Below are 57,490 nucleotides of genomic sequence, written 5' to 3' on the forward strand. Positions count from 1 at the left end.
AGGGCGAAGCAATGGTCGGCCACCACGGCGAGGGTGTCGGCGATGAATACCTTCTTGATGAAACCCTGCATGAACCGCGTGCAGCCCTCGGAGAACTTGTCGAGGGTGTGGGTGCGGTTGTTGAACTGGTCGGCCAGGTCACGGAAACGCAGCACGGGACCTGCGATCAGGTGCGGGAAGATCGCCACGAACGCCGCGAAGTCGATCAGGTTGCGGGTGGCCGGGGTGTCGCCGCGGTAGACGTCGATGATGTAGCTGATCGATTCGAAGATGTAGAACGAGATACCGATCGGCAGCAGCACGTGGGTCAGGATGAACGGCTCGAGACCGAACGAGGTCATGATCGCGTTGATGCTCTCGACGCCGAAGTTGGCGTACTTGAAGTAGCCGAGGATGCACAGGTCCACCGCCACGCCGAGCAGCAGCCAGCGCTGGGCCGGTTTGCTGCGCACGCCGGCCGCGCCGACTTTCAGGCCGATCCAGTAGTTCCACAGGGTGACGCCGGCGAACAGCGCCAGGAAGTCCACCCGCCACCACGCGTAGAACACGTAGCTGGCGATCAGCAGCAGCAGGTTGCGATAGCGTTGCCCGCTCAGGTAGTACAAGCCGAGAAAGATCGGCAAGAACAGAAACAGGAACACGTTGGATGAAAATACCATCCCGATCTCTCCATGTTTGAACCAACAGTCAAGGGCCAAAGCCCCCCCAAACCCCCCGCTGAAAACTGGAGAGCTACGATCGTTCCCACGTCGAGGCGTCGAACCGTCTGCGTGGGAATGCCTCAATGGACGCTCTGCGTCCGCTTCGGCATGGGACGCGGAGCGTCCCGGGCTGCATTCCCACGCAGAGCGTGGGAACGATCAGCGGTCAGTGTCAGGAACCTTTGTTGCCCTTTTCATGGGACGGGTCGTAGACCTTGGTCAGGTCCCCGCCGAGGCGGAAGGTCTTGAACGGCTGCATGCCGTGCTTCTTCTCGATCACATCCGGCGAACAGGTGTAGAGCGTGCAGAACGGTTCGAGCCAGGCGAATTTCATGTCCTCTTTCAGGTCGGTCATGTCCTGCTCTTTGCCGTTCTTCTTCTCGAACTGATCCGGGTCTTTCACCCCGGCCAACACCCGGTCACCCAGACGTTTCAGCGCACCGTTGTTTTCCTGACGCAGATCCACACCGTTGACCTGGGCGAAACTGGCGATCATCGCCAGCGGCGGCAAGGCGTAGTTGTGATAGGCGAGGGCGCGTTGCTGGCGCTTGAGTTCGTTCGGCAGATAGCCGTCGGCATCGATCTGATTGACGCCGACCTTGTATTCCTTGACTGCCCAATCGAACAGGTCGCGGCGGTTGGTCGCGACCGACGTCGCCATCACCGACCAGGCTGCCCAGTACGAGTGGTTATTGGTTTTTTCCAGCGGCAGGTTGTCCCAATCGCTGACCACCTGATCAGCCATTTTGCTGAACCAGGCTTCGATCACTTGGGCTTCCTGCTGGTGCTGGGCCAGCGGATGGGAGTCGGAGAACTTCAGGCGAATGTACGAAGAGGCCATGCTGCCCAGCGCCCATTTGCGCATCGACTTGCCGGTGTGGTTGAAGTCTTTCGACATCAACGCATCGGCCTTGGCCCACGCGGTGAGCCAGTTGAGCGTGCAATCGAGCTGCTCCGGGCGACCGTCGCGCATGAACTGCATCACCCGCTTGGCAGTGCCGCGCTCAAGTGTGGTGATGTCTTTGGTGGTGTCGCGAAAGGCCTTTTCCGACTGCACGTTCAGCGTCGCGCGGGCCTTGTCCGAGCCTTCGTATTTGCTGCGAAATTGCAGTGGCCCGGTGTATGGCGTCGGCATTGCGTCGCAGCCTTCGCTCTTGTCGCCGGTCTTGAATTTATCCACCGGCGCAAAATAGCCCTGTGGCGGACGCAGTGGTGCGGCGGCCTGCGCGGTGCCGGCGAAGATCGCCAGCCCGAGCAGTGTCGGCGCCAAAAGGGTTTTCAGTTTCGGATTTCGCATAGCAGACCTCATTGCCCGACCTGAGCGGTTTGTTGCCCAGCGCCCGGGAATACGTTGCGTTTGCAGATTTTCGCTTCGACTTTCTGTGGCGCGGTGCCCGCTTCCGGGCCCTGGACTTCGACCGCCAGCAGGTTTTGCGAGGCCCAGTCTTCGTCCGTGCGCAACTCAAAGGCGAAACGACCGTCGGTGTCGGAGGTTTCCGGTTTCTCGATCTTGATGTCCTCGTGGCGACCGTTCATGTACCAGAGGGTGGCTTGCAGGGTTTTCACCGAGGTGTCGGCGAAGCGGATGTCGACCTGATGGCTGCTGTTCTGCAGGTTCAGGTTCTTGCTGTTGACCAGCAGTTCTTGTTTGCCGCCCGGCTTGAGCGTGGTGCTGGCGGACATTTGCGCCTCTTTGCCTTCGCAGCCGTTGTCGAGCAGCGCCATCATCTGGCGATAGATGGTTTCCTGGTCGAGGCGGTACAGCGGCGAGAATTCCCAGATAAGGATTTTCGGCGGCGTCTTCTGGAATTCGTCGCTGCCCAGGTACTGCAGCATCGAACCTTCCAGACCGCCGCCGGGGAACGCGACATTGAGAATGTCGGCGCCGATGGCTTCTTCGAGGAAGCCGGCGAAGTTGTAGTTCTTGCCGCTGTGCGAAGTACCCACGAGTGTGATCTGCGGATTGCCGGAATCACCGAACAGGTCGCCGTCGCCAGCCTCGCCTTTCGGCTCGGTGGTGAACTGGTCCATGTACTGGATCGCGTAACTGGTGCCGCACAGTTGCCCGGCCATGTTGTGCAGGGTGCCGGTCTTGCCCATGCGCCCGGAGCGTTTGGTTTCGAACTCACGCTTGGGAATGTCGGCGAAGGCCGGAATCTGCTTGACCTTCTCGGCGACGATTTTTGCCGTGCGCTGGGCGCCGTATGGCGTCCAGTGCTGGTCACCGCGGAAGTAGAAATCGTGAGCGGGCAGGGTCTCTGGCAGCGACTCGTTGGTCAGCGGCGACAGGTCCGGCACCACGTAACCCATCTTGGCGAAACGGCCGAGCATGGTCTTGTAGTTGCCCAGCGCTTTCTCGTAATCGAACGCGGCTTTTTCTGCCGGATTGAGCTTGTTGCGGTTCACCAGGCCACGGGTCGGCTGGTAGACGATCACCAGTTCGACGCCTTTGGCCTTGAAGGCATCGTGCAGCTGTTGCAGGCGCTTGTAGCCGGCCGGGGTGGTGTTGAACTCGGTGCGCAAGTCTTCCTGGGTCCGGAACAGCCAGTCGCCCTGCGCCTGCACCAGAGTGGTGAAGTTCTGCTGGTAGCGCGTGGTGTAGTTCTTCGCGTCGTGGGCGGCCGGGCAAAGGCTGCAGCACGGTTCGGCCGTGAATTTCGGTGGCTGGACTTCATCGGCGCGGGCGCCGTTGCTGGCCGTCAGGATGCCCACGGTCAGGGCCGACAGGCTGAGTAATTTGATCAGGTGTGGGTGCATAAAATTATCCTCAGTCCTGCAATTCGGTCTGGCGTTCGACAGGGTCGATCAGCACGGCTTTCTGCTGGCGCACCAGCAGGTCGAGAATTTCATCCTGGCGCTCGCCGAGGATGCCGTTGAAGCTGATGCCGCTGGATTTGGTCGGCGCCAGCATCGACACGCGATACAGCTCGACACTCAGTGGCGAATCGATCGACAGCGGGCCGCTGCCGTTGGCCGCCAGTTCACCGCCGACCACGATCAGCGAGACCTGGGCGTCGAACGGGTCGAGCTTGATGTCACGGTCGGTGTCGGTCAGGTCCTTGATGTGCCCGTAGACGCCGGTCAGGCCGTTGGCCATGGCGACGTTTTCGTAGAGGCGAATGTTCACGCTGTTACGAATGCGGATGCCGTGGCGCTTGTTGCTGATGACCTTGTTGCCCCATAGCAGGTTGTCGGCAGACTCGTAGAGGGTGATGCCGTCGGTGTGGTTCTTGTAGATCTCGTTGTAGGCAATGATGTTGTTGACGCTGTTACGGTCGATCACCAGCCCCGAGAGGTGGTTGTCGTAGCTTTTGTTGTTGAAGATGAAGCTGTCGTTCACCTCACGGGAAATGATGATCCCGTGCTTCTTCTTCGTGCCGTACACCGTGTTCTCGGCAATGATCAGACCGTGGGAACGGTCGTGCGGGTCGATGCCGTAGACGATGTTGTCCTTGTAGGTGTTGCCCTTGACCACGAAGTCGCGGGTCTCGTAGCAGTAGAAGCCGTACCACATGTCCGAGAACTCGGAGCCGACGATCCAGCCGGTCGGCTCGGGACGCTTGAGCACCTTGGCCATGTTCGGCGTGTACTGGGAAATACTCACGCCGTAGGACTTACTGTTGGCGTAGCCGAAGCTGGCCATCTTGCTGTTGACGATGTAAGTCTCGGTGCCGCCCCAGGCCAGCAGGAACGGGCGGAATTCCTTCGGCGAACGGAACGTCGCCGGGCCGTTTTCCTTCTCGCGCCAGCCGGTGACTTTGGTGTCACGCACGAACAGCTGGCCGTCGTTGACCAGGAACGAACCGGCCTCCTGCGACAGACGCAACTCCTGGGTCTGGCCGTCGATTTCGAGGATGCCTTTGCGGCCGACCACGATCGGCAACTTGGCCAGGTAGACGCCCGGCGAGGTTTCGCTGAAGTACTGCTTGGGCAGTTTCTGCGCCAGTTCTTTCAGGTTCATGTAGCCGTCGTCGACGAAGATCGCTTGCGGGATGCCGTGCTGACGCACCACCCATTCGGCCATCTTGTTGTCGCCGCCGATGAAGTCCTTCAGGGCGTCTTCCTGCATCATCCGGCGCACGCTGATCTTGCCCGGTTTGCTGCGCACGATTTTCGCGGCGGCGGCTTCGGCGGTGTAGCCGGAGAGGTCGGGCAATTTCGGCTTGGCCAGTTCCAGCGCTTCGGTCGGTGCGCTGCTGACGGTGTAGGTCTTGGCCTGTTGCAGCTCTTTCGCGGTGGTCGCGGGTTTGGCCGGTTCCACACTGGCGAAGGCGCCGGCCGAGGCCAGCAGCATCGCGCCGGCCAGCAGGCTGAGTGAGCCTTTGCGGGCACTGTTCATGTCGGGCACTCCCTTGGCGGTCAGCATCAGAAGCGCCAGATCACGTCGATGAACGCGCGGTGCATGTACGAATCGACCTGGCTGCCATAGGCGTCACCCGGCTTGAACACACCTCCACGGAAACGCACCAGCGCCGAAGGCTCGTCGATCGACTGGCTCAGCGCCGCCGGCAGCAAGCCTTGCTTGAAGTACTTGGTGACCACCAGATCCATCTCCTGACCCAGATCCTTGTTGCCGTCCTGCAGTGGCAACGAGGTGCTGGAAAGGATCGCGCCGGTCACGTCGTCAGTGTTGTTTTCCACTGCGTTGATGCCGTTGCTGCCCACCGGCTTGTTGCCGTCCACGCGCCAGAACTTGTGGTAGATCAGGCTGGCGTCGTACTGGTCGTTGAGCATCCACGACCCGAACAGGGTGGCGGTCTGCATGTTGTTCATTTCGCCACGGAAGGCCTCGCCGAAACGGTGAACCCGCGAGCGAGTACCGGTGTAGTTCGAGCGGTTGCTTTCCAGGCCGTTCTGTTCGTAATCGGCGCTGGCACGGGCATACGCCGCACCGACCTGCCACTGCGGATCGAGGCGCAGGCGCACACCGATGTCGGTGGCCCAGCCGTCGACGTTGTCACTGCGCTTGGCTTGCGCCGGACGAGTGCCATCGGCGTTGAGGGCGTTGACCGTGTCGCGGTCGCCGCTCATGCCGGTGATGCTGCCCCAGTAGTTGACGGTGTTGGTATTGCGCCAGTTGTAGGCGTCGCTGTCGGCGGTCAGGCCGAGCCAGCTGATGTCGCCGTTCTGGGTTTTATCCAGCGAATCGCGTGGTACGCCGGGTTCGGCGTAGTCGAGCTTGCCGTCGTCATGGGTGTGGTGACCGCGAATGCCGACCCAGTTGCCCGGTGTCCACTGATAAGCGGCATCGGCGTAGGCGTGCAGGCGATCCTTGTCTTTGGGGGCCAGCTCTTTCAAGTCGGTGCGGTATTCGCTGAAGCGTTCGGCGACACCGGCATTGGCGCGCAGCAGGGTGGTGTCGAAAGTCCAGTTCAGCGCTTCGATGTTGGTGTCGCGCCACTGGCCGTCGTCGTTGCGCAGGCGCTGGCGACCGAACTTGAGGATCTCGCCGGGGTAGGGCGTCAGGCCGCTGTAGCCGACCCAGAATTCGCGCATCGCCAGGTAGTTTTTCTTGGTCTTGCGGTCGCCGTTGTCGGTGGTTTGTTCACCGTCGGACTGCTGCAGGGTGTCGGTCTCGATGATGTCGGTCGAGGTCACGGCCTGGCCCATGGCGTAGGCGCTCCACGCGCCGCTTTCGCCGTAGACCCACGGACGCAGGTCGAGGCCGAGGCCGTTGACGTCGCCGCCGCTGGCGGTGCCGAGGTCGCGGTCGTCTTCGGACTGACCGGTGATTTTCACTTCGAGGCCGAAGTTTTTCGATTCAGTCATCGCGGCCAGGGTCGGGCAAGACCAGATCAACGCGAACGTGAGGCCAATGCCGGCCTTCACAAAGGGATTCAATTTCATAATTTTTCCTCGCCGTCTTCTTCTTGCAGGGCGTGCAGTTGCAGCGTGTTCTGGCTCAGGGCGCCACGGGTCGCCTGTTCCTGTTGCAGCAGGCGCTGGGCTTCGGCCAGGCGCTCGGGCGGCAGCTGGGCGGCGAGGGTGGTCGCCAGCTCATCGGCTTGCGGGGTGTTTTGCGCTTTGGCCAACTGGCTGAACACGTAGGCGTTGACTGGGTCGGGCTTGGTGCCCTTGCCTTGGGAAAACAGCTGGGCGATGGCGAAGTCGGCGCTGTTCTGGCCGTTGCGCGCGGCGGTCAGCAGATGGTCGAGGGCCTTCTGCGGATAGACCTTGCCCAGGTAGCCACGGCGATAGATCTGGCCGAGGTAGTAGTCGGCAGCGACTTCGCGGCCGACGGCTTTCTGGAAATGTTCCTCGGCGACTTTCGCGTCGGCCGGGACCAGTTTGCCTTCGTAGTAGAGCTTGCCCAGCAGCAGTTCGGCGCGCGGCTGATCGGCGGCGCGGCCGTTGTCCAGGTACTTCATCATCTGGTCGATGTCGCCCAGTTCCGGGAAGTCATACAGCAGTTGCGCGAGGGTGACCCACGACGCCGGATAACCCGGAGCGATCGGCTCGAGCAGCGACTGCGCGGTTTTTTCGTCGGTCTTGCCCAGGGTCGAATCGGCCAGCACACGGGCCACCGAATCCACCCGCTGAGCACTGACGGTGCCGCGGCTGTAACCGGCCTGCAGTTGCTTGATCAGCTCGGCCTGCTGCTCCGGCGCGCCACGTTTCTGATAAACCGTGGCCAGCTCGACGTAGCAGATGTCGGTGGTGTTGATTGCGGCCTTGCAGATCTTTTCCACGTCATCCAGATGCTGGTCGTAAGTGCCCTGGGTGCGATACAGCAGCACCTGAGCGAGACCGGCTTCCGGGTAACCGGATTTGCGCCATTGATCGATCTGCTGCTGGGCGTTGATGTTCGGGAAGCTGTGCGGGTATTGCAGGTACAGCATCGCGAGCGGGATCAGCGTGTTGCCTTCGCCACTGGCGGCGGCTTTCTTCAGCAGGCTTTCGGCTTCCTGATGCTCGGCTTCGGTGGAGCCGGGCTTGGCCACCAGCAAACGACCGAGTCGGGCCTGGGCACGCGGCGAAACACTGGCGGCGGCGCGGTAGGTGGCTTCGGCCTGTTTCATTTGTTCCGGATCGCGGCTGTCGACCTGGATGTCGGCAAGGCCCACCTGGGCTTCGCTGTAACCCAGGTCGGCCAGCGCACGGTAGTTCTGCGCGGCGGTCGCGGTGTCGCCGCGCTTGAGCGCTTCGTTGGCCAGACGCTGGTCGGGCAGGCCGGCGCAACCGGCCAGGGCGATTGCCATGGCCATGGCCAGGCTCAGTGGGGCCGGCGGGATTCTGATAGGGCTCGTCACAGGCATGTCCTCGACTTAAAGACCGGCAGCCATGGCTTTGTCGATCAGCCAGTTCAGGTTCGGACCACGGTCGCTGTTGACTTCCACCGGGCGGCCGGCGAAGCGGCTGTCCAGCGGTTCGTCAGGCTGGATCTGCACGCGGATGTCGGAGGACAGGTCAGCGCTTTTCAGGCTGGTGCTGCTGACGATCTTGCCGGTGCGGGTCTTGTCTTCGCCGGCGATCTGGAAACTCACCGGGGTGCCCGGACGCACGTCGCCGAACTGGCGATAGGAGAAGCGCGCATCGACGGTGGCCTGGGTGTTGCGCGGCACCAGTTGGAAGATCACGTCGCCCTTGCTCGCGTATTGACCGTCGGCCACCAGTTGCTGGGCCACGGTGCAATCGCACGGCGAGGTCAGGGTGCCGGTCATTTGCTTGCCGAACAGTTCTTCAACCTTGGCCGGGGACAGTTGATCTTCTTCCAGGTGACCTTTGAGTACGTCGAGCATGCTGGTGCTGAACGTCGCCAGCGGTGCGCCCTTGGCGGCAACGCCGTCGGACTTCACCAGGCTTTGCACGGTGCCGTCGCGCGGCATGGTGATGTTCATCCCCGGCACGCTGACCAGGCCGGCCTGCGCATGGCTGACGAAGTACATGCTGTACACCGATTTGAAAATGAAACCCGCCGCCACCAGGCCGACCGCGAAGATACCGGCGCTGAAGGTCACGGCTTTCAGGCGACCGAACGGGGTCATGCCGGAGTCGCCGTCCTTGACCTTGCGCGCCTTGGTGAAGTTGTCGCGCTGCAGGGTCGCCAGCACTTCACCGATGCTGACGATGTCGCCGGCCAGGTGCGAAGTGATCAGGTGACGCAGGGTCGAAATGTCCTGCGGTTCAAGGTTCTGGAACTGGCAACCAGCACGACCCGTCTGGCGGTCGTAGGAGCGCACTTGCAGTTCAACGTCCATGGCCAGGCCGAGGTTGTCGATGACGAACTGCAGACGCGCCTTGTACACCTCGCCGACGGTCAGCGGCAGTTGTCCGGCGTTGAACGCCAGACCACCGGCGGACAGGTCGAGGACCCGCGCTTCAACCGGAGTCCGGTCGGGGCCGAAGAAGCGCAGCTTGGCCGGGATTTTCACACGGGCGTGCTGACGCTGGGCTTCGGATTCATGCACTACGTTGGCGTTGACGGCGGTATTCATGGGGGCGATTTCCTTGTTAATTCAATAGGGGCAGGTCAGACCATCATCAGCAGCACGGCGACGAAAATGCTGCCGGCGGAGAAGGTCATGGTCCGAGACGACCAGGTGTTGAACCAACGTTGAAAGCTGGCGAGATCACGGGTCAGGGAAGTGGGTTGGCGAGTCCAGGATTGTTGGTCGAGGCGGAAGAACACGTAGATCTTCACCAGCGCACCGACGATCTGGTTGTAATAGAGAATCGCCGGGTAGGCCGGACCGATCCGGTGGCCCGAGCAGGACAGCAGCAGCGTCAGAATCAGACGGGTGATGCCGATCCACAGCAGGTAAACCAGGATGAACGCGGTGCCATACTTGAAGCTGGCGATGATGGCCACGGTCAGGCCGAGCAAGGAGGTCCACATCGATACGCGCTGGTCGAACAGCACCACCGAGGTGAAGGCGCCGAGGCGTTTCACACCCAGGCCCAGCGCTCGGGAGTTCTGCCGCAGGTTGTTGCCGTACCAGCGGAACATCAGTTTGCGGCTGGCCTTGATGAAGCTCTTTTCCGGCGGGTGTTCAACGGTGTTGATCGCGGCGTCCGGCACGTAGAAGGTGTCGTAGCCCAGACGCATCAGGCTGAACCAGCTCGACTTGTCGTCGCCGGTCAGGAATTTGAAACGGCCCAGGCGCCAGTGTTGCAGCGAGTCGCTTTCCACGTCGGCGATGAATTCCGGGTTGGTGACCACGGTGGCGCGAAACACCGACATGCGTCCGGTCATGGTCAGCACGCGTTTGGACAGGGCCATCGAGCACATGTTGATGTGGCGCTGGGCGAAACGCAGCTTGTGCCATTCGCTCATGATGTAGCCGCCGCGCACTTCGCAGAACTCGTTGGTGGTCAGGCCGCCGACGTTGCCGAACATCTGGAACCACGGCACGGTTTTGCGCACGACGCCTTCGCCGAGCACGGTGTCGCCATCGATCACGGCCACCACGGCGCGGTCGTCCGGCAGGTGACGGGAGATCGCGCGGAAACCATAGGCCAGGCCATCGCGTTTGCCGGTGCCGGGAATGCGTACGAAGTCGAGTTTCACCCGGTCCGGCGGATTCATCCGCGCCCACAGTGCCTTGACCAGCAGCTCATCGGACATTTCGACGATGGAGCAGACCACGGTGGTCGGCAGTTCGCAGTCGATGGCTTCGCGGATCACCGAGCTGTAAACCTGCGCGGTGGTCAACGCGTCGATGCGGAAACTGGTGACCATCAGAAACACATGGGACGGGTCCGCCGCCTTACCCAGCTTGCGAACCTTGCGGCGCAGGTGCGGGTAGACGATGTAGAGAAAAATCATGCCGCGTACAAAGTGCGTGGCACCCATCGAGTAGCGCCAGATACCTACGGCGCCAATCAGGAAAATGAAGTCCTTCGACTCGGAGTCGAACGTGGACGTGGGCAGCATCAGGGCCAGGCCCATCAGCAGGCTCAGAAACAAAAGCCAGCCGGCGGATTGCAGGAAAAAATGTTTGAGCTTGGACATGACCGTCATCCGAAGGTGATGGGAGCTTTAAGCGACAAGCTTCAAGCTTCGAGCTGCAAGTGAAACGCTTTGGCTTGCAGCTCGAGGCTTGTCGCTTAGGGCCGAGTTACCAGCAGATGCCTTCAGTGCGGCTACCGGCGCTGGTGGCCTTGGACATGAAGCCCACCAGGTCGATCACCTGCTTGCCCTGCGGTGCTTCTTCGGCCAGGGCGCGGAACTTCTCGTCGCGGTTGCCGAGGATGATCACGTCGGAGTTGTCGATCACCGAATCGAAGTCCGAATTGAGCAGGGACGATACGTGCGGGATCTTCGACTCGATGTAGTCCTTGTTCGCGCCGTGGACACGGGCGTACTGGACGTTGCTGTCGTAGATGCTCAGGTCGTAGCCCTTGCCGATCAGCATCTCGGCCAGTTCCACCAGCGGACTTTCGCGCAGGTCGTCGGTGCCGGCCTTGAAGCTCAGGCCGAGCAGGGCGACTTTGCGTTTGTCGTGGCTTTCAACGATGTCGAAGGCGTTCTGCACTTGCGATTCGTTGCTGCGCATCAGCGAGTTGAGCAGCGGCGCTTCGACGTCCAGGGAACCGGCGCGGTAGGTCAGGGCGCGCACATCTTTCGGCAGGCACGAACCGCCGAAGGCGAAGCCCGGGCGCATGTAGTACTGGGACAGGTTGAGGGTCTTGTCCTGGCAGACCACGTCCATCACTTCGCGGCCATCGACGCCCACGGCTTTGGCGATGTTGCCGATCTCGTTGGCGAAGGTCACTTTGGTGGCGTGCCAGACGTTGCAGGTGTACTTGATCATCTCGGCGACGGCGATGTCCTTGCGGATGATCGGTGCGTCGAGTTCTTCGTACAGCGACTGCAGAACGTCGCCCGAAGCCTTGTCGAGTTCGCCGATGACGGTCATCGGTGGCTGGTCGTAGTCGGCGATCGCGGTGGATTCACGCAGGAACTCAGGGTTCACGGCAACACCGAAATCAACGCCGGCTTTCTTGCCCGAGCAGTCTTCGAGAATCGGGATGACAACGTTTGCCACGGTGCCCGGCAGGACGGTGCTGCGCACGACGATGGTGTGACGGGTGGACTTTTCACGCAGGACAAAACCGATCTCGCGGCACACCGCTTCGATGTAGTTCAGTTCCAGGTCGCCGTTCTTCTTGCTCGGCGTACCGACGCAAATCATCGACAGGTCGGTGTCGCGAATCGCCTCGGCGAAGTTGGTTGTACCGCGCAGACGGCCGGTCTGGATACCTTGTGCCAACAGCTCACCCAGGCCCGGTTCAACAATGGGAGATTTGCCAGCGTTGATCATGTCGATCTTGTCTTTGGCAACATCGACGCCCACCACGTCGTGACCCCGAGCAGACAGGCAACCGGCACATACTGCGCCAACGTAACCCAAACCAAATATGCTGATGCGCATCGCAATTACCTCTGTATATATCAGGCCTTAGAGGGCCGGAGTTAATGGTGTTCAGCGTTCATTAGTGCACTCGAAAGTGCGGCATACAGGCGCCACAATGCCGTGTGCAGGCATACTAAGTTTCGAGTGTCTAAATAAGTGCACTCAAGATGTGCGTAACCAGGCCTTGTTGTTATGACGTGCCCTGTTATGCAGCCGATCTTCTTTGGAGAAGACTCTTGTGCAATCGTCTTGCGCGCTCGATGTCAGGATGAAAGTCCCGTAAATCAAGCGGTTGGGTGCTCAGGCGAGCACGTTTATAAGGGCGCGGCCATGGCCTTTGTAGGGGATATTAATGGTGCGTATCTCCTGTCCATCGTCTGCTTTGAGACTAGTTAGTCATCTAGGCAAGTTGCTGTGACAACTTGGTTACATGGCTATCTGCTCCGCGTAAGTTATCTCGTACAAACTCGGCGAGAATCGTTACCGGTGGTATGAGCTATGCATTCGGACGAAGTTCCTGTCCGCTCATCGCGAAATCTGAAATTTCTTGAAATATTGTCAGAGATGGCACCAGTATCAATTTGATAGCAATTTCGTTTTCGACCTTTAATAACAGGCGAAAAATCACGTTAGATAGTTTTGTGCCACTACGGTGAAAAAATTTAGGTGCCACTACTGAAAAAAATGATCAGTGTCGAGTGAAACTAATCTTAGAAAAGGCAGGGAGGTTTTTCTGGCGCCAGTAAAATGGCGAAATGTGGCGAGGGTTTTTTGACATCGTGCGAGCTGCACGACTCTTCATATAAAGAGTCGTGCATTAGGCATGCTTTATTCGGGGGCGTGATCGCGTAGAAACACCAGATTATCCGGTTTCGATTGCTCGGCGCTGTAGCAATAACCCTGCACATCGAACTGCTTGAGCAGGGCCGGATCGTTGATTTTTTCCTGGATCACGAAGCGGCTCATCAGGCCCCGGGCTTTCTTGGCGTAGAAGCTGATGATCTTGTACTGGCCGTTTTTCAGGTCCTTGAATTCGGTGTTGATGATCCGCGCATTCAAGGCTGTGCGTTTGACCGCCGAGAAGTATTCGTTGGACGCCAGGTTCAACAGCACGTCGTCGCCCTGATCGGCCAGCGCTTCGTTCAGCCATTCACTGATGCGTGTGCCCCAAAAGGCGTACAAGTCCTTGCCACGGGCGTTGGCCAGTTTGGTGCCCATTTCCAGGCGATACGGCTGCATCAGATCGAGCGGGCGCAGCAGGCCGTAAAGGCCGGAGAGCATGCGCAGGTGCTGTTGCGCGTAGTCGAAATCGGCTTCGCTGAACGACTGGGCATCGAGCCCGGTGTAGACGTCGCCCTTGAAGGCCAGCAGTGCCTGTTTGGCGTTTTCCGGCGTGAACGCCGGTGTCCAGCTGCCGAAACGCGCGGCGTTGAGACCGCCGATCTTGTCGGACACGTGCATCAGTTCGCTGATCTGCGCCGGGCTCAGCTCGCGCAGTTGCTGGATCAGTTCCTGGGAATGGTCGAGGTATTGCGGCTGGGTGAAGCGCTGGGTCGCCGGCGGTGTTTCGTAATCGAGGGTCTTGGCGGGGGAAATCACCATCAGCATGAAGTCGTCTCCTTTAATCGTGGGGGCGATTCTAGGGGGTTGGGGCGGATGACTCCAGCTATCGCGTCCATAGGTGATCGGCGGTGTGCCACCCAACCCTGATCGTTCCCACGCTCTGCGTGGGAATGCAGCCAGTGACGCTCTGCGTCACCCCGGCAGCGGACGCAGAGCGTCCGGGGAGGCGTTACCACGCAGAGCGTGGGAACGATCATCTGGGTGCCTGCGGGAATTACTGTCGGATCGGCTATAGTGCGGCGCGGGTTTTGTTATGGAGACACCCTTTGCGCATTGTTCTTTTTTTCACCGCGTGGCTGTTGAGCGTCGGTGCCGTTGCGGCGCCGGGCGATATCGCGAAGCTGGATCGCAGCACCTGGCCGGAAAAACTCGACAATCCGACCCTGTTCGACGTCGCCTCGCGGGCGGAAATCCTGATGTTCGCCCGCGGCCTGCTCGGCACCGAAGCGCTGGACGAAGCGGCGCTGGCCCAGCGTCTGGGGCTGCGCACGGTCAATCTGGACGCCATCAACAGCCTGCGCGAGCGCCTGTGGCAGCGTCTGCTCGCCAACTACAACTTTGCCCAACAAAGCTGCGATCAGGATGCCTCGTTCTGCTTCCTTGTCGAGGACCTGCCGACCCTGCGCGAGCAGGCTGCCAAATTCGTGGTCAGCGACGAAAGCTATTACACCAGGTGGGCTGAACCGAGCCGGATCTTCCACCTGCAATACCTTGATGAGCTGATGCGCAAGGCTGCGCTCTCGCCGCAGACCAGCAGCGAACTCGATCATTTCGGAGACTACGAGCGCAACGGCGACGACATGCACGATCGCTTGTTTCTGCTGAGTTTCGACAGCGCCGCCAACCTGCAACCGGACAACACCGACTGGCTCGCCGAGTACCTGCGCAAGTCGAACCTGAGCGGCACCTTTTTCATGCTGGGCAAGGATGTTCAGGCGCGGCTGGCCGATCGTTCCGTCAGCAGTCTGCAAGCGGCGTTTTCGCAGCAGTGCGTCGGTGTGCAGGGCTGGGAGTTCCGCTCCCACAGCCACTGGCAGGACTGGCAGGATTCGGTGCGGCGCAGTGCCGATCTGGTCCGCAACAAGCTGCCGGAAAACTACGTGCCGCTGTTCCGTCCGCCGGAAGGCCAACGACGCAGCGATGCCCGTAGTTTCTTCAACAGTCAGGGCCTGCAAGTGGCGCTGTGGGACATCGATGCCCAGGACGGCGCCGGCAAGCTCAAGGGCGCTCCGAGCGCGCAGCGGGTGCTGACCCTGATGCTGCTGTGGCGGCACGGGGTGATCAATTTCAACATGAAACAGGATGCAGTGAAGACCGCGTTGCCGTGGCTGATCACACAAACCGCGCAAAGCGGTATCGGCTGGGAAGACTGTCAGGACGCGTTTCGCTGAAAAACGGCAAGAGCCCGGAAACATTGGGCTTGGGGTGATTTTTTTGCGGAATTTGATGCAGGCGGACTTCCGACTCTAACGGGGGCAGGGCGGTCCGCCAAGGGCTTTTCGTCACTTTGCAAAATAAACTTCAAAAAAGCGTCAAAGTGCTTTTTTCTGTCACGGGTTTTGGAGTATTACGAAGTCAGACCGCCGAAACCTGCAACACAGGTGGCGTCTTCCAAGACCCATTTTGTGTGCAGTTCACCTGCTATCCCGACAAAAGCTGTGCAGGTGGATTCGGCAGTCACTTCGAGGCGCAGCACCGCCGAGGTATTGCGTCGAATGGCTCCCACAAAGGTGACCGAGTATGGATGATCACGGACGTAGCCCTTCCTCCAACCAGCCAATCCTTTATGTACTCGATACCAACGTACTGATTCACGATCCGAACGCCCTGCTGAATTTCGAAGAACACCACGTCGCGATCCCGATGACCGTGCTTGAAGAGCTGGACAAGCTCAAAAGCGGGCATCACAGCGTGGCCGCCGAGTGCCGTCAGGCGATCCGGCTGATCGACAAGACCCTGGGCGATGCCTCACCCGATGACGTCGAACAGGGCGTGCCGATCCAGCGCGGCAAGGGCGGCCCGAAGGGCTTGCTGTCGATTCTGATGAGCAAACAGGCCGAATCGAACCTGATTCTGCCCGAGCATCTGAACGACAACAAAATCATCAACCAGCTGATCGACCTGCACACCCGCGAACCGAGCAAACCGGTGGTGCTGGTCACCAAAGACATCAACATGCGCCTCAAGGCGCGCGCCTGCGGGATCGACGCCGAGGACTACAGCACCGACCAACTGGTCGACGACGTGTCCCTGCTGCCCAACGGCTATCACAACATGACCGGCTCCTTCTGGGACCGCGTGAGCAAGGTCGAAACCCGTCAGGACCACGGCCGCACCTGGCATCAGGTCCAACTGATCGACAACCTGCCCGCCGTGCACATCAACGAGTTCATCATTGATGAGCAGGGCTTCGTCGGCTGGATCAAGGAGATCGAAGAAGACAAGCTGCTGATCCTCGACCTGCACCAGGAACCGCTGTTGCATCAGGAAGCCTGGGGCCTCAAGCCACGGGACATCTATCAGAGCCTGGCGCTGTACGCGCTGCTGGATCCGGACATTCACCTGGTCAACCTGTCCGGCGCCGCCGGCTCGGGTAAAACCATTCTGGCGCTGGCCGCTGCGATCGAGCAGACCATGGTCAGCAAGCGTTATCGCCGCATCATCGCTACCCGCAGCGTGCAGGGCCTGGACCAGGAAATCGGCTTCCTGCCCGGCACCGAAGCGGAAAAAATGGAGCCTTGGCTGGGCGCCATCACCGACAACCTCGAAGCCTTGCACATGGATGACGAAAACACCCATGGCAGCGTCGACTACATCCTCAGCAAAGTGCCGTTGCAGTTCAAATCGCTCAATTACATTCGCGGTCGCAGCTTCCAGCAGAGCCTGATCCTGATCGACGAATGCCAGAACCTCACGCCGCACCAGATGAAAACCATCATCACCCGGGCCGGCGCCGGTTCCAAAGTGGTGTGCCTGGGCAACCTGGCACAGATCGACACCCCTTACCTGTCCGCGACCAGCTCCGGGCTGACTTACCTGACCGAACGCTTCAAGGATTTCCCCAACGGGGTGCACATTACCCTGCAAGGGGTGCCTCGCTCGATCCTGGCCGAATACGCCGAATCGCATCTGTAACCGTCAAACCGAACCGGGCGACTGCAAAGTCGCCCGGTTTTTTATGTGCGCAATTCTGACCCCCAGGTTTACAATCGACGCTCCTGATCAGGAGTAATCCCGTGCTGACTCATCTCGATTCCCAAGGTCGCGCCAACATGGTCGACGTCACCGAAAAAGCCGTGACGTTCCGTGAAGCGACGGCCCAAGCGCTGGTGCGCATGCTGCCCGATACCCTGCAGATGATCGTCAGCGGCGGCCATCCCAAGGGCGACGTGTTCGCCGTGGCGCGCATTGCCGGCATTCAGGCGGCGAAAAAAACCAGTGACCTGATTCCCCTGTGCCATCCGTTGATGCTGACCGGCGTCAAGGTCGAACTCAGCGCCGAAGGCGATGACACGGTACGCATCGTGGCTCGCTGCAAATTGTCCGGGCAGACCGGTGTCGAGATGGAAGCGCTGACCGCCGCCAGCGTCGCCGCGCTGACGATCTACGACATGTGCAAGGCCGTGGATCGCGGCATGACCATCGAAAGTGTGCGCCTGCTGGAGAAAGTCGGCGGCAAGAGCGGGCATTTCCAGGCGGAGCAGCCATGAACCTGACCGTGAAGTTTTTTGCCCGTTACCGTGAGGCGCTGGGCGTGGATTCGGTGAAGGTCGAGGGTGATTTCGCCACCGTCGATGATGTTCGTGCGTTGTTGGCTCAGCGTGAAGGCGCCGATGTGCTCAGCGAGCAGAACCTGATGTGCGCACGCAACGAAGACCTCTGCCAGCTCGACGAGCCGGTGGTGGACGGCGACGAAGTGGCGTTTTTCCCCACCGTGACCGGAGGCTGAGCCATGCGCATTCGGGTGCAGTCCGAACCGTTCGATCCTGGCGCTGAAGTCAACGCGATGCACGCGGCAAATGTCGGCGTCGGCGCGGTGGTGAGTTTTGTCGGCTACGTGCGCGACTTCAACGATGGCCTCGATGTCGCCGGGATGTTCCTCGAACACTATCCGGGAATGACCGAAAAGGCCCTCGGCAAGATCGCCTTGGAGGCCGAGCAGCGCTGGCCGCTGTTGAAGCTGGAAGTGCTGCACCGCATCGGCGCGCTGGAACCGGGCGAACCGATCGTGTTTGTCGCCGCTGCCAGTGCCCACCGCCAAGCGGCGTTTGACGCCTGCGCCTTCGTCATGGATTACCTGAAAACCCGCGCACCGTTCTGGAAGAAAGAGAACACCAGCGACGGCCCGCGCTGGGTCGAAGGTCGCGACAGCGATCATGCGGCGGCGGATCGCTGGAAGCAGTAGATTCTGCGCTGCTCTCCCGGCCCTCTTCGCGAGCAAGCCCGCTCCCACAGGGAAATGCATTCCAATGTGGGAGCGGGCTTGCTCGCGAAGGCGCCATCCGCAACACCGAAAATGCTATGGATTACCTACCTGACCAACAGCAGGAAGCAATCTCTTTTGCCCAATTGACGATTTGTACGTAAAAGTCCAGTATGGATTTACAAGTACAAAAAATCGCCTCGTGCTTGAAGCTCCAGGCTTACCGCTTGCAGCTGCTCTTCTTCGTCTTGCCAAACCAACAACAACCCGCGAGAGAACGAACATGAAGAAATTCCCCCTCATTACCGGTCTGGCGCTGAGCCTGTTGGCGTGCAGCAGCGCGTTCGCCGCCGAGAAAACCCTGCGCATCGGTATCGAAGCGGCGTATCCGCCCTTCGCCTCGAAAACCGACAAGGGTGAAATCGTCGGTTTCGACTACGACATCGGCAATGCCCTGTGCGCGCAGATGCAGGTCAAGTGCGTGTGGGTCGAGGGCGAGTTCGACGGTCTGATTCCTTCCCTGAAAGTGAAGAAAATCGACATGGCGCTGTCGTCCATGACCATCAATGAAGACCGCAAGAAGTCGGTGGACTTCACCCACAAGTACTATTTCACCTCGTCGCGGCTGGTGATGAAGGAAGGCGCGAGCGTCGATGACCAGTACGCCAGCCTCAAGGGCAAAACCGTCGGCGTGCAGCGTGCGACCACCACCGACCGTTACGCCACCGAGGTGTTCGAGCCCAAGGGCATCAACGTCAAACGCTATGGCAACAACGAAGAAATCTACATGGACCTGGCGGCCGGTCGTCTCGACGCGATCTTCGCCGACACCATCCCGCTGAACGACTTCCTGTCGATGCCGCGCGGCAAGGGTTACGCCTTTGTCGGGCCTGAGCTGAAGGATCCGAAATACGTGGGCGAGGGCGCGGGGATTGCGGTGCGCAAGGGCAACACCGAGCTGGTCAGCCAGTTGAACAGCGCCATCGACGGCATTCGTGCCAGTGGCGAATATCAGAAGATTTCCGAGAAGTACTTCAAGTCGGACATCTACGGCGACTGACAGTCCGCCATCGCTGGCAAGCCAGCTCCCACAGAGATTTTTGGTGTACACAAAACCTGTGGGAGCTGGCTTGCCAGCGATGAGGCCGTCAGATTCACCGCAAAATCTTCAGCCCTTCAATTCCTTCAAATGCTTGTAAACCGTCGCCCGCCCCATGTTCAGCACATTGGCCACATAGTTCGAGGCGCTCTTGCCCTTGAATGCCCCCTCGGCGTGCAGCGCCAATACCAGTTCGCGTTTGTGATCGCGGGTCAGCAGGTTCAGGCTCAGTTGCCGCTCGCGTAGCCAGGCGTGCAGGAAAGTGTTGATGCGCTCCTGCCAGTCATCGCGAAACAGCGAGTCCGGTTGCGGAATCAGTTTGCTCGGCGAGAGGAACAGGTCCAGCGCAGCCTTGGCATTCTCGAACAGCGAAATATTCAGGTTGATGCACAGCACCGCCAGCGGATGACCTTCGCTGTCGCGCAGCACGGTGCTCAGGCTGCGAATCTTCTGGCCGTCCCAGTTGAGCTTTTCGTACGGGCCGATGTTCCGTTCGCTGACGTCGTCGCTGAGCATGTCTTCCAGCGACGATTCATCGCCGATCACCCGTTTCGACAGGTTGTTGGCGATGTAGTCGACCTTCTGCGTGCGCAGGTCGTGCAGCACCACTTCGGCGTGGGGAAAGAACAGCGTGGCGATGGCATCGGCGATGGCGTGGTAGTTGTCCAGCGCAGCGTCATGCAGCTCGGGCGTTTGTTCAGGGGCGGTCATAACTGTGAAGCTCCAGGCAACGTCAACGCCCCCGTGATCCGGGGGCGTTGCGAGTGTGCCGCAATCCGTCGGGCGCGTCATCCGGGCGGACGGTCAGGCCAGGCGGGCAGGGGCGAGCATGGCGGCGCTCAGGCCGAATTGCTTGAGGTGTTCGGGCAGCGATTCGCCACGCACCAGCGCCGCGCTGGCCATGCCCATCGCCGGTGAGGTCTGGATACCGTAACCGCCCTGGGCCGCGACCCAGAACAGCCCCGGCACCTGCGGATCGAACCCGGACAGCAAATCTCCGTCAGCCACGAAACTGCGCAGGCCCGCCCAGGTGCGAGTCGGGCGGCGGATGGTCAGGGTCGTCGCTTCCTCGATCTGGTAAATGCCCATGGCGATGTCCAGTTCTTCCGGCTGCACGTCGTGCGGTTCGACCGGGTCGGCGTTGGCCGGCGAGCCGAGGAACATCCCGGCGTCGGGCTTCATATAGAAGGATTCGTCGAGGCTGACCAGCATCGGCCAGTGATGAATGTCCACGCCTTCGGGGCCGGCGAAGATGAACGCCGCGCGACGTTTCGGTTGCAGGCCCAGCGGCTTGGCGCCGGCCAGGGCACCGATCTTGTCGGCCCAGGCGCCTGCCGCGTTGATTACGATGGGGGCGCTGAAGGTCTGGCCGTTGGTCTGCACTTGCCAGATGCCGTCGGCATCGCGGCTCAGTCCGATCACTTCGCAATCGGTCTGCACCTGGCCGTTGTTGCGACGGATGCCGCGCAGATAGCCCTGATGCAGCGCATCGGTATCGATGTCGCTGGCGGTCGGGTCGTAGATCGCGCCATGGACTTTCTCCCGGCGCAGGATCGGCAGCCGCGCGCAGGCTTCATCCGCGCTGAGAAGCTGCATTTCCGGCACCGTGGCTTTGGCGCTGAGGTACTGATTGTTCAGCTCGGCGGCGTCACCCGCGAAGTCGACAGTCATTTCTCCGCGTGGAGTCAGCAGCGGGTGTTCGCAGAAGCCGCTGGGCGGATGGTCGAAGAATTCACGGCTGGCCTGGGTCAGCGCCCGAACCTGCGGAGTGCCGTATGCGGCGGTGAACAGCGCAGCCGAACGCCCGGTCGAGTGATAAGCCGGGTGCGACTCGCGCTCCAGCACCACAACTTTGCCGTGTTGCGACAGCCAGAAACCGGTGGAGGCGCCGGCAATCCCGCCGCCGATGATGATGAAATCTGCATGACTCATGAAAATCTCCGGTGTCAGCGCTGCAATTGATAGACGGCGTTGGCCAGGGCGATGTCTTCCAGGCCCAGACCGATGGAGCGGAAAAACACGTGACGGTGGTAATCGGGGCGCCGCACTTTTTCGCTGAGCAGATCCGCCAGGTCACCGATGATCGCGCTGCTGTCCCAGCCATGCTGTTCGCCGGCAATCAGCATCTCGCCGGCCGAGCCCGGGGTGGTCAGACGATAGTCGCAGAACACCTGCATGTCGTTGAGGCTTTGCGGTGGCACTTCATGGGCGCGCGGTGCGTTGGTGCTGATCGAGGTGATCAGCGCCGGTTTGCTCAAGGTTGCCGGGTCGATCACCGGGCCCGCGGACGAGGTGCAGAGCATGATCACATCTGCGTCGGCGATGGCGGCTTCGCGGCTGTCGGCGATGCTCACCCGTGGATCGAGGGCTTGCAGCTGGCGGGTGGTTGCCGGGTCTTCGCTCAGGGTGGGCGAGTACACACTGATGCTCTGCCAGTCGCGCAACGTCTTGACGTAATTCAGGTGCGCCTGGGCGACCTTGCCGCTACCGATGATTGCCAGACGCGCGGCGTTCAACGGGGCGAGGGCATCGACCGCTACGGCGGTAGTCGCAGCGGTACGGGCGGTGGTCAGTTCGCCGGCATCGCAGAGCAGCAGCGGCTGGCCGGTCTGCATCGACATCAGCAGCGTCCACGCCGTCACCAGCGGGCCTTGTTCGCGAACGATGTACGGCGAAGTCTTGACCCCGTACACGCCGTCTTGTGCCAATACGCCCAGATAGTTGATGAAATCCCCGGCACCCTGGGGGAATTCCACCCATTGCTGCGCCGGTTGCACCGCGTCTCCGGCGGCCAGATCACGGAACAGCTTGCGCAGGATCTGCGGCACATCGATTCGGGCCAGCAACTCGCGGGCCTGGGTTTGGTCGATCACGTAAGGTGTACTGGACATGCCGGACTCCGGAGACTGTTTATAAACTAATTTGTCCATTATGGACTTTTAGTTTTGTTGAACAATATCCGGGCGAAAAAAAAGCGCAGTCCGTTGCCGGCTGCGCTTCTCGTTTTGGCGGCGCTTACTGTGGACGCTTGCGCTCAACCGCCCGCAATAGATGGGTCGGCGGCGTTTCACAGCTGATCTTGCGACCGAGTTTTTCTTCGATGGACGGCAACTGATAGGAGTCGTCTTCACCGGCGAAGCTGATCGACACGCCATCGGCGCCGGCCCGACCGGTACGGCCGATGCGGTGCACGTAGTCGTCCGGGACTTCCGGCAGAGTGAAGTTGATCACGTGGCTGATGCCGTCGATGTGGATACCGCGACCGGCCACGTCGGTGGCGACCAGCACCCGGATCTTGCCTTCGCGGAAGCCTTCCAGCGTCTTGATCCGCTTGTGCTGCGGCACGTCGCCGGACAGTTGCGCGGCGTTGATGCCGTCGCGTACCAGGCGTTCTTCGATGCGGCGCACTTCGTCCTTGCGATTGGCGAACACGATGACCCGCTCCCAGCCGTTATCGTTGACCAGGTTGAACAGCAGTTTGTATTTGTCGGCACCGGCCACCGCGTAGATGTGCTGCTCGACGTTTTCGTTGGCCACGTTGGTGACTTCGATTTCGACGATCGCAGGATCGGTGGTCCACTGCTTGGCGAGGTTCATCACGTCATCGGTGAAGGTCGCGGAGAACAGCAGAGTCTGGCGTTCGCTTTTCGGCGGGGTCTGGCGAATGATCTGCCGGACCTGCGGGATGAAGCCCATGTCGAGCATGCGGTCGGCTTCGTCCAGCACCATCACTTCGACCATGTCCAGGTGCACGTCGCCGCGCTGGTTGAAGTCGAGCAGGCGGCCCGGGGTTGCGACGAGGATGTCGCAATGGCGCGCTTCGAGGTGCTTGAGCTGCTTGTCGAAGTCCATCCCGCCGACGAAGGTCATGACGTTGAGGCCGGTGTACTTGGTCAGGTCGGCGGCGTCCTTGGCGATCTGCACCACCAGCTCGCGGGTCGGCGCGATGATCAGCGCCCGTGGTTCGCCCATGTAGCGCTCTTTCGGCGGCGGGGTCTGCAACAGCTGGGTGATGATCGAGATCAGGAACGCGGCGGTCTTGCCGGTGCCGGTCTGGGCGCGGCCGATGGCGTCTTTGCCGGCGAGGGTATAACCCAGCACCTGGGCCTGGATCGGCGTGCAATACGGGAAACCCAGGTCGTGGATGGCGTGCATCAGTTCCGGGGCGAGTTTGAAATCGTGGAAGCGGGTCTTGCCTTCCTGCGGCTCGACGACGAAGTCTTCGAGTTTCCAGGGAATCACCGGCGCCTTGGGCTTGGGTTCGCGACGTGGTCTGGCCGGTTTCGGTGTTTCGCCGCGGGCCGGCTCGGTGGCGGGCGCGGCAGCTGAAGCGGGTTTCGGTTCTTGCTTTGGGGGCGTGGCGGGCGTCTGGCGGTCGGCCTGGCTGGCATCGTTGCGATGACCGGGGGCGTGCGACGGCGCAGTGGGGACTGGCGCGAGCTGCTCAGCCTCGCTTTTACCGAACATTTTCTTGAGTGCTTTGAGCACGGTCATCTCATCAATTGGTTAAGGAATGTACGCCGGCCAGTGTAATGCAAGAAACGGGCGCGGCGTAGTGGGATGATCAAAGGGCGACCCCTGTCGCAATTGTCAGCGCAGGCGTTCGCTCAACCATGTGCCGATGTCGCGAATTTCTTCGGGTAACACTTCGTGCTCCATTGGGTATTCCTGCCATGTCACGGTGACACCATGGGCCTTGAGATACTCATAAGCCGTGCGTCCCATCGAGTTCTGCACCACGTTGTCGAACTGGCCGTGCAGCGCCAGCACCGGAATCCGCTGCTGGCTGGCGGACAACTCCAGTTCATCGCTGAAGGTCGGCGCGTATGTCGATAGTGCCAGTACCCCACCCAATGGCCCTTGCCACTTCAGGAATGCGGTGTGATAGACCACGGCGCCGCCCTGTGAGAACCCGGCGAGGAAAATCCGCGAAGCGTCTATTCCGCTGCTTCGCTGTTGTTCGATCAATTCGATGATGCGATCGGCAGACGCTTCCAGCTCATCGCGGTCGATCGCCCGGGCCGGGCTCATCGCCTTGATGTCGTACCAGCTCGGCATGGCATATCCGCCATTTATCGTCACCGGACGGGTCGGCGCCTGGGGCAGGACGAAACGCGTGCTCAGCAGGCTTTCCTGAAGCGCTTCGGCCACCGGCAGAAAGTCGTAGCGGTCGGCGCCGAGGCCGTGCAGCCAGATCACGCAGGCGTCTGCGGGCTTAACAGGCTGAAGAATCAAGGGCTCGGTCATGGCTGCTCCAATTGTGTGCGGGCGCTCTCATTGAGTGCGTGATTTGCGTGCGCGCCCGGTTGATCCGTTAAGAAGATGTCGCAAGGCTGCAAGTTTTGCTATTGACGTGTCACTCAATCGCTTCAGCAGCCGGTGTGGTACGGGCTTTGCTATGAGGTAGTCGTGCAATCGATCTCGCGCCTGGCGGTAACACTATCAGTGAACGCCTGGCGACGGGATAGCAAAGAATCCGGTGATGGATGTTCGCCAATGGCCGCAACGGGCTTAGCGAACGTGAAAGGGCTACCGCCCGTTCGGCCGACTGGTGAGAAGTGAGTTGTCCATGATGTGGATTGTCTCCTACTAGACTCATAGCGAAGGTCCTGCGTCGGTTGACCCCAAAAAAAGCCAACACGGGTCAACAACGCCTCAAAAGGGTGCGACTGGACTCAAGCTCCGACACAACAAGAGCAAAACTGGAGGTTTGAATGAAGATGTTGAAATCCACGCTGGCGATCGTGACTGCTGCTGCAGTACTGGGTGTCAGCGGGTTCGCTCAGGCGGGTGCAACCCTGGATGCAGTGAAGAAGAAAGGATTCGTGCAGTGCGGCGTCAGCGATGGCTTGCCAGGCTTCTCGGTTCCGGATTCCACCGGCAAGATCGTGGGTATCGATGCTGACGTCTGCCGCGCCGTGGCCGCTGCCGTGTTCGGCGACGCGACCAAGGTCAAGTTCAGTCAGCTGAACGCCAAGGAGCGTTTCACCGCGCTGCAGTCGGGCGAGATCGACATTCTGTCGCGCAACACCACCATGACCAGCTCCCGTGACGCGGGCATGGGCCTGAAATTCCCGGGCTTCATTACCTACTACGACGGCATCGGCTTCCTGGTAAACAACAAGCTGGGCGTGAAGAGTGCCAAAGAGCTGGACGGTGCAACCATCTGCATCCAGGCCGGTACCACCACCGAGTTGAACGTTTCCGACTACTTCCGCGGCAACGGTCTGAAATACACCCCGATCACTTTCGACACCTCCGATGAAAGCGCCAAGTCGCTGGAATCCGGTCGTTGCGACGTGCTGACCTCCGACAAGTCCCAGCTGTTCGCCCAGCGCAGCAAGCTGGCTTCGCCGAAGGACTATGTAGTTCTGCCGGAAACCATTTCCAAGGAACCACTGGGCCCGGTCGTGCGTAACGGCGACGACGAGTGGCTGGCCATCGTGCGTTGGGTTGGCTACGCGCTGCTGAACACCGAAGAAGCCGGCATCTCTTCGAAGAACGTCGAAGCTGAAGCCAAATCCACCAAGAACCCGGATGTCGCTCGTATGCTCGGCGCAGACGGCGAATACGGCAAAGACCTGAAACTGCCGAAGGACTGGGTCGTACAGATCGTCAAGCAAGTCGGCAACTACGGCGAAATCTTCGAGAAAAACCTCGGCAAGAGCACTCCGCTGGAAATCGACCGCGGCCTGAACGCGCTGTGGAACAACGGCGGCATTCAATACGCACCACCAGTGCGCTGATGGTTCTGTCACCCGGCAGGCCAACTGCCGGGTGACGTTCTGTTCCATTATTTCCGGGGCACTTCATGCAAAATTCAATCGGCGCACCAAAGCAGAGGCTCAGCCTCAGCGATCCACGAGTGCGTGCGTGGGTATTTCAGATCATCACCATCGTGGCGGTGGTCTCCCTGGGCTGGTATCTGTTCGATAACACCCAGACCAACCTGCAACACCGGGGTATCACTTCGGGGTTCGACTTTCTCGAGCGCAGTGCCGGGTTCGGCATCGCTCAACACCTGATCTCCTACACCGAAGCGGACAGTTATGCCCGGGTTTTCGTCATCGGCCTGCTCAACACGCTGCTGGTGACGTTCATCGGTGTGATCCTGGCCACGATCCTCGGCTTCATCGTCGGCGTGGCACGTCTGTCGAAGAACTGGATCATTTCCAAACTGGCAACGGTGTACGTGGAGGTTTTCCGTAACATCCCGCCACTGCTGCAGATCCTGTTCTGGTACTTCGCGGTGTTCCTGACCATGCCGGGGCCGCGCAACAGCCACAACTTCGGCGATACCTTCTTCGTCAGCAGCCGTGGCCTGAACATGCCGGCCGCGCAAATGGCCGACGGCTTCTGGGCGTTCGTGGTCAGCATCGTGGTGGCCATCGTCGCCATCGTGCTGATGAGCCGCTGGGCCAACAAGCGCTTTGAGGCCACTGGCGAGCCATTCCACAAGTTCTGGGCAGGCCTGGCGCTGTTCCTGGTGATCCCGGCGCTGTGCGCGCTGATCTTCGGTGCACCTGTGCACTGGGAAATGCCGAAGCTGCAAGGCTTCAACTTCGTCGGTGGCTGGGTGCTGATTCCGGAACTGCTGGCCTTGACCCTGGCGTTGACGGTGTACACCGCAGCGTTCATCGCCGAGATCGTGCGTTCGGGCATCAAGTCGGTCAGCCATGGCCAGACCGAGGCGGCGCATTCGCTCGGCCTGCGCAACGGCCCGACCCTGCGCAAGGTGATCATTCCGCAAGCGCTGCGGGTCATCATCCCGCCGCTGACCAGCCAATACCTGAACCTGGCGAAGAACTCCTCGCTGGCGGCCGGTATCGGTTATCCGGAGATGGTTTCGCTGTTCGCCGGCACCGTGCTGAACCAGACCGGTCAGGCGATCGAAGTCATTGCCATCACCATGAGCGTGTACCTGGCGATCAGTATCAGCATTTCCCTGCTGATGAACTGGTACAACAAGCGCATCGCGCTGATCGAGCGGTAAGGAATAGCGCATGAGTACTCATACTTTCAAACCCGATATGCCACCGCCGGCCAAGGTCTTCGGCCCGATGGCGTGGATCCGCGCGAACATGTTCTCCAGCTGGCTCAATACGCTGCTGACCCTGTTTGCGTTCTACCTGATCTACCTGGTGGTGCCGCCGATCCTCAGCTGGGCGATCCTCGATGCCAACTGGGTCGGCACCACCCGCGCCGACTGCACCAAGGAAGGCGCCTGCTGGGTCTTCATCCAGCAGCGTTTCGGCCAGTTCATGTACGGCTACTACCCGCCGGAACTGCGCTGGCGCGTGGACCTGACCGTGTGGCTGGCGGTCATCGGCGTGGCGCCACTGTTCATCAAGCGCGTGGCGCACAAGGCGGTGTACGGCCTGAGCTTCCTGGTGGTCTACCCGATTGTTGCCTGGTGCCTGCTGCATGGCGGCGTCTTCGGCCTCGACACCGTGGCGACCAGCCAGTGGGGCGGTCTGATGCTGACCCTTGTGATCGCCACTGTCGGCATCGCCGGTGCGTTGCCGCTGGGGATTGTCCTGGCGCTGGGCCGGCGTTCGAACATGCCGGCGATTCGTGTGGTCTGCGTGACCTTCATCGAGTTCTGGCGCGGCGTGCCGTTGATCACGGTGCTGTTCATGTCCTCGGTGATGCTGCCGCTGTTCCTGCCCGAAGGCATGAACTTCGACAAGCTGCTGCGGGCGCTGATCGGCGTGATCCTGTTCCAGTCGGCGTACGTTGCCGAGGTGGTGCGCGGCGGTCTGCAAGCGATCCCCAAAGGCCAGTACGAAGCCGCGGCCGCGATGGGCCTCGGTTACTGGCGCGCCATGGGCCTGGTGATTCTGCCGCAAGCCCTGAAGCTGGTGATTCCCGGCATCGTCAACACCTTCATCGCGCTGTTCAAGGACACCAGCCTGGTGATCATCATTGGCCTCTTTGACCTGCTCAACAGTGTCAAGCAAGCCGCTGCCGATCCGAAATGGCTGGGCATGGCCACCGAAGGCTACGTGTTCGCCGCCCTGGTGTTCTGGATTTTCTGTTTTGGTATGTCGCGCTATTCCATGCACCTGGAACGCAAGCTCGACACTGGCCACAAGCGTTAGGAGTTTTTTCGATGAGCGAAGCAATCAAAAAGCCAGTGGGCCCTGAAGGCATCATTCAGATGCAGGGCGTGAACAAGTGGTACGGCCAGTTCCACGTGCTGAAAGATATCAACCTCAACGTACGTCAGGGCGAGCGTATCGTGCTGTGCGGCCCGTCGGGTTCCGGCAAGTCCACCACCATCCGCTGCCTCAACCGTCTGGAAGAGCACCAGCAGGGCCGCATCGTGGTCGATGGCGTGGAGCTGACCAACGACCTCAAGCAGATCGAAGCGATCCGCCGTGAAGTCGGCATGGTGTTCCAGCACTTCAACCTGTTCCCGCACCTGACCATCCTGCAGAACTGCACCCTGGCGCCGATGTGGGTGCGCAAGATGCCCAAGCGCAAGGCCGAGGAAATCGCCATGCATTACCTGGAGCGCGTACGCATTCCGGAGCAGGCGCACAAGTATCCGGGACAGCTGTCCGGCGGTCAGCAGCAGCGTGTGGCGATTGCCCGCGCGCTGTGCATGAAGCCGAAAATCATGCTGTTCGACGAACCGACCTCGGCACTCGACCCGGAGATGGTGAAAGAGGTACTCGACACCATGATCGGCCTGGCCGAAGACGGCATGACCATGCTCTGCGTGACCCACGAAATGGGCTTCGCCCGCACCGTGGCCAACCGCGTGATCTTCATGGACAAGGGCGAAATCGTTGAACAGGCGGCGCCGAACGACTTCTTCGACAATCCGCAAAATGATCGGACGAAGCTGTTCCTGAGTCAGATCCTGCATTGAGATCTGATGCATAAAACCAACCCGGCCTTGTGCCGGGTTTGTTTTCTGAGGGTCAGGAAACGGTGAGGGTTTCGTGTTCTTTGTGCTCGGTATACTTGAAGGCGTTCCTCAGATCCGCCCCTTCACCCAAGGCTTTCGCATCGGCGAGCAAGTGCGGATAGCGATCGAGCAGGCGCATCAGCAGCATCAACGCCTTCGGCGGAAGCACTTCGCCGCGCTCATAGCGGGAAAATGCGTTGTGTCCGCCACCAGAAAGCAGTTGCACGGTTTCTTTTTGCGTCAGGTGCAATTTGCGCCGGATGCGCTTCATCTCGTTACCGATCATTTGTCGGGCAGCAATCACCAGATCATCACCGGCTTGCGTGTAGCGTTCTGCACTATCGGTATCGGCGTCCCACTCGACCTCACCGCATTTGCGACATTCCCAGCCAGCAAGGTCATCGATACGACGTTCCATGCCTTTGACACTGATGGTTTCGCCGCGGCCCTCGAAATGTGTCATTCCCTCACGTGCACCGCAGCTGAAACATTGCCGGGTCTTCATTGGTTTTTCTCCTTGAAGGAGATTACCGGTGGGCCACCTTCGGGGCGGTATGTCACCTTGATGTAAATCTCCAGATCGTGTGAGTGCGTGTGATAAACGTCTTGCCAGACTCGATGATCGTCATAGGTGGTCATCGACTTGTACAACATCCTGTTCTGCAGTTCGAAAACGAATTCTTGCATCTCTATGATGCTGAAGCCGAGATCCAGTCCGGTTTTTTCTGCGCTCTTGGTGAATGCCTGTCTTCCCCGTCGCCTGACCTCAGCCTTGATCACCACCAAGTCGTAATGGGGTGTGTTCTTTTCCATAAGAAACCAAAGCCCTGTCCCTGAAATTACCCTTAAAGGGTAATTTTGACTAATCGAAAATCCCCTCCATTTGCCCCTCTCTGACCCTAGGTGGTTGCCGTCCTACACGGAGCTGACTAACATGTCAGAAAATTCATCCCATGATTGGATGAAAGGGCGAATCCTATGTCAGACATTTCTCCACTCATTAAGCGATCCCTGGTCGATCAGGCCCTGGATCAATTGCGCCAGCGCATCACCGACGGCACGTGGCAGGTCGGTCAGCGATTGCCGACCGAGCCCGAGCTGTGCGCCGAACTCGGCATCAGCCGCAACACCGTTCGCGAGGCGATGCGGGTGCTGGCGTTCTCAGGGTTGATCGAGATCCGTCAGGGTGACGGCAGTTACCTGCGGGCAGTGGTCGATCCGATGGACACGCTCAAGGCGCTGTCCAAATGCTCGCTGGATCAGGCCCGGGAAACCCGGCACATCCTTGAAGTCGAGGCCATTGGCCTGGCGGCCTTGCGCCGGACCGACGAAGACCTCGTCGCGTTGCGCGAGGCACTGGGGCACGCCGGCAGTCACTACCATGGCGACCTCGACAGCTACATCGCCTGCGATCTGGTTTTCCACCGCCGTCTGGTGGACGCCGCGCACAACCCGACCCTCAGCGAGCTGTATCGCTATTTTTCCAGCATCGTCGGCGCGCAATTGCGCCAGACCCTGAACATCGTCCCCCGTCGACAGGAAGTCTTCGATTTGCACGTCGCCTTGCTTGAGGCCGTCGAGCAGCGCGATCCGGAGCGGGCCAAAGCCCTGTCGAGGCAGTTGATCAATGAACCTTGAAACCGAGAAAACCATGTCCCGCCCAGAAGTCTCCACAGCCCCCGTTCGCAAGGCCGAGCTCGAAGAGTTGTTGATCGACGCCGAAGCCGATGACGAGCAGGTGCAGCAAAGCCATCCGCTGGTGCGGCGCCCGTGGCTGTTGCTGCTGGGGCTGATCCTGGTGGCGTTGAACCTGCGTCCGGCGCTTTCGAGCATGGCGCCGTTGCTCGGTGAAGTGTCGAAAAGTCTCGGTTTGTCCGCTGCTCAAGCGGGATTGCTGACGACGCTGCCAGTGCTCTGCCTTGGGTTGTTCGCACCTCTGGCCCCATTGCTCGCACGGCGTTTCGGTGCCGAACGGGTGGTACTGGGGATTCTTCTGACACTGGCCGGCGGCATCATCCTGCGCAGCAATTTCGGTGAGATCGGTCTGTTCGCCGGCAGCGTGCTGGGTGGCGCGAGCATCGGCATCATCGGCGTGTTGCTGCCGGGCATCGTCAAACGCGACTTCGCCAAACATGCCGGCACCATGACCGGCGTCTACACCATGGCCCTGTGCCTGGGCGCGGCAATGGCGGCGGGATCGACCGTGCCATTGAGCGAACACTTTGACCACAGCTGGGCCATGGGCCTGGGTTTCTGGGTGATTCCGGCGCTGGTGGCGGCAGTGTTCTGGCTGCCGCAAATCGGCCAGAAGCATGGTGCACACAACGTTGCCTACCGGGTGCGCGGTCTGCTGCGGGATCCGCTGGCCTGGCAAGTGACCTTGTACATGGGCCTGCAATCGTCGCTGGCCTACATCGTGTTCGGCTGGCTGCCGTCGATCCTTATCGGTCGCGGGCTGACGCCGACCCAGGCCGGTCTGGTGCTGTCCGGATCGGTGATCATCCAGCTCGCCAGCTCCCTGGCGGCACCGTGGTTGGCCACACGTGGCAAAGATCAGCGGCTGGCGATCGTGGTGGTGATGGCGTTGACCCTGGGCGGCCTGTTCGGTTGCCTCTTCGCGCCGATCGAAGGCCTGTGGGGCTGGGCGATCCTGCTGGGCCTGGGGCAGGGCGGCACGTTCAGCCTGGCTCTGACCCTGATCGTGCTGCGCTCGCGGGATTCCCATGTCGCGGCCAACCTGTCGAGCATGTCCCAGGGCTTTGGCTACACCCTCGCGTCGATGGGGCCGTTCGCGGTCGGCGTGGTGCATGACTGGACCGGCGGCTGGAACGCCGTGGGCTGGATTTTCGGCATCATTGGTGCGGGTGCAATCCTCGCTGGCCTCGGTGCCGGACGTGCGCTGTACGTGCAGGTGGTCAGCGAAAAGGTCTGATGCGTACACACTGTCGGTATTCGAAATGCGAATGCCGATAGTGTTTCAGGCGTTTGCGGATTATCGTGCTGGCAATCTGTACCTTTCCTGGAGATTGCCCATGAGTGAAGAAGCCCACAGCGCCCTGATCACCCGTTTCTACCAGGCCTTCCAGCGCCTCGACGCCGAGGCCATGGCCGCCTGCTACACCGACGACGTGGTGTTCAGCGATCCGGCCTTCGGCGAGCTGCGCGGTCGTGATGCCGGCGACATGTGGCGCATGCTCACCACTCGCGCCAAGGACTTCTCCCTGACCTTCAACAACGTCCGCGCCGACGAGCGCAGCGGCGGCGCCCACTGGGTGGCGACCTACCTGTTCAGCCAGACCGGCAATGTCGTGATCAACGACATCCAGGCGCGCTTCGTTTTCCGTGACGGCAAGATCTGTGAACACCACGACCACTTCGACCTGTGGCGCTGGTCGCGTCAGGCGCTGGGTTTCAAGGGGTTGTTGTTGGGCTGGACGCCTCTGGTGCGCAATGCTGTCCGTGCTCAGGCGCTGAAAGGGCTGAAGGCATTTCAGGCGAGTCGCTGATAAGATCGCCACCTGTTTTCCTTACGCCTGAATTGTCCCGTGAACAGCCTCAGCGAAAATCCTCTCGATGCCGACGTTCCAGTGAGCAAATCCTGGTTCGTCTACCTCGTACGCGCCGCCAACGGTTCGCTGTACTGCGGGATCAGCGATGATCCCGTGCGCCGTTTCGCCAAGCATCAGAGCGGCAAGGGCGCACGGTTCTTTCTTTCAAGCCCGGCGATGGCGCTGGTCTACACCGAGCGTTGCCGCGACAAGGGTGATGCCTTGCGTCAGGAGCGGTTGATCAAGAAGCTCAGGAAGAGTGCGAAGGAGTGTCTGGTGGCGTCTTATCGGCCTGATTGAGCAGGTATTGTCAAACGGTAGAAGTCTCCGCGTCGACGCGGTGCCTCCGGCAAACGACAGGCGAAAAAAAACCGCCTTGCGGGGCGGTTTTTTCTGTAAACGCCGGTTTGCGGCCGGGTTTACTGATCTCACAGGAGACATTGACGTAGGCGGAGAGTATTCCTCTTTGCATGCCTTATCAACCTGACTGATCAGTTCCCATCAGCCGGATCCGTAGGCTGCGAACGAATTGCGCGCTAAGCTGCTGGTTCACTTTCTGTGCGGCGGAGCCGAGCATGTCCGAGTTGATTCTGCATCATTACCCGACCTCTCCATTCGCCGAAAAGGCCCGGCTGCTGTTGGGTTTCAAGGGCTTGTCCTGGCGCTCGGTGCACATCTCACCGGTGATGCCGAAACCGGATCTGACTGCGCTGACCGGTGGTTACCGCAAGACCCCGGTGTTGCAGATCGGTGCCGACATCTATTGCGACACCGCGCTGATCGCCCGTCGCCTCGAGCAGGAAAAGGCCCAGCCTTCGTTCTTCCCGGACGGTCAGGAAATGATCGCCGCCAGTTTCGCCGCCTGGGCCGATTCGGTAGTGTTCCAGCATGCGGTGAGCCTGGTGTTCCAGCCGGAATCGGTGGCGGTGCGTTTCGGCAAGTTGCCGCCGGAAGCGATCAAGGCGTTCCTCGCCGATCGGGCCGGACTGTTCAGCGGTGGCAGCGCAACCAGGCTGTCAGCGGAGCAGGCCAAGCACAATTGGCCGACTCTCATGGCGCGCCTGGAGCAGCAGTTGCAGCGCGAAGACGGTGACTTCCTGTTCGGCGAGCCGTCGGTTGCCGACTTCGCCATGGCCCATCCACTGTGGTTCCTCAAGGCTACGCACGTGACGGCGCCCTTGGTGGATGCTTATCCGGCGGTATCGGCGTGGCTGGGGCGTGTGCTCGGTTTTGGCCATGGCGCGGCCAGCGAGATGAGTTCGGAGGAAGCACTGGAGATCGCGCGCAGCTCTACGCCGGCGGCGTTGCCGGACGAGGAGTTCACTGATCCGAACGGGTTCGTGGGCGGTCAGCAGGTGCTGATCGCCGCGACAGACTACGGCGTTGATCCCGTCGCCGGCGAGCTGGTGTTTGCCGGTCGCGAGGAGTTGATCCTGCGCCGTGAGGACGAACGTGGCGGAGTGGTGCATGTGCACTTCCCGCGTTTCGGTTTCCGAATCGAGAAACGCTGAAACATCTGAGGGAGCCGATTGGCTCCCTCGTTTATTTCAGTGCAGCGAGAATCTCGTCCGGATCAAACCCGCGAATCAACGTGCCATTCACGTCGATCAGAGGAATTCCGCGTCCGCCCAGCGCTTCATACGCCTTGCGTGCTTCGGCATCCTTCTCGATATCGAATTCCTTGAACGCAATGCCTTTCTGATCGAGAAAGCGTTTGGTCTGCTTGCAGTAGCCGCACCAGTCCGTCGCGTACAGCACCACATTGGCGTTGGCGCGGATCTGCTCCGACGCCATCTGCGACGGGTTGAACACCCGCTCGATCTTGCCCCAGTTCTGATAGACCACAACCACCAGCAAAACCAGTGCGACTTTCTTCAGCACATTGCCGAGCATCAGTTGCGACGCTTCAGCTGATCGGTGAGCGAGGTCGGCAGGCCTTTGATGACCAAAGTCCCGGCTTCTTCGTCGTATTCGATCTTCGAGCCCAGCAGGTGCGCTTCGAAGCTGATCGACAGGCCTTCGGCGCGGCCGGTGAAGCGGCGGAACTGGTTGAGCGTGCGCTTATCCGCCGGGATCTCCGGCGACAGGCCGTAATCCTTGTTGCGGATGTGGTCGTAGAAGGCCTTCGGGCGTTCTTCGTCGATCAGCTCAGACAGTTCTTCCAGGCCCATCGGTTCGCCGAGCTTGGCCTGGCTGCTGGCGTAATCGACCAGGGTCTTGGTCTTTTCGCGCGCGGAGTCTTCCGGCAGGTCTTCGCTCTCGACGAAGTCGCTGAAGGCCTTGAGCAGGGTGCGGGTCTCGCCAGGGCCGTCGACGCCTTCCTGGCAGCCGATGAAGTCGCGGAAGTACTCCGAGACTTTCTTGCCGTTCTTGCCCTTGATGAACGAAATGTACTGCTTGGACTGCTTGTTGTTCTGCCACTCGGAAACGTTGATCCGCGCCGCCAGGTGCAGTTGGCCGAGGTCGAGGTGGCGCGACGGGGTCACGTCCAGCTCATCGGTCACCGCCACGCCTTCGCTGTGGTGCAGCAAGGCGATGGCCAGGTAGTCCGTCATGCCTTGCTGATAGTGGGCGAACAGCACGTGGCCGCCGACCGACAGGTTCGATTCTTCCATCAGCTTTTGCAGGTGCTCGACCGCGACTTTGCTGAACGCAGTGAAGTCCTTGCCGCCTTCCATGTATTCCTTCAGCCAGCCGCTGAACGGGAACGCGCCGGACTCCGGATGGAACAAGCCCCAGGCTTTGCCCTGTTTGGCGTTATAGCTCTCGTTGAGATCGGCGAGCATGTTCTCGATGGCTGCGGACTCAGCCAGTTCGGAGTCGCGGGCGTGCAGAACTGCGGGTGTGCCGTCGGGTTTTTTGTCGATCAAATGGACGATGCAATGACGGATCGGCATAGGCTTCTCGGCTGGTGGAAGGAAGGAGGGCGGGCTCCCCCGAAAAAGCGCCCAGTGTACCGCAACCACTGGATTTGGCGCGGGGTGAAGGGCAAATCCGGGTCACTCGACCGCCCTTATGCATTTATTTACCGATTTAGCGCAATAAACCTGACCATTTGGCTAGCTAGAGGCGGATATTTCCTTGTCTCTGTGCTAGTTTTGCCCGGTCTTGTGCGAAGTCACCGCGACAAGCATGCATTCAGCTTTTGTCAGGTCGAACCAAACCTTGATTTCGGCATCTATAACCCCGACTCGTCGTGGTTATCGCCGAGGGTGCCAGATCCAGAAGATCGGGCTCGATGGCTGACACTGCACTCTGCAATCCATATGAATTTGATAGGGAAGGAACACTACATGGCTCTTACTAAAGACCAACTGATCGCCGACATCGCTGAAGCTATCGACGCGCCGAAAACCACCGCGCGTGCCGCTCTGGACCAACTGGGTCAAATCGTTGCCGATCAGCTGGAAAATGGTGCCGAAATCACTTTGCCAGGTATCGGCAAGCTGAAAGTGACCGAGCGTCCTGCCCGCACTGGCCGTAACCCGTCGACTGGCGCTGCCATCGAAATCCCTGCCAAGAAAGTGATCAAGCTGGTTGTGGCCAAAAGCCTGACCGACGCTGTGAACAAGTAAGACGCAGCGATACAAAAAAACCGTGCACCGGAGCGATCCGGACACGGTTTTTTTATGTCTGCTGTTTGTGTTTCAGCAGTAGCGGCGGCTTTGCGATCAAGCGCCGCCCCGATTGAAGCGAATTACTTGCGAACCCAGCGTTCGCGCCGCCAGATCTGCTGCTCGGACTTGGTCTGGAAGGTCCATGCCACGAAGCGGCTCTGCTTCTGCCCCTGGGACATTTCCACTACCTGGCTTTCCAGCGCACCGGCCTTCTTCAGCGCAATTTCGATGGCCGGCAGGTTTGAAGCTTTCGAGACCAGGGTGCTGAACCACAACACCTTGTGCGCAAAGTTCGCACTTTCGGCGATCAGTTGCGTCACGAAGCGCGCTTCACCGCCTTCACACCAAAGTTCGGCCGATTGACCGCCAAAGTTCAGTACCGGCAGTTTGCGTTTCGGGTCGGCCTTGCCCAGTGCCCGCCACTTACGCTCGCTGCCCTTGGTAGCCTCTTCCATCGAGGCGTGGAACGGTGGGTTGCACATGGTCAGGTCAAAGCGCTCGCCAGGCTCCAGAAGGCCGATCAGGATGTGCTTGCGGTTCTCCTGCTGGCGCAGCTGGATGACCTTGTTCAAGTCGTTGGACTGGACAATGGCCCTGGCGGCGGCCACGGCGGTCGGATCGATCTCCGAGCCGAGGAAGTGCCAGCGATATTCGCTGTTACCGATCAGCGGGTACACGCAGTTGGCGCCCATGCCGATATCCAGCACATTGACGATGGCGCCACGCGGAACCACACCGTCGTTGTTGCTGGCCAAGAGGTCAGCCAGGAAGTGGATGTAGTCGGCACGGCCCGGCACCGGCGGGCACAGATAATCGGCCGGGATGTCCCAATGCTGGATGCCGTAGAACGACTTGAGCAGCGCCCGGTTGAACACACGCACTGCATCGGGACTGGCGAAGTCGATGCTTTCCTTGCCGTACGGGTTGGTGATCACGAACTTCGCCAGTTCCGGCGTGGTCTTGATCAGCGCCGGGAAGTCGTAGCGACCCTGATGGCGATTGCGCGGGTGAAGGCTGGCTTCTTTACGCGGCGCCACGGGCTTGGCCGGGGTGACGGAGTCAGGCTTCTTGCGCGCAGGTTTCGGTGTACGTGGGGCGTTCATGGGCGTGGTCGATTCGGGTAGGGCTGAAAGTGGCCGGTATTGTCCCACATCTCAACGTTACCCGAGCAAACGAGTGAAGAAGGTATAACCATCGCGACTGTCGATTCCAAATCGGTCTTTGATACCTGTCATATATGACAGTAGGCGAACTTTTTGAATATGGCTTTACTGGCAACGTCTACCCAACAGGAAATTTTTCAGGGAATTATTGAGATGATTGAACTAAGTAAAGCGACTTTTCCAAGTGCCAACCTGTCAGGATTTATCAGCTGTGTAAGCGATCCGAGCCCCGTTAAGGGCGTTCTTGTTGATGTCAAAATTTCTCCGGAAGTGATGGAGGGGGACATAATTGAGCTGACATCTCAAGCCTGTTCAAGTCTCAATGGCATGGTACCTATTGCAGGTACGGAAGCTACTTTCACCCAAGCCGTAACGCAGAGCACACCGAAACTGCAATTCAACGTTGAACCTTACAAGACACTCATCAAACCAATCCTTGAGCATTCCAACGGGAGTGGGTCGCTGCTTGTGAGATATGTCGTAACGCGAGGTTCCTCTATTATCGGTACCTCACCCGAATCAATCGTCAAAGTCGCACTCACGCAACCAAATGGCGAACCCTGCCCGGAGTAATACCCCGGGCACAAAAAAGGGAGGCCGTTGCGGGCCTCCCTTTTTCAGTGCGATTTGCCGTTACAGGCTGGCAATCCGCGCGTGCTGCTCGGCCAGCTTGGCCAGAGCCTGTTCGGCTTCGGCCAGTTTGGCGCGTTCCTTCTCGATGACTTCGGCCGGAGCCTTGTCAACGAAACCGGCGTTGGACAGCTTGCCGCCCACCCGCTGGACTTCGCCCTGCAGACGCAGGATTTCCTTGTCCAGGCGCGCCAGCTCGGCGCCCTTGTCGATCAGACCGGCCATCGGCACCAGCACTTCCATCTCGCCAACCAGCGCGGTCGCCGACAGCGGCGCTTCTTCGCCGGCGGCCAGTACGGTGATCGACTCCAGACGCGCCAGCTTCTTCAGCAGCGCTTCGTTCTCGGTCAGGCGGCGCTGGTCTTCAGCGGTGACGTTCTTCAGGTAGATCGGCAGCGGTTTGCCCGGGCCGATGTTCATTTCGCCACGGATGTTGCGCGTGCCGAGCATCAGGCCCTTGAGCCATTCGATGTCGTCTTCGGCCGCCGGATCGATGCGCTCTTCGTTGGCCACCGGCCATGGTTGCAGCATGATCGTCTTGCCCTGAATACCGGCCAGCGGCGCGATGCGCTGCCAGATTTCTTCAGTGATGAACGGCATGAACGGATGCGCCAGACGCAGCGCCACTTCCAGTACGCGAACCAGCGTGCGGCGAGTGCCGCGCTGACGCTCGACCGGCGCGTTTTCGTCCCACAGCACTGGCTTGGACAGTTCCAGGTACCAGTCGCAGTACTGGTTCCAGATGAACTCGTACAGCGCTTGCGCCGCCAGGTCGAAACGGAACTGATCCAGTTGACGGGTCACTTCGGCTTCGGTGCGTTGCAGCTGCGAGATGATCCAGCGATCCGCCAGCGACAGCTCGTAGGCTTCGCCGTTCTGGCCGCAGTCTTCGCCCTTGTCCAGAACATAACGCGCGGCGTTCCAGATCTTGTTGCAGAAGTTGCGATAGCCTTCGACGCGGCCCATGTCGAACTTGATGTCGCGACCGGTGGACGCCAGCGAGCAGAAGGTGAAGCGCAGGGCGTCGGTGCCGTAGCTGGCGATGCCGTCGGCGAATTCGTCGCGGGTCTGCTTCTCGATCTTCTTCGCCAGTTTTGGCTGCATCAGACCGGACGTGCGTTTCTGCACCAGTGTTTCGAGCTCGATGCCGTCGATGATGTCCAGCGGGTCCAGGACGTTGCCCTTGGACTTGGACATCTTCTGGCCCTGGCCATCACGCACCAGGCCGTGCACATAAACAGTCTTGAACGGAACCTGCGGCGTGCCATCCTCGTTCTTGATCAGGTGCATCGTCAGCATGATCATCCGGGCAACCCAGAAGAAAATGATGTCGAAACCGGTGACCAGCACGTCGGTGGAGTGGAATTTCTTCAGGAACTCGGTCTTTTCCGGCCAGCCCAGGGTGGAGAAGGTCCACAGGCCCGAACTGAACCAGGTGTCGAGAACGTCGTTGTCCTGTTGCAGCGCAACGTCCGGGCCGAGATTATGCTTGGCGCGCACTTCGGCTTCGTCGCGACCGACGTAGACCTTGCCCGACTCGTCGTACCAGGCCGGAATCCGGTGGCCCCACCACAGCTGACGGCTGATGCACCAGTCCTGGATGTCGCGCATCCACGAGAAGTACATGTTTTCGTACTGCTTCGGCACGAACTGGATGCGACCGTCTTCAACGGCGGCAATCGCAGGCTCGGCCAGCGGTTTGGTGGACACGTACCACTGGTCGGTCAGCCATGGCTCGATGACGGTGCCGGAGCGGTCGCCTTTCGGCACTTTCAGGTTGTGGTCGTCGACGCTGACCAGCAGGCCGGCGGCGTCGAACGCGGCAACGATCTGCTTGCGCGCTTCGAAACGCTCGAGGCCGGCGTACTCGGCCGGAATCTTGCCGTCGATGCTGTCGTTCAGCGTGCCGTCGAGGTTGAACACTTGCGCTGCCGGCAGCACGTTGGCGTTCTTGTCGAAGATGTTCAGCAGCGGCAGGTTGTGACGCTTGCCGACTTCGTAGTCGTTGAAATCGTGGGCCGGGGTGATCTTCACGCAGCCGGTGCCGAATTCAGGATCGCAGTAATCGTCGGCGATGATCGGGATGCGGCGGCCGACCAGCGGCAGCTCTACAAACTTGCCGATCAGGGCTTTGTAGCGCTCGTCGTTCGGGTTCACTGCGACGGCGGAGTCGCCGAGCATGGTTTCCGGACGGGTAGTCGCGACGATCAGGAAATCGTTGCCTTCAGCGGTTTTCGCGCCGTCGGCCAGCGGGTATTTCAGGTTCCACAGGAAACCTTTCTCGTCGTGGTTTTCCACTTCGAGGTCGGAAATCGCCGTGTGCAGCTTGGTGTCCCAGTTGACCAGTCGCTTGCCGCGATAGATCAGGCCGTCTTCGTGCAGGCGCACGAACGCTTCCTTAACGGCTTCCGAGAGGCCGTCATCCATGGTGAAGCGCTCGCGGCTCCAGTCCACGGACGAGCCGAGGCGACGGATCTGACGGCTGATGTTGCCGCCGGACTGATCCTTCCATTCCCAGACTTTCTCGAGGAATTTTTCCCGGCCCAGATCATGGCGGTTCTGGCCCTGGGCTTCGAGTTGACGCTCCACCAGCATTTGCGTGGCGATACCGGCGTGGTCGGTGCCCGGCTGCCACAGGGTGTTGCGACCCTGCATGCGGCGGAAACGGATCAGGGCGTCCATGATCGCGTTGTTGAAACCGTGACCCATGTGCAGGCTGCCGGTGACGTTCGGCGGCGGGATCATGATGGTGTAGGAGTCGCCCGCGCCTTGCGGGGCGAAGTAGTTCTCGGACTCCCAGGTGTTGTACCAGGAAGTTTCAATGGCGTGCGGCTGGTAGGTCTTATCCATGCGCGGCGGGACCCTATTGGCATTTATTCAGGAAAAGCCGGGAAGTATAGCGGGGCAAGGGGCGCAGGGCGAGCGGGGCGGGCCGGGTGGAGGCTTAAATGTGGGAGCTGGCTTGCCAGCGATGCAGGCGCCGCGGTTTTTCAGGAAAGGCGCGGTGATGTTATCGCTGGCAGGGCAGCTCCCACAGGAGATCAGGGAATTATTCGTACTGGCCGAGAAGCCGTTCCATCCGCGCCTCGAGGCGACGTTTGATTTCGGTTTCGATGTGCGGCGCGAAATCGTCGATCACGTCCTGCATGATCAGTTGCGCGGCGGCGCGCAGCTCGCTGTCCAGGTGCAGGAGGGCGTCGGGGCCTTTATCCACAGGCGCAGCGGCAGGTTGCGGAGCAGGCGTTGGCGCGGGTGCAGCGTCGACGGCTTGCGGTGTGTTGTCGACCGAATCGAACAACATCGGAATCTGTTCCTGTTCGCCATCATCGACCGTGTCGGTCAGCAGCGGCGGTTGCAGGTTGTCATCGCCGAGCAGCTGGCGGATCGACTCAAGGTCGTCCAGCAGGTGTGCGGGTTTTTGCAGCGGTTTTGGAGTGTCCATCGGCGTACTCAGAGTCGCTGTAAACGGTGGTCTTGCAGAGGATAGCCCTGTTCGCGGTAGAAACGGAAACTCTCCCGCGCCGCAGTGCGGATCGCCGGATCTTCCACCACCACCTCGGCAACGCGGGCGAATTTATTGGCGAAAACCGGGACTTTCAGGTCGAGGTTGACCAGCAAGTCCGCGTGCTGGCCGCAGTCGTCGCCCACTCCCAATACGATCAAACCTTCCGGTTCGCTTTCAGCCGGGCCGTGAGGCACGAAGGTTTCACCCTTGAACGCCCACAGTCGCGCATCGAGATCATCACGCTGGGCGGCATCGCTGCAATGCAGGTAGATGCGATGGCCCATGCGCCAGGCTTTATCGGTGAGCTTGCAGGCAAAATCCAGGCGAGCCGAAGGATCGGCGCTGGGCAGGATATAAAAGTCGACTTTGGTCATTGCGGTTCCTGAGCTGAAAGCGGCGCCCCTCGAAAGAGGCGCTGCTCGCAGTCATCGGTTTCAGGCTTTGGCGCGGTCCAGCAGGTATTGAGTCAGCAACGGAACCGGACGGCCAGTGGCGCCCTTGTCCTTGCCGCCGCTGGTCCAGGCGGTACCGGCGATGTCCAGGTGCGCCCAGTTCAGGTTCTTGGTGAAGCGCGACAGGAAGCAGGCGGCGGTGATGGTGCCGGCCTTCGGACCGCCAATGTTGGCGATGTCGGCGAACGGGCTGTCCAGTTGCTCCTGGTATTCGTCGAACAGCGGCAGTTGCCAGGCACGGTCGTCGGCAGCCTTGCCCGCGCTCAACAGTTGCTCGATCAGTTCGTCGTTGTTGCCCAGCAGGCCCGACGTGTGGGCGCCCAGCGCGACGACGCAGGCACCGGTCAGGGTGGCGATGTCGATCACCGCTTGCGGCTTGAAGCGCTCGGAGTAAGTCAGTGCATCGCACAGCACCAGACGGCCTTCGGCGTCGGTGTTGAGGATTTCCACGGTCTGGCCGCTCATGGTGGTGACGATGTCGCCCGGACGCGAAGCAGTGCCGCTCGGCATGTTCTCGGCGCAGGCCAGGATGCACACCAGGTTGATCGGCAGTTTCAGTTCCAGCACGGCGCGCAGGGTACCGAACACGCTGGCCGCGCCACCCATGTCGTATTTCATCTCGTCCATGCCGGCGCCCGGTTTCAGGCTGATGCCGCCGGTGTCGAAGGTGATGCCTTTACCGACCAGTGCGTACGGCTTCTCGGATTTCTTGCCGCCGTTGTATTGCATGACGATCAGGCGCGGCGGCTGGGCGCTGCCCTGGCCGACGGCGTAGAACGAACCCATGCCCAGCGACTTGATCTTCTTCTCGTCGAGGACTTCGACTTTCAGATCCTTGAACTCTTTGCCGAGGTTCTTGGCCTGTTCGCCGAGGAAAGTCGGGTGGCAGATGTTCGGCGGCAGGTTGCCCAGGTTGCGGGTGAACGCCATGCCGTTGGCGATTGCGGTGGCGTGGTTCACGGCGCGTTGCACTTCGGCCTGAGCGGCCTTGATGGTCAGCAGGGTGATTTTCTTCAGGGCGCGCGGTTCGGCTTTCTGGCTCTTGAACTGGTCGAAGGTGTATTCGCCGTCGACCAGGGTTTCGGCCAGCAGACGGGTCTTGCCGTAACTGTCGCGGTTCTTGACGATGATTTCATCGAGTGCCAGTACGGCGTCGCTGCCGCCCAGGCTTTTGAGGGTGTTGAGGATGCCAGCGACGATCTTGCGGAACGGACGGTCGCCCAGTTCTTCATCCTTGCCCACGCCCACCAGCAGCACACGTTCGGCTTTCAGGTTCGGCAGGCTGTGCAGCAACAGGCTCTGGCCGACCTTGCCGGCCAGGTCGCCACGCTTGAGCACGGCGCTGATGGCGCCGCCGCTCAGTTCGTCGACCTGCCTGGCGGCGGCACCGAGTTTGCGGCCTTCGCCGACGGCAACCACCAGGGTGGCGGTTTTCAACGTTTCTGGGCTAACGCTTTTTACAACCAGTTCCATGTCCGGATCCCTGAATGAATGGTCAACACACAGGCGTTCGACGTGTCCGCCGTCGCCTGCTTATAGAGAGAAGAGGCGCAGGCCAGTGCCTGCGACAGAGGCGGCAGTTTGAACCTCGCTCACCGCGCCTGACAACCCTCGGTTGTACGATCTTCAACCGATTGCACGCTTGCGTGTGTGCGCGCAGTGACAGGCGCCCTCAATCACAGGATAATGCCGCATCTTTTTTCGACGGCTCTGCCTTGCGGGCCCGTCGAGACGTTTGCTTGTTTGGCCGCCTTAGCCTGACAACCCTGGAGTGTCTGGTTTGATCGTCTTCCGTTATCTGTCCCGCGAAGTCCTGTTGACCCTGAGTGCGGTAAGCGCCGTGCTGCTGGTCATCATCATGAGCGGTCGCTTCATCAAATACCTTGCCCAGGCCGCCGCGGGCCAGCTCGATCCGGGATCGCTGTTCCTGATCATGGGCTATCGCCTGCCGGGCTTCATGCAGTTGATCCTGCCGCTGGGGCTGTTCCTCGGGATTCTGCTGGCGTACGGCCGGCTGTACCTCGAAAGCGAGATGACCGTGCTTTCGGCCACCGGCATGAGTCAGCAGCGGTTGTTCCGCATGACCCTGTTTCCGGCCACCCTGGTAGCTGTGGTGGTGGCCTGGCTGAGCTTGAGCCTGGCACCGCAAGGCGCCAACCAGTTCCAGCTGCTGCTGAACAAACAGGACGCCCTGACCGAATTCGACACCCTCGAGCCGGGCCGTTTCCAGGCCTTGCGCGACGGTACCCGGGTGACCTACACCGAAACCCTGAGCGACGATCGGGTCAACCTGGGCAGTGTGTTCATTTCGCAGAAGAACCTCGGCGCCAACCAGAAAGATCGCGGGATTTCCGTGCTGGTAGCTGAAAAGGGTCGCCAGGAAGTGCGTCCCGACGGCAATCGCTACCTGATTCTCGACAACGGCTACCGTTACGACGGCAGCCCGGGTCAGGCCAACTATCGCGCCATCCACTACGAAACCTACGGCGTGCTGCTGCCCAAGCCGGATGTCAGCGAGGAGGTCACCGACCGTGACGCCATGCCGACCTCGTCCCTGCTCGGCAGCGACGACATTCGCTCGAAAACCGAACTGCAATGGCGCCTGTCGCTGCCGTTGCTGGTGTTCATCGTGACCCTGATGGCGGTACCGCTGTCGCGGGTCAACCCGCGTCAGGGGCGTTTCCTCAAGCTGCTGCCGGCGATTCTTCTTTATATGGCTTACCTGACCATCCTGATTGCCGCCCGCGGCGCCCTCGAGAAAGGCAAGATTCCACCGGCGCTCGGCTTGTGGTGGGTGCATGCGATCTTCCTGACGATCGGTCTCGGTCTGTTGTACTGGGAGCCTTTGCGCCTGAAGCTGGCCAGCCGTCGCAGCGCAGCGCTGGAGGTGGCCCGTGGTTAAACTCGACCGCTACATCGGCAGCAGCGTGTTCATCGCGATCATCGCGGTGCTGGCGATCATTCTCGGCCTGGCCACCTTGTTTGCGTTCATCGACGAGATGGGCGATGTCAGTGACACCTACACCCTGGTCGATGTCCTGAGCTTCGTGCTCCTGACCGCGCCGCGCCGGCTCTACGACATGCTGCCGATGGCGGCGCTGATCGGTTGCCTGATCGGCCTTGGCAGTCTGGCGAGCAGCAGTGAGTTGACCGTAATGCGCGCTGCCGGTGTCTCCATCGGGCGTATCGTCTGGGCGGTGATGAAGCCGATGCTGGTACTGATGCTGGCCGGTGTGCTGATCGGCGAATACGTGGCCCCAGCCACCGAAAGCATGGCCCAGGCCAACCGTTCGCTGGCGCAAGGCAGCGGCGACGCGCAAAGCGCCAAGCACGGCATGTGGCACCGCCAGGGTGACGAGTTCATTCACATCAACTCCGTGCAACCCAACGGTCGTCTGTATGGTGTGACCCGCTATCACTTCGACAAAGAACGCCATCTGCTCAGTTCGAGCTTCGCCAAGCGCGCCGAGTTCGACACCGATCACTGGCAGCTGACCGACGTGACCACCACCAAATTTCACGAGCGCAGCACCGAAGTGGTCAATACGCCGGTCGAGCGCTGGGATGTCTCGCTGAGCCCGCAATTGCTGAGCACTGTAGTGATGGCGCCGGAATCGCTGTCGATCACCGGTCTGTGGGGTTACATCCACTATCTGGCCGATCAGGGTCTGAGCAACGGTCGTTACTGGCTGGCATTTTGGGTCAAGGTGTTGCAGCCGCTGGTGACCGCTGCGCTGGTACTGATGGCGATTTCCTTCATCTTCGGTCCGCTGCGTTCGGTGACCCTCGGTCAGCGGGTGTTCACCGGTGTGCTGGTGGGCTTCACCTTCCGCATCGTTCAGGATCTGCTGGGCCCATCCAGTCTGGTGTTCGGCTTCTCGCCGCTGTTCGCGGTGCTGGTGCCGGCTGGCGTGTGTGCGCTGGCGGGTGTCTGGCTGTTGCGTCGAGCCGGTTGATGAACCAGGTTGCACCCACGCTTTAGCCGTGAAAACGCCTCGGTCGCCAGACCGGGGCGTTTTTGCATGTAATCCGGGTGACAGGCGAACGTGACGCTTGCGCCGTGTATCAGGTACAATTCCCGGCTATTTTTCGGCGGGCCAAGCCTGCAGCCTTTTTGAGTGTTGATCCGTGAGTGATTTGAGTCATATCCGCAATTTCTCCATCATCGCCCACATTGACCATGGCAAGTCGACGCTGGCTGACCGTTTCATCCAGATGTGCGGCGGCCTGGCCGAGCGTGAAATGGAAGCCCAGGTACTGGATTCCATGGATCTGGAGCGCGAACGCGGGATCACCATCAAGGCCCACAGCGTCACCCTCTATTACAAGGCCAAAGACGGCGTCACCTACCAGCTGAACTTCATTGACACCCCGGGTCACGTCGACTTCACCTACGAAGTCAGCCGTTCCCTGGCGGCCTGTGAAGGTGCGTTGCTGGTGGTCGATGCGGGGCAGGGCGTTGAAGCCCAGTCCGTGGCCAACTGCTACACCGCCATCGAGCAGGGCCTTGAGGTCATGCCGGTGCTGAACAAGATCGACCTGCCACAGGCCGAGCCTGATCGCGTCAAGGACGAGATCGAGAAGATCATCGGCATCGACGCCACCGACGCCGTCACCTGCAGCGCCAAGACCGGCCTGGGTGTCGACGAAGTGCTCGAGCGTCTGGTTGCTACCATTCCTGCGCCAACCGGCAATATCGAAGATCCGCTGCAAGCGTTGATCATTGACTCCTGGTTCGACAATTACCTGGGCGTTGTCTCCCTGGTGCGCGTGCGTCACGGCCGCGTGAAGAAGGGCGACAAGATCCTGGTGAAGTCCACCGGCAAGGTGCATCTGGTCGACAGTGTTGGCGTATTCAACCCGAAACACACCGCCACCGCTGACCTGAAGGCCGGCGAAGTGGGCTTCATCATCGCCAGCATCAAGGACATTCACGGTGCGCCGGTCGGTGACACCCTGACCCTGAGCTCCACGCCGGACGTTCCGGTGCTGCCAGGTTTCAAACGCATCCAGCCGCAGGTTTACGCCGGTCTGTTCCCGGTCAGCTCCGACGACTTCGAGGACTTCCGCGAAGCGCTGCAGAAACTGACCCTGAACGACTCGTCGCTGCAATACACCCCGGAAAGCTCCGACGCACTGGGCTTCGGCTTCCGTTGCGGCTTCCTCGGCATGCTGCACATGGAGATCATCCAGGAGCGCCTGGAGCGCGAGTACGACCTGGACCTGATCACCACGGCGCCGACGGTAATCTTCGAACTGGTGCTGAAAACCGGTGAAACGATTTACGTCGACAACCCGTCGAAGCTGCCGGACGTCTCGTCGATCGAAGACATGCGCGAGCCAATCGTGCGCGCCAACATCCTGGTACCGCAGGAACACCTGGGCAACGTCATCACCCTGTGCATCGAGAAACGCGGTGTGCAGGTCGACATGCTGTTCCTCGGCAATCAGGTCCAGGTGACCTACGACCTGCCGATGAACGAAGTGGTCCTGGACTTCTTCGACCGTCTGAAATCCACCAGCCGCGGCTATGCTTCGCTGGACTACCATTTCGATCGTTACCAATCGGCTAATCTGGTGAAACTGGACGTGCTGATCAACGGCGACAAGGTCGACGCTCTGGCGCTGATCGTGCACCGTGACAATTCGCACTTCAAAGGTCGCCAGTTGACCGAGAAGATGAAAGAACTGATTCCTCGTCAGATGTTCGACGTGGCCATCCAGGCTGCCATTGGCGGTCAGATCGTCGCCCGGACAACCGTCAAGGCACTCAGAAAGAACGTATTGGCCAAGTGCTACGGCGGCGACGTCAGCCGTAAGAAAAAACTGCTTGAGAAGCAGAAGGCCGGTAAAAAACGCATGAAACAGGTCGGCAACGTGGAAATCCCGCAAGAAGCCTTCCTCGCCGTGCTCAGGTTGGAATAGTCAGGTCCTATGTCACTAAATTTCCCGCTGTTGCTGGTCATTGCCGTGTTCGTCTGCGGTCTGTTGGCGTTGCTCGATCTGTTGATCCTGGCACCGCGTCGGCGTGCCGCCATCGCTTCCTATCAGGGCAGCGTCAGCCAGCCTGACGTGGTGGTGGTCGAGAAGCTGAACAAGGAACCGCTGCTGGTCGAGTACGGCAAGTCGTTCTTCCCGGTGCTGTTTATCGTGCTGGTGCTGCGTTCGTTCCTGGTGGAACCGTTCCAGATTCCGTCCGGCTCGATGAAACCGACCCTGGACGTCGGCGACTTCATTCTGGTGAACAAGTTTTCCTACGGGATCCGTTTGCCGGTGATCGACAAGAAGATCATCGAAGTCGGTGACCCGCAGCGCGGCGATGTGATGGTGTTCCGTTACCCGAGCGACCCGAACGTCAACTACATCAAGCGTGTGGTCGGCCTGCCGGGCGATACGGTGAGGTACACCGCCGACAAGCGTCTGTTCGTCAACGGCGAGTCGATTGCCGAACAACTGGTCGGCTCCGAGCCTGGCACGCTGGGCAGTGCGGAACTCTACAAGGAAAAACTCGGCGCCGCCGAGCACCTGATCCGCAAGGAAATGAGCCGCTACCGCGCCACGCCGGACCATACCTGGACCGTGCCGGCCGGGCACTATTTCATGATGGGCGACAACCGCGACAACTCGAACGACAGTCGCTACTGGGATGATCCGAACATTCCCAAGGACCTGCTGGGCATGGTTCCCGACCAGAACATTGTCGGCAAGGCCTTCGCGGTCTGGATGAGCTGGCCGGAACCGAAACTCAGCCACCTGCCGAACTTCTCGCGGGTCGGCCTGATCAAGTAAACAAACACGGCGCTGTTGACCACAGCGCCGAATGCATTTCTGGCGTCGGCACAACCGGCTCCGGGGCATGAAGCCACGATATTCAGGACGTCATTTTTGAACACAGCGTTAATTGTCCCAGGCCTGCGCCGTATCCCGGCGATGGCAGTGGAATCCAGCCACGAACTCAGCGTGGGTAAACCGTGAGCGTTTCTCTAAGCCGTCTCGAGCGTCAGCTCGGTTACACCTTCAAGGACCAGGAACTGATGGTCCTGGCCCTTACGCACCGCAGCTTTGCCGGACGCAACAACGAGCGTCTGGAATTCCTCGGCGATGCGATCCTCAACTTTGTTGCCGGCGAAGCCTTGTTCGACCGTTTCCCGCTGGCGCGCGAAGGCCAGTTGTCGCGTTTGCGCGCACGGCTGGTAAAAGGTGAGACGCTGGCGGTGCTGGCCCGCGGTTTCGATCTGGGCGATTACCTGCGTCTGGGTTCCGGCGAATTGAAGAGCGGCGGTTTCCGTCGCGAGTCGATCCTGGCCGACGCCCTTGAAGCACTGATCGGTGCGATCTACCTCGATGCCGGTATGGAAGTCGCCCGCGAGCGCGTACTGGCCTGGCTGGCCGGCGAGTTCGAAGGCCTGACGCTGGTCGACACCAACAAGGATCCGAAGACCCGCCTGCAGGAATTCCTGCAATCGCGCGGCTGCGAACTGCCGCGTTATGAAGTGGTGGACATCCAGGGCGAGCCGCACTGCCGTACCTTCTTCGTCGAGTGCGAAGTTGTCCTATTGAATGAAAAAAGTCGGGGTCAGGGTGTGAGCCGTCGCATTGCCGAACAGGTAGCGGCCGCCGCAGCACTGATTGCCCTGGGTGTGGAGAATGGCAATGACTGATACAAACGCAACGCGCTGTGGCTATGTTGCCATCGTCGGCCGTCCCAACGTGGGCAAGTCCACGCTGTTGAACCACATCCTCGGCCAGAAGCTGGCGATCACTTCGCGCAAGCCGCAGACGACTCGCCACAACATGCTCGGGATCAAGACCGAGGGCGACGTGCAGGCGATCTACGTCGACACCCCCGGCATGCACAAGGGTGGCGAAAAGGCCCTGAACCGCTACATGAACAAGACCGCTTCGGCGGCGTTGAAAGACGTCGACGTGGTGATCTTCGTGGTCGATCGCACCAAGTGGACCGAAGAAGACCAGATGGTGCTGGAGCGCGTGCAGTACGTGACCGGCCCGCTGATCGTCGCGCTGAACAAGACCGACCGCATCGAAGACAAGGCCGAGCTGATGCCGCACCTGTCGTGGTTGCAGGAACAGCTGCCGAACGCGCAGATCATTCCAATCTCGGCGCAGCAGGGGCACAACCTCGACGCGCTGGAAAAGGTTATCGCCGATCATCTGCCGGAGAACGATCACTTCTTCCCGGAAGACCAGATCACCGACCGCAGCAGCCGCTTCCTCGCCGCCGAACTGGTGCGCGAGAAGATCATGCGCCAGCTCGGCGCCGAGCTGCCGTACCAGATCACCGTGGAAATCGAAGAGTTCAAGCAGCAGGGTGCGACGCTGCACATTCATGCGCTGATCCTCGTCGAGCGTGACGGCCAGAAGAAAATCATCATTGGCGACAAGGGCGAGCGCATCAAGCGCATCGGCACCGAGGCGCGCAAGGACATGGAGCTGCTGTTCGACTCCAAGATCATGCTCAACCTGTGGGTCAAGGTGAAGGGCGGCTGGTCCGACGACGAGCGTGCGCTGCGTTCGCTGGGTTACGGCGACCTGTAACACCGGTTTTCTGCTACACCAGAGAACCCCCTGTGGGAGCGGGCTTGCCCGCGATGAGGATGTAATGTTCGGCAGAGATGTTGAATGTGAATCCGCCATCGCGGGCAAGCCCGCTCCCACATTTGGTTTATGTTGATCTCAAGCCTGCATTCCTCCAGCGAGACACCATGTCCTCAACCCCGCCTCCCGCCCAACCCGCCTACGTCCTCCACTCACGCGCCTACCGCGAAACCAGCGCGCTGGTGGACTTCCTCACGCCGCAAGGTCGGCTGCGGGCGGTGTTGCGCAGTGCGCGGGGCAAGGCCGGGACGTTGGCGCGACCATTCGTGCCGCTGGAAGTGGAGTTTCGCGGCAAGGGTGAGTTGAAGAATGTCGGGCGCATGGAAAGCGTCGGCAACGCGACCTGGATGGTCGGCGAGGCGCTGTTCAGCGGCTTGTATCTCAATGAGCTGCTGATTCGCCTGTTGCCCGCCGAAGATCCGCATCCTGCGGTGTTCGATCATTACGCTGCCACGTTGCTGGCATTGGCCGAAGGGCGGCCACTGGAGCCGCTGCTGCGTTCCTTCGAATGGCGGCTGCTCGACGATCTCGGTTACGGTTTTTCCCTGAATACCGATATCAACGAGGATCCCATCGCTGCGGATGGCCTCTACCGCTTGCAGGTGGATGCCGGGCTCGAGCGGGTCTACCTGTTGCAACCCGGTCTGTTCAACGGCACCGAACTGCTGGCCATGGCCGAAGCCGACTGGTCGGCTCCCGGCGCGTTGTCCGCCGCCAAGCGACTGATGCGCCAAGCCTTGGCGGTGCATCTGGGCGGTCGTCCCCTCGTCAGTCGCGAGCTGTTTCGCAAGCCCTGATCTCGCCGTATGCTGTGCGCCGAATCTTTCCCTTCAGGAGCGCATCCGTGACCACCAGCAATCGCATTCTTCTTGGCGTGAACATCGACCACGTCGCCACCCTGCGTCAGGCCCGTGGCACGCGCTATCCGGATCCGGTCAAGGCAGCGCTGGACGCGGAAGAGGCGGGCGCCGACGGTATCACCGTGCACCTGCGCGAAGACCGTCGGCACATTCAGGAGCGCGACGTGCTGCTGCTCAAGGATGTGCTGCAGACCCGTATGAACTTCGAAATGGGCGTCACCGAAGAAATGATGGCGTTCGCCGAGCGCATTCGTCCGGCGCACATCTGCCTGGTGCCGGAAACCCGTCAGGAACTGACCACCGAAGGCGGTCTGGATGTGGCGGGGCAGGAAGAGCGGATCAGGGCGGCGGTCGAGCGTCTGTCGAAGATCGGCAGCGAGGTATCGCTGTTCATCGACGCCGACGAGCGGCAGATCGCTGCGTCGAAGCGCGTCGGTGCTCCGGCTATCGAACTGCACACCGGGCGTTACGCCGATGCCGAAACACCGACCGAAGTGGCTGAAGAGCTCAAGCGTGTGGCGGACGGCGTGGCCTTCGGTCTGGCCCAGGGCCTGATCGTCAATGCCGGCCATGGCCTGCACTATCACAACGTCGAGGCGGTTGCCGCGATCAAGGGCATCAACGAGCTGAACATCGGTCATGCGCTGGTGGCGCATGCGTTGTTCGTAGGTTTCAAGTCGGCGGTGTCTGAGATGAAGACGTTGATTCTGGCGGCTGCCAAACACTAAGTATCAACATCCTGTGGGAGCAAACTTGCTCCCACATTTGTTTTGGGGATGGGTTAAAGCGGGGCGGGCTCTTGAGCGGGTTTCGACTTGTCGATCCCCGGCACATGCAGATTGCCCTCGGCCACCTGATCGCCTTCAAGCTGCGGCTGGGTCACCCAGGTGAGGATGTCGTAGTAGCGACGGATGTTCGCCACGAAATGCACCGGTTCGCCGCCCCGGGCGTAGCCGTAGCGGGTCTTGCTGTACCACTGCTTCTGCGACAGGCGCGGCAGGATCTTTTTCACATCCAGCCACTTGTCCGGGTTCAACCCTTCCTTGGCCGCCAGTTTGCGCGCGTCATCCAGATGACCGCTGCCGACGTTGTAGGCCGCCAGGGCAAACCAGGTGCGATCCGGCTCCTGGATCGACTCGTCGAGCTGATCCTTCATGTAGGCCAGGTACTTGGCGCCACCCATGATGCTCTGCTTCGGATCGAGGCGGTTGGACACGCCCATGGCCTGAGCGGTGTTCTGGGTCAGCATCATCAGCCCGCGCACACCGGTCTTCGACGTGACCGCCGGTTGCCACAGCGACTCCTGATAGCCGATCGCCGCCAGCAGGCGCCAGTCGACTTTCTCTTTCTTGGCGTAGGTCTTGAAGTGTTGTTCATATTTGGGCAGCCGCTGCTGCAAGTGCTGGGCGAAGGTGGTGGCGCCCATGTAGCCAAGAACGTCGACGTGGCCGTAGTAGCGGTCCTTCAGGCGTTGCAGGGTGCCGTTCTTCTGCACCTTGTCCAGGTAACTGTTGATCTCGTTGAGCAGGCTGTTGTCTTCGCCGGCGGCCACGGCCCAGCTCTGGCTGCGGGCGTCGCCGAGGTCGAAGGCCACGCGGATGTTGGTGAAGTACACCTGGTTCATCGCCACTTCGTTGGAATCGACCAGGGTCAGATCGATCTGGCCTTCGTCGACCATGCGCAGCAGGTCGACCACTTCAACGGCGTCGGACTCTTCGTACTGGATGCCAGGGTATTTCTGTTTCAGCTCCGCCAGTTGTTCGGCGTGGGTGCTGCCCTTGAGCACCATGATCTTTTTGCCCACCAGATCGCCGGCGTCGGTGGGGCGCGACTGGCCGTTGCGATAGATGACCTGCGGCGTGACTTCGAGGTAGGAGCGGGAGAAGCGCACCTGCTTCTTGCGCTGTTCACTGCTGACCAGACCGGCAGCCGCCAGTACCGGGCCGTTCGGCTTGCCGACCTGGTTGAACAGGTCGTCGAGGTTGTCGGCGGTCTCGATCTTCAGCTCGACCCCCAAATCGTCGGCGAAGCGCTTCACCAGCTCGTATTCGAAGCCGGTTTCACCGCTGCGATCCTGAAAGTAGGTGGCGGGGCTGTTTCGGGTGACCACCCGCAGCACGCCATCCTCCTTTACGCGCTCGAGTGTGTTGGGTTTATCAACACAGCCACTGAGCATCAGGAAGAGTCCGGTAGCGATCAGCCATTTGGCGTATCGCGGACGCAAAGCCGTTGGGGAAAACATGTGCGCAGTATACGCAAAGGACAACGGGCGCCATATCTCGACAGTGGCGGGGTTGTCTGCTAGGCATCACAAAACCGCGCGAAACCCCGCAGAAACGGGCCCGAAAGGCATTTTGTGACAGAAAAAATAACCCGCCTTGCGACACCTCATAAATTTGACCCTCAAGGCAGGAACACCACTCGACATCCGGGTGCAACCGTGCGTAGCGTTTCGGGTGATGTTGAGGGCGGTTTAGGCTAGAATGCACGGCCTCAAAGCACACCCCTTCCCGAGGCTGTCCCGAAGATGTTGATCCTGCGCGGCGCTCCTGCCCTTTCTGCCTTTCGCCACAGCAAACTCCTTGAGCAACTGAGCCAGAAGGTTCCAGCTGTCAGTGGCCTGTATGCTGAATTCGCTCACTTCGCCGAAGTCACCGGCGTCCTGACCGGCGACGAACAGCAGGTGCTTGCGCGCCTTCTGAAGTACGGTCCAAGCGTTCCGGTTCAAGAGCCGACCGGTCGTCTGTTCCTGGTGTTGCCGCGTTTCGGCACCATCTCGCCATGGTCGAGCAAGGCCAGCGACATCGCCCGCAACTGTGGCCTGAGCAAGATCCAGCGTCTGGAGCGCGGCATCGCGTTCTACGTCGCCGGCCAGTTCAGTGAAACCGAAGCGCAGCAGATTGCAGACGTACTGCATGACCGCATGACGCAGATCGTTCTGGCCAACCTCGAGCAGGCCGCCGGTCTGTTCAGCCACGCCGAACCGAAGCCGCTGACCGCCATCGACATCCTCGGCGGCGGTCGCGCCGCGCTGGAAAAAGCCAACGTCGAACTGGGCCTGGCCCTGGCCGAAGACGAGATCGATTACCTGGTCAACGCCTTCAACGGTCTCAAGCGCAACCCCCACGACATCGAACTGATGATGTTCGCCCAGGCCAACTCCGAGCACTGCCGGCACAAGATCTTCAACGCCAGTTGGGATATTGACGGCGAGAGCCAGGAAAAAAGCCTGTTCGGCATGATCAAGAACACCTATCAGATGCACAGCGAAGGCGTGCTGTCCGCTTACAAGGACAACGCTTCGGTGATCGTCGGCAACGTCGCCGGCCGCTTCTTCCCGGATCCGGAAACCCGCCAGTACGGCGCGGTGCAGGAGCCGGTGCACATCCTGATGAAGGTTGAAACCCACAACCACCCGACCGCGATCGCACCGTTCCCGGGCGCGTCCACCGGTTCCGGTGGCGAGATCCGCGACGAAGGTGCAACCGGTCGTGGCGCCAAGCCGAAAGCCGGCCTGACCGGTTTCACCGTGTCGAACCTGCAGATCCCTGGCTTCGAACAGCCGTGGGAAGTGCCGTACGGCAAGCCTGAGCGCATCGTCAACGCGCTGGATATCATGATCGAAGGCCCGCTGGGCGGCGCTGCGTTCAACAACGAATTCGGTCGTCCGGCCCTGACCGGCTACTTCCGGACCTTCGAACAATCGATCACCACTCCGCACGGTGACGAAGTTCGCGGTTACCACAAGCCGATCATGCTGGCTGGCGGCATGGGCAACATCCGTGAAGAGCACGTCAAGAAAGGCGAGATCGTTGTCGGCTCCAAGCTGATCGTGCTCGGCGGCCCGGCGATGCTGATCGGTCTGGGCGGCGGCGCTGCTTCCTCCATGGCCACCGGCACCAGCTCGGCGGATCTGGACTTCGCTTCGGTTCAGCGTGAAAACCCTGAAATGGAACGTCGCTGCCAGGAAGTCATCGACCGTTGCTGGCAGCTGGGTGACAAGAACCCGATCAGCTTCATCCACGACGTGGGTGCGGGCGGTCTGTCCAACGCCTTCCCGGAACTGGTCAACGACGGTGACCGCGGTGGCCGTTTCGAACTGCGCAACATTCCAAACGACGAGCCGGGCATGGCCCCGCACGAAATCTGGTCCAACGAATCCCAGGAACGTTACGTTCTGGCAGTCGGCCCGGCCGACTTCGAGCGCTTCAAGGCGATCTGCGAACGTGAGCGTTGCCCGTTTGCCGTTGTCGGTGAAGCCACCGCCGAGCCGCAACTGACCGTGACCGACAGCCACTTCGGCAACAACCCGGTGGACATGCCACTGGAAGTGTTGCTGGGCAAGGCCCCGCGCATGCACCGTTCGGTGGTTCGCGAAGCCGAGCTGGGCGATGACTTCGATCCGTCGAGCCTCGACATCGGCGAAAGCATCGAACGCGTCCTGCACCACCCGGCCGTGGCGAGCAAAAGCTTCCTGATCACCATCGGCGACCGCACCATCACCGGCCTCGTGGCCCGTGACCAGATGGTCGGCCCCTGGCAGGTTCCGGTGGCCGACGTTGCCGTCACTGCCACCAGCTTCGATGTCTACACCGGTGAAGCGATGGCGATGGGCGAGCGCACTCCGCTGGCGCTGCTGGACGCTCCGGCGTCAGGCCGCATGGCCATCGGCGAAACCATCACCAACATTGCCGCCTCGCGCATCAACAAGCTCTCCGACATCAAACTGTCGGCGAACTGGATGTCCGCTGCCGGCCATCCGGGCGAAGACGCGCGTCTGTACGACACCGTGAAAGCGGTCGGCATGGAACTGTGCCCTGAGCTGGGCATCACCATCCCGGTCGGCAAGGACTCCATGTCCATGGCCACCCGCTGGAACGACAACGGCGAAGACAAGACCGTCACCTCGCCAATGTCCCTGATCGTGACCGGTTTCGCGCCAGTGGCTGACATCCGTCAGACTCTGACTCCGGAACTGCGCATGGACAAGGGCACCACCGACCTGATCCTGATCGACCTCGGTCGCGGTCAGAACCGCATGGGCGCCTCGATCCTCGCGCAGGTTCACGGCAAGCTCGGCAAGCAGGCGCCGGACGTCGACGACGCCGAAGACCTGAAAGCCTTCTTCGCGGTAATCCAGGGCCTCAACGCCGACGGTCACCTGCTGGCGTACCACGACCGTTCCGACGGTGGTCTGCTGACCTCCGTGGTGGAAATGGCCTTCGCCGGTCACTGCGGTCTGAGCCTGAACCTGGACAGCGTTGCCGAAAGCTCCGCTGAAATCGCCGCCATCCTGTTCAACGAAGAACTGGGTGCCGTGATCCAGGTTCGCCAGGACGCCACCCCGGACATCCTCGCCCAATTCAGCGCTGCCGGTCTGGGCGACTGCGTGTCGGTGATCGGTCAGCCGATCAACAACGGTCAGATCAACATCACCTTCAACGGTGACACCGTGTTCGAGGGCCAGCGTCGTCTGCTGCAACGTCAGTGGGCCGAGACCAGCTACCAGATCCAGCGTCTGCGCGACAACGCCGACTGCGCCGAGCAAGAGTTCGATGCGCTGTTGGAAGAAGACAACCCGGGCCTGAGCGTCAAGCTGAGCTACGACGTCAACCAGGACATCGCCGCGCCTTACATCAAGAAAGGCATCCGCCCACAGGTTGCCGTGCTGCGTGAGCAGGGCGTCAACGGTCAGGTGGAAATGGCGGCAGCGTTCGACCGCGCCGGTTTCAACGCGATCGACGTGCACATGAGCGACATTCTGGCCGGCCGTGTCGACCTGAACGAGTTCAAAGGTCTGGTGGCCTGCGGTGGTTTCTCCTACGGCGACGTTCTCGGCGCCGGTGAAGGCTGGGCCAAGTCCGCACTGTTCAACAGCCGTGCCCGCGATGCGTTCCAGGGCTTCTTCGAGCGTAACGACAGCTTCACGCTCGGCGTGTGCAACGGTTGCCAGATGATGTCCAACCTGCACGAGCTGATC

General features: G+C 60.6%; 51 protein-coding genes (2 of these 51 cut by a window edge). 26 read left to right on the forward strand and 25 right to left on the reverse strand.

Annotation, left to right across the window (positions count from 1 at the left end; translation table 11 throughout):
* The 10 genes from CAF77_RS13040 to yaaA all read right to left on the reverse strand — a co-directional run.
* Window positions 1–659: the beginning of an MBOAT family protein gene (locus CAF77_RS13040; protein WP_064382462.1), read on the reverse strand. The gene continues 907 nt to the left of window position 1, outside the view; the window shows 659 of its 1,566 coding nt (coding positions 1–659); its start codon is at window positions 657–659; its stop codon lies off the left edge, out of view.
* A 214-nt stretch (window positions 660–873) separates the two neighbouring features.
* Window positions 874–1,998 (reverse strand): mannuronate-specific alginate lyase, encoded by a 1,125-nt coding sequence (locus tag CAF77_RS13045; protein WP_064382461.1) that lies wholly within the window; start codon window positions 1,996–1,998, stop codon window positions 874–876.
* Window positions 1,999–2,006: 8 nt separating this feature from the next.
* Entirely contained in the window at window positions 2,007–3,458 is a 1,452-nt protein-coding gene (locus CAF77_RS13050; RefSeq protein ID WP_064382460.1) for an alginate O-acetyltransferase, read from the reverse strand.
* A 10-nt stretch (window positions 3,459–3,468) separates the two neighbouring features.
* On the reverse strand, window positions 3,469–5,040 hold the full coding sequence (gene algG, locus CAF77_RS13055; protein WP_011332555.1) for a mannuronan 5-epimerase AlgG: 1,572 nt from the start codon (window positions 5,038–5,040) through the stop codon (window positions 3,469–3,471).
* Between the two features lie 26 nt (window positions 5,041–5,066).
* Entirely contained in the window at window positions 5,067–6,548 is a 1,482-nt protein-coding gene (locus CAF77_RS13060; RefSeq protein ID WP_064382459.1) for an alginate export family protein, read from the reverse strand.
* Window positions 6,545–7,957 (reverse strand): alginate biosynthesis TPR repeat lipoprotein AlgK, encoded by a 1,413-nt coding sequence (algK, locus tag CAF77_RS13065; protein ID WP_064382458.1) that lies wholly within the window; start codon window positions 7,955–7,957, stop codon window positions 6,545–6,547. Before algK ends, CAF77_RS13060 begins: the two co-directional genes overlap by 4 nt.
* Before the next feature lie 9 nt (window positions 7,958–7,966).
* Window positions 7,967–9,136, reverse strand: coding sequence for an alginate biosynthesis protein Alg44 (locus CAF77_RS13070; protein ID WP_039769455.1), 1,170 nt, complete (start codon window positions 9,134–9,136; stop codon window positions 7,967–7,969).
* 35 nt (window positions 9,137–9,171) lie between these two features.
* Window positions 9,172–10,653: a mannuronan synthase gene (alg8, locus tag CAF77_RS13075; RefSeq protein ID WP_163974069.1), complete on the reverse strand. Its 1,482-nt coding sequence runs from the start codon at window positions 10,651–10,653 to the stop codon at window positions 9,172–9,174.
* Window positions 10,654–10,759: 106 nt separating this feature from the next.
* Window positions 10,760–12,076 (reverse strand): nucleotide sugar dehydrogenase, encoded by a 1,317-nt coding sequence (locus tag CAF77_RS13080; protein WP_064382457.1) that lies wholly within the window; start codon window positions 12,074–12,076, stop codon window positions 10,760–10,762.
* Between the two features lie 810 nt (window positions 12,077–12,886).
* Window positions 12,887–13,666, reverse strand: coding sequence for a peroxide stress protein YaaA (gene yaaA / locus CAF77_RS13085; RefSeq protein ID WP_085654665.1), 780 nt, complete (start codon window positions 13,664–13,666; stop codon window positions 12,887–12,889).
* 281 nt (window positions 13,667–13,947) lie between these two features.
* Between yaaA and CAF77_RS13090 the strand changes: the two genes are divergently transcribed.
* The 6 genes from CAF77_RS13090 (at window position 13,948) to CAF77_RS13115 (ending at window position 19,164) form a co-directional block, all read left to right on the forward strand.
* Complete coding sequence (locus CAF77_RS13090; RefSeq protein ID WP_085654667.1) at window positions 13,948–15,072, forward strand: polysaccharide deacetylase family protein; 1,125 nt, start codon at window positions 13,948–13,950, stop codon at window positions 15,070–15,072.
* 349 nt (window positions 15,073–15,421) lie between these two features.
* Window positions 15,422–16,816 (forward strand): PhoH family protein, encoded by a 1,395-nt coding sequence (locus CAF77_RS13095; protein ID WP_011332563.1) that lies wholly within the window; start codon window positions 15,422–15,424, stop codon window positions 16,814–16,816.
* 101 nt (window positions 16,817–16,917) lie between these two features.
* Window positions 16,918–17,391, forward strand: coding sequence for a cyclic pyranopterin monophosphate synthase MoaC (gene moaC / locus CAF77_RS13100; protein WP_064382454.1), 474 nt, complete (start codon window positions 16,918–16,920; stop codon window positions 17,389–17,391).
* On the forward strand, window positions 17,388–17,630 hold the full coding sequence (locus CAF77_RS13105; protein ID WP_064382453.1) for a MoaD/ThiS family protein: 243 nt from the start codon (window positions 17,388–17,390) through the stop codon (window positions 17,628–17,630). The genes moaC and CAF77_RS13105 overlap by 4 nt, the downstream gene beginning before the upstream one ends.
* A 3-nt stretch (window positions 17,631–17,633) precedes the next feature.
* Window positions 17,634–18,086: a molybdopterin synthase catalytic subunit MoaE gene (gene moaE, locus CAF77_RS13110; protein ID WP_064382452.1), complete on the forward strand. Its 453-nt coding sequence runs from the start codon at window positions 17,634–17,636 to the stop codon at window positions 18,084–18,086.
* 301 nt (window positions 18,087–18,387) lie between these two features.
* On the forward strand, window positions 18,388–19,164 hold the full coding sequence (locus tag CAF77_RS13115; RefSeq protein ID WP_064382451.1) for an ABC transporter substrate-binding protein: 777 nt from the start codon (window positions 18,388–18,390) through the stop codon (window positions 19,162–19,164).
* Window positions 19,165–19,272: 108 nt separating this feature from the next.
* Here the strand turns inward: CAF77_RS13115 and CAF77_RS13120 are convergent, their stop codons facing one another.
* The 5 genes from CAF77_RS13120 to CAF77_RS13140 all read right to left on the reverse strand — a co-directional run bounded on the left by CAF77_RS13120 (window position 19,273) and on the right by CAF77_RS13140 (window position 24,450).
* A complete protein-coding gene (locus CAF77_RS13120) occupies window positions 19,273–19,914 on the reverse strand; it encodes a transcriptional regulator (RefSeq protein WP_064382450.1) in 642 nt (213 codons plus the stop codon).
* Window positions 19,915–20,007: 93 nt separating this feature from the next.
* Window positions 20,008–21,135, reverse strand: coding sequence for an FAD-binding oxidoreductase (locus CAF77_RS13125; protein ID WP_064382449.1), 1,128 nt, complete (start codon window positions 21,133–21,135; stop codon window positions 20,008–20,010).
* A gap of 14 nt (window positions 21,136–21,149) precedes the next feature.
* Window positions 21,150–22,094 (reverse strand): ornithine cyclodeaminase family protein, encoded by a 945-nt coding sequence (locus tag CAF77_RS13130; protein WP_085654668.1) that lies wholly within the window; start codon window positions 22,092–22,094, stop codon window positions 21,150–21,152.
* A 124-nt stretch (window positions 22,095–22,218) separates the two neighbouring features.
* Window positions 22,219–23,697, reverse strand: coding sequence for an ATP-dependent RNA helicase RhlB (rhlB, locus tag CAF77_RS13135; protein WP_085654670.1), 1,479 nt, complete (start codon window positions 23,695–23,697; stop codon window positions 22,219–22,221).
* A 96-nt stretch (window positions 23,698–23,793) separates the two neighbouring features.
* Complete coding sequence (locus CAF77_RS13140) at window positions 23,794–24,450, reverse strand: alpha/beta hydrolase (protein ID WP_085654672.1); 657 nt, start codon at window positions 24,448–24,450, stop codon at window positions 23,794–23,796.
* Window positions 24,451–24,917: 467 nt separating this feature from the next.
* Here CAF77_RS13140 and CAF77_RS13145 point away from each other — a divergent pair, with 467 nt between their 5' ends.
* The 4 genes from CAF77_RS13145 (at window position 24,918) to CAF77_RS13160 (ending at window position 29,080) form a co-directional block, all read left to right on the forward strand.
* A complete protein-coding gene (locus tag CAF77_RS13145; RefSeq protein WP_011332571.1) occupies window positions 24,918–25,949 on the forward strand; it encodes an amino acid ABC transporter substrate-binding protein in 1,032 nt (343 codons plus the stop codon).
* Window positions 25,950–26,014: 65 nt separating this feature from the next.
* Window positions 26,015–27,196: an amino acid ABC transporter permease gene (locus tag CAF77_RS13150; RefSeq protein WP_011332572.1), complete on the forward strand. Its 1,182-nt coding sequence runs from the start codon at window positions 26,015–26,017 to the stop codon at window positions 27,194–27,196.
* A 10-nt stretch (window positions 27,197–27,206) separates the two neighbouring features.
* On the forward strand, window positions 27,207–28,304 hold the full coding sequence (locus CAF77_RS13155) for an amino acid ABC transporter permease (RefSeq protein WP_011332573.1): 1,098 nt from the start codon (window positions 27,207–27,209) through the stop codon (window positions 28,302–28,304).
* Window positions 28,305–28,315: 11 nt separating this feature from the next.
* Entirely contained in the window at window positions 28,316–29,080 is a 765-nt protein-coding gene (locus CAF77_RS13160; RefSeq protein ID WP_007957337.1) for an amino acid ABC transporter ATP-binding protein, read from the forward strand.
* 52 nt (window positions 29,081–29,132) lie between these two features.
* On the opposite strand, the gene CAF77_RS13165 is transcribed toward CAF77_RS13160, so the two are convergent.
* Together CAF77_RS13165 and CAF77_RS13170 are read right to left on the reverse strand one after the other, a co-directional pair.
* Entirely contained in the window at window positions 29,133–29,624 is a 492-nt protein-coding gene (locus tag CAF77_RS13165; RefSeq protein WP_007957339.1) for a type II TA system antitoxin MqsA family protein, read from the reverse strand.
* A complete protein-coding gene (locus CAF77_RS13170) occupies window positions 29,621–29,932 on the reverse strand; it encodes a type II toxin-antitoxin system MqsR family toxin (RefSeq protein WP_064382443.1) in 312 nt (103 codons plus the stop codon). The genes CAF77_RS13165 and CAF77_RS13170 overlap by 4 nt, the downstream gene beginning before the upstream one ends.
* Before the next feature lie 165 nt (window positions 29,933–30,097).
* Here CAF77_RS13170 and CAF77_RS13175 point away from each other — a divergent pair, with 165 nt between their 5' ends.
* From CAF77_RS13175 to CAF77_RS13195, 5 genes are all read left to right on the forward strand, one after another.
* Complete coding sequence (locus CAF77_RS13175; RefSeq protein WP_064382442.1) at window positions 30,098–30,757, forward strand: FadR/GntR family transcriptional regulator; 660 nt, start codon at window positions 30,098–30,100, stop codon at window positions 30,755–30,757.
* Window positions 30,747–32,051, forward strand: a complete 1,305-nt coding sequence (locus CAF77_RS13180; RefSeq protein ID WP_085654674.1) for a CynX/NimT family MFS transporter — start codon at window positions 30,747–30,749, stop codon at window positions 32,049–32,051. Before CAF77_RS13175 ends, CAF77_RS13180 begins: the two co-directional genes overlap by 11 nt.
* Before the next feature lie 100 nt (window positions 32,052–32,151).
* A complete protein-coding gene (locus CAF77_RS13185; RefSeq protein ID WP_085654676.1) occupies window positions 32,152–32,625 on the forward strand; it encodes a nuclear transport factor 2 family protein in 474 nt (157 codons plus the stop codon).
* A 39-nt stretch (window positions 32,626–32,664) separates the two neighbouring features.
* Window positions 32,665–32,967 carry a GIY-YIG nuclease family protein gene (locus CAF77_RS13190; RefSeq protein WP_064382439.1) on the forward strand — a complete coding sequence of 101 codons (303 nt, stop codon included), beginning with the start codon at window positions 32,665–32,667 and terminating at the stop codon, window positions 32,965–32,967.
* Window positions 32,968–33,242: 275 nt separating this feature from the next.
* Window positions 33,243–34,178 (forward strand): glutathione S-transferase family protein, encoded by a 936-nt coding sequence (locus CAF77_RS13195; RefSeq protein WP_085654679.1) that lies wholly within the window; start codon window positions 33,243–33,245, stop codon window positions 34,176–34,178.
* Between the two features lie 31 nt (window positions 34,179–34,209).
* Here the strand turns inward: CAF77_RS13195 and CAF77_RS13200 are convergent, their stop codons facing one another.
* Window positions 34,210–34,560 (reverse strand): glutaredoxin family protein, encoded by a 351-nt coding sequence (locus CAF77_RS13200; protein WP_085654681.1) that lies wholly within the window; start codon window positions 34,558–34,560, stop codon window positions 34,210–34,212.
* On the reverse strand, window positions 34,560–35,564 hold the full coding sequence (gene yejK / locus CAF77_RS13205; RefSeq protein WP_039769496.1) for a nucleoid-associated protein YejK: 1,005 nt from the start codon (window positions 35,562–35,564) through the stop codon (window positions 34,560–34,562). The genes CAF77_RS13200 and yejK overlap by 1 nt, the downstream gene beginning before the upstream one ends.
* A gap of 396 nt (window positions 35,565–35,960) precedes the next feature.
* Between yejK and CAF77_RS13210 the strand changes: the two genes are divergently transcribed.
* Entirely contained in the window at window positions 35,961–36,242 is a 282-nt protein-coding gene (locus CAF77_RS13210; RefSeq protein WP_064382436.1) for an HU family DNA-binding protein, read from the forward strand.
* 122 nt (window positions 36,243–36,364) lie between these two features.
* Here CAF77_RS13210 and rlmF read toward each other — a convergent pair whose 3' ends face one another.
* The gene (gene rlmF / locus CAF77_RS13215; RefSeq protein WP_085654683.1) at window positions 36,365–37,387 is read right to left on the reverse strand and encodes a 23S rRNA (adenine(1618)-N(6))-methyltransferase RlmF; all 1,023 of its coding nucleotides are present in this window, start codon (window positions 37,385–37,387) and stop codon (window positions 36,365–36,367) included.
* Window positions 37,388–37,540: 153 nt separating this feature from the next.
* Between rlmF and CAF77_RS28965 the strand changes: the two genes are divergently transcribed.
* Window positions 37,541–38,020, forward strand: a complete 480-nt coding sequence (locus CAF77_RS28965; RefSeq protein WP_176244024.1) for a hypothetical protein — start codon at window positions 37,541–37,543, stop codon at window positions 38,018–38,020.
* A gap of 60 nt (window positions 38,021–38,080) precedes the next feature.
* Here CAF77_RS28965 and CAF77_RS13225 read toward each other — a convergent pair whose 3' ends face one another.
* The 4 genes from CAF77_RS13225 to CAF77_RS13240 all read right to left on the reverse strand — a co-directional run bounded on the left by CAF77_RS13225 (window position 38,081) and on the right by CAF77_RS13240 (window position 43,507).
* Window positions 38,081–40,927, reverse strand: a complete 2,847-nt coding sequence (locus tag CAF77_RS13225; protein ID WP_085654687.1) for a valine--tRNA ligase — start codon at window positions 40,925–40,927, stop codon at window positions 38,081–38,083.
* A gap of 199 nt (window positions 40,928–41,126) precedes the next feature.
* Window positions 41,127–41,519: a DNA polymerase III subunit chi gene (locus CAF77_RS13230; protein ID WP_085654689.1), complete on the reverse strand. Its 393-nt coding sequence runs from the start codon at window positions 41,517–41,519 to the stop codon at window positions 41,127–41,129.
* A gap of 8 nt (window positions 41,520–41,527) precedes the next feature.
* Window positions 41,528–41,956: a DNA polymerase III subunit chi gene (locus CAF77_RS13235; RefSeq protein WP_085654691.1), complete on the reverse strand. Its 429-nt coding sequence runs from the start codon at window positions 41,954–41,956 to the stop codon at window positions 41,528–41,530.
* Window positions 41,957–42,016: 60 nt separating this feature from the next.
* Window positions 42,017–43,507: a leucyl aminopeptidase gene (locus tag CAF77_RS13240; RefSeq protein WP_064382431.1), complete on the reverse strand. Its 1,491-nt coding sequence runs from the start codon at window positions 43,505–43,507 to the stop codon at window positions 42,017–42,019.
* A 307-nt stretch (window positions 43,508–43,814) separates the two neighbouring features.
* Between CAF77_RS13240 and lptF the strand changes: the two genes are divergently transcribed.
* The 8 genes from lptF to pdxJ all read left to right on the forward strand — a co-directional run bounded on the left by lptF (window position 43,815) and on the right by pdxJ (window position 52,238).
* Window positions 43,815–44,936: an LPS export ABC transporter permease LptF gene (gene lptF / locus CAF77_RS13245; protein ID WP_011332585.1), complete on the forward strand. Its 1,122-nt coding sequence runs from the start codon at window positions 43,815–43,817 to the stop codon at window positions 44,934–44,936.
* A complete protein-coding gene (gene lptG, locus CAF77_RS13250) occupies window positions 44,929–45,990 on the forward strand; it encodes an LPS export ABC transporter permease LptG (RefSeq protein WP_011332586.1) in 1,062 nt (353 codons plus the stop codon). The genes lptF and lptG overlap by 8 nt, the downstream gene beginning before the upstream one ends.
* A gap of 172 nt (window positions 45,991–46,162) precedes the next feature.
* Window positions 46,163–47,959: a translation elongation factor 4 gene (gene lepA, locus CAF77_RS13255; RefSeq protein ID WP_039769508.1), complete on the forward strand. Its 1,797-nt coding sequence runs from the start codon at window positions 46,163–46,165 to the stop codon at window positions 47,957–47,959.
* Window positions 47,960–47,968: 9 nt separating this feature from the next.
* Window positions 47,969–48,823 carry a signal peptidase I gene (lepB, locus tag CAF77_RS13260; RefSeq protein ID WP_064382430.1) on the forward strand — a complete coding sequence of 285 codons (855 nt, stop codon included), beginning with the start codon at window positions 47,969–47,971 and terminating at the stop codon, window positions 48,821–48,823.
* A gap of 182 nt (window positions 48,824–49,005) precedes the next feature.
* Complete coding sequence (gene rnc, locus CAF77_RS13265) at window positions 49,006–49,695, forward strand: ribonuclease III (protein WP_011332589.1); 690 nt, start codon at window positions 49,006–49,008, stop codon at window positions 49,693–49,695.
* The gene (gene era / locus CAF77_RS13270) at window positions 49,688–50,590 is read left to right on the forward strand and encodes a GTPase Era (RefSeq protein WP_011332590.1); all 903 of its coding nucleotides are present in this window, start codon (window positions 49,688–49,690) and stop codon (window positions 50,588–50,590) included. Before rnc ends, era begins: the two co-directional genes overlap by 8 nt.
* 167 nt (window positions 50,591–50,757) lie before the next feature.
* Window positions 50,758–51,447 carry a DNA repair protein RecO gene (gene recO / locus CAF77_RS13275; RefSeq protein WP_085654693.1) on the forward strand — a complete coding sequence of 230 codons (690 nt, stop codon included), beginning with the start codon at window positions 50,758–50,760 and terminating at the stop codon, window positions 51,445–51,447.
* Window positions 51,448–51,494: 47 nt separating this feature from the next.
* The gene (gene pdxJ / locus CAF77_RS13280; RefSeq protein ID WP_085654695.1) at window positions 51,495–52,238 is read left to right on the forward strand and encodes a pyridoxine 5'-phosphate synthase; all 744 of its coding nucleotides are present in this window, start codon (window positions 51,495–51,497) and stop codon (window positions 52,236–52,238) included.
* 53 nt (window positions 52,239–52,291) lie between these two features.
* Here pdxJ and mltF read toward each other — a convergent pair whose 3' ends face one another.
* Window positions 52,292–53,752 (reverse strand): membrane-bound lytic murein transglycosylase MltF, encoded by a 1,461-nt coding sequence (gene mltF / locus CAF77_RS13285; protein WP_084777029.1) that lies wholly within the window; start codon window positions 53,750–53,752, stop codon window positions 52,292–52,294.
* Window positions 53,753–54,037: 285 nt separating this feature from the next.
* On the opposite strand from mltF, the gene purL reads away from it, so the two are divergent.
* Window positions 54,038–57,490, forward strand: partial view of a phosphoribosylformylglycinamidine synthase gene (gene purL / locus CAF77_RS13290; protein WP_085654697.1) — the 5' portion only. It continues 444 nt past the right edge of the window; only the first 3,453 of its 3,897 coding nucleotides appear in the window; the start codon lies at window positions 54,038–54,040; its stop codon lies beyond the right edge, outside the window.

This window comes from Pseudomonas sp. R15(2017), assembly GCF_002112685.1.
GTDB lineage: Bacteria > Pseudomonadota > Gammaproteobacteria > Pseudomonadales > Pseudomonadaceae > Aquipseudomonas > Aquipseudomonas glycinae.

What these genes read in the sequence shown, in the direction of transcription:
- CAF77_RS13045 (WP_064382461.1), bottom strand. Translation starts at nt 1,998, where the DNA reads ATGCGAAATCCGAAACTGAAAACCCTTTTGGCGCCGACACTGCTCGGG.
- CAF77_RS13050 (WP_064382460.1), bottom strand. Translation starts at nt 3,458, where the DNA reads ATGCACCCACACCTGATCAAATTACTCAGCCTGTCGGCCCTGACCGTG.
- algG (WP_011332555.1), bottom strand. Translation starts at nt 5,040, where the DNA reads ATGAACAGTGCCCGCAAAGGCTCACTCAGCCTGCTGGCCGGCGCGATG.
- CAF77_RS13060 (WP_064382459.1), bottom strand. Translation starts at nt 6,548, where the DNA reads ATGAAATTGAATCCCTTTGTGAAGGCCGGCATTGGCCTCACGTTCGCG.
- algK (WP_064382458.1), bottom strand. Translation starts at nt 7,957, where the DNA reads ATGCCTGTGACGAGCCCTATCAGAATCCCGCCGGCCCCACTGAGCCTG.
- CAF77_RS13070 (WP_039769455.1), bottom strand. Translation starts at nt 9,136, where the DNA reads ATGAATACCGCCGTCAACGCCAACGTAGTGCATGAATCCGAAGCCCAG.
- alg8 (WP_163974069.1), bottom strand. Translation starts at nt 10,653, where the DNA reads ATGTCCAAGCTCAAACATTTTTTCCTGCAATCCGCCGGCTGGCTTTTG.
- CAF77_RS13080 (WP_064382457.1), bottom strand. Translation starts at nt 12,076, where the DNA reads ATGCGCATCAGCATATTTGGTTTGGGTTACGTTGGCGCAGTATGTGCC.
- yaaA (WP_085654665.1), bottom strand. Translation starts at nt 13,666, where the DNA reads ATGCTGATGGTGATTTCCCCCGCCAAGACCCTCGATTACGAAACACCG.
- CAF77_RS13095 (WP_011332563.1), top strand. Translation starts at nt 15,422, where the DNA reads ATGGATGATCACGGACGTAGCCCTTCCTCCAACCAGCCAATCCTTTAT.
- CAF77_RS13105 (WP_064382453.1), top strand. Translation starts at nt 17,388, where the DNA reads ATGAACCTGACCGTGAAGTTTTTTGCCCGTTACCGTGAGGCGCTGGGC.
- moaE (WP_064382452.1), top strand. Translation starts at nt 17,634, where the DNA reads ATGCGCATTCGGGTGCAGTCCGAACCGTTCGATCCTGGCGCTGAAGTC.
- CAF77_RS13115 (WP_064382451.1), top strand. Translation starts at nt 18,388, where the DNA reads ATGAAGAAATTCCCCCTCATTACCGGTCTGGCGCTGAGCCTGTTGGCG.
- CAF77_RS13120 (WP_064382450.1), bottom strand. Translation starts at nt 19,914, where the DNA reads ATGACCGCCCCTGAACAAACGCCCGAGCTGCATGACGCTGCGCTGGAC.
- CAF77_RS13125 (WP_064382449.1), bottom strand. Translation starts at nt 21,135, where the DNA reads ATGAGTCATGCAGATTTCATCATCATCGGCGGCGGGATTGCCGGCGCC.
- CAF77_RS13130 (WP_085654668.1), bottom strand. Translation starts at nt 22,094, where the DNA reads ATGTCCAGTACACCTTACGTGATCGACCAAACCCAGGCCCGCGAGTTG.
- rhlB (WP_085654670.1), bottom strand. Translation starts at nt 23,697, where the DNA reads ATGACCGTGCTCAAAGCACTCAAGAAAATGTTCGGTAAAAGCGAGGCT.
- CAF77_RS13140 (WP_085654672.1), bottom strand. Translation starts at nt 24,450, where the DNA reads ATGACCGAGCCCTTGATTCTTCAGCCTGTTAAGCCCGCAGACGCCTGC.
- CAF77_RS13145 (WP_011332571.1), top strand. Translation starts at nt 24,918, where the DNA reads ATGAAGATGTTGAAATCCACGCTGGCGATCGTGACTGCTGCTGCAGTA.
- CAF77_RS13150 (WP_011332572.1), top strand. Translation starts at nt 26,015, where the DNA reads ATGCAAAATTCAATCGGCGCACCAAAGCAGAGGCTCAGCCTCAGCGAT.
- CAF77_RS13155 (WP_011332573.1), top strand. Translation starts at nt 27,207, where the DNA reads ATGAGTACTCATACTTTCAAACCCGATATGCCACCGCCGGCCAAGGTC.
- CAF77_RS13160 (WP_007957337.1), top strand. Translation starts at nt 28,316, where the DNA reads ATGAGCGAAGCAATCAAAAAGCCAGTGGGCCCTGAAGGCATCATTCAG.
- CAF77_RS13165 (WP_007957339.1), bottom strand. Translation starts at nt 29,624, where the DNA reads ATGAAGACCCGGCAATGTTTCAGCTGCGGTGCACGTGAGGGAATGACA.
- CAF77_RS13170 (WP_064382443.1), bottom strand. Translation starts at nt 29,932, where the DNA reads ATGGAAAAGAACACACCCCATTACGACTTGGTGGTGATCAAGGCTGAG.
- CAF77_RS13175 (WP_064382442.1), top strand. Translation starts at nt 30,098, where the DNA reads ATGTCAGACATTTCTCCACTCATTAAGCGATCCCTGGTCGATCAGGCC.
- CAF77_RS13180 (WP_085654674.1), top strand. Translation starts at nt 30,747, where the DNA reads ATGAACCTTGAAACCGAGAAAACCATGTCCCGCCCAGAAGTCTCCACA.
- CAF77_RS13185 (WP_085654676.1), top strand. Translation starts at nt 32,152, where the DNA reads ATGAGTGAAGAAGCCCACAGCGCCCTGATCACCCGTTTCTACCAGGCC.
- CAF77_RS13195 (WP_085654679.1), top strand. Translation starts at nt 33,243, where the DNA reads ATGTCCGAGTTGATTCTGCATCATTACCCGACCTCTCCATTCGCCGAA.
- CAF77_RS13200 (WP_085654681.1), bottom strand. Translation starts at nt 34,560, where the DNA reads ATGCTCGGCAATGTGCTGAAGAAAGTCGCACTGGTTTTGCTGGTGGTT.
- yejK (WP_039769496.1), bottom strand. Translation starts at nt 35,564, where the DNA reads ATGCCGATCCGTCATTGCATCGTCCATTTGATCGACAAAAAACCCGAC.
- CAF77_RS13210 (WP_064382436.1), top strand. Translation starts at nt 35,961, where the DNA reads ATGGCTCTTACTAAAGACCAACTGATCGCCGACATCGCTGAAGCTATC.
- rlmF (WP_085654683.1), bottom strand. Translation starts at nt 37,387, where the DNA reads ATGAACGCCCCACGTACACCGAAACCTGCGCGCAAGAAGCCTGACTCC.
- CAF77_RS13225 (WP_085654687.1), bottom strand. Translation starts at nt 40,927, where the DNA reads ATGGATAAGACCTACCAGCCGCACGCCATTGAAACTTCCTGGTACAAC.
- CAF77_RS13230 (WP_085654689.1), bottom strand. Translation starts at nt 41,519, where the DNA reads ATGGACACTCCAAAACCGCTGCAAAAACCCGCACACCTGCTGGACGAC.
- CAF77_RS13235 (WP_085654691.1), bottom strand. Translation starts at nt 41,956, where the DNA reads ATGACCAAAGTCGACTTTTATATCCTGCCCAGCGCCGATCCTTCGGCT.
- CAF77_RS13240 (WP_064382431.1), bottom strand. Translation starts at nt 43,507, where the DNA reads ATGGAACTGGTTGTAAAAAGCGTTAGCCCAGAAACGTTGAAAACCGCC.
- lepB (WP_064382430.1), top strand. Translation starts at nt 47,969, where the DNA reads ATGTCACTAAATTTCCCGCTGTTGCTGGTCATTGCCGTGTTCGTCTGC.
- era (WP_011332590.1), top strand. Translation starts at nt 49,688, where the DNA reads ATGACTGATACAAACGCAACGCGCTGTGGCTATGTTGCCATCGTCGGC.
- recO (WP_085654693.1), top strand. Translation starts at nt 50,758, where the DNA reads ATGTCCTCAACCCCGCCTCCCGCCCAACCCGCCTACGTCCTCCACTCA.
- mltF (WP_084777029.1), bottom strand. Translation starts at nt 53,752, where the DNA reads ATGTTTTCCCCAACGGCTTTGCGTCCGCGATACGCCAAATGGCTGATC.